Origin of the sequence: Planomicrobium sp. CPCC 101079, assembly GCF_007859275.1 — a bacterium.
Lineage (GTDB): Bacteria > Bacillota > Bacilli > Bacillales_A > Planococcaceae > Planococcus.
Window position 1 is genome coordinate 112343 of sequence record NZ_VOHC01000031.1, and the last position, 56596, is coordinate 168938.

Sequence of the window (56596 nt, forward strand, 5' to 3'; positions counted from 1 at the left end):
ATGATGGCGGCATTTTTTGCTGGCCGTCTTCTTCAATACCGTTTACAGCAATTTGTGCAATTTCTTCAGCTGTATGTTCAGTATTGGTAAGTGCCGGTCCAACTGCGCCTTCCAAGTTATCGCCATGGCAGCTGATACATGCCGAACCTGAGTAGATTTCGTATCCAGGGTCGCTTGTATCGATTTGCACTTCCTCAACGATTTGGCCTTGTGCCTCAGCAGCTTCCCAGTCATGGTTTACTACAGATTCCCAAGTCAAGTAACAGATAGCAGCTACTGCCAAAAGTCCGAATGCAACTGGCAACGGGCGTTTTGATAGGCGGCGTTCAGGGCCTGGGTCCAAGAATGGTGCAAGCATCAGAGCCCCAAATGCAAGCCCTGGCATAATGATTGCTCCGACGACATTGAACGGGCCGGAAGCAAATTGATATTTTAACAATTGGTATAAGAATAAGAAATACCAGTCTGGCAATGGAATATAGCCTGTGTCTGTCGGGTCTGCCTGGCCTTCAAGAGGCGAAGGGTGCGCGACAGTCAAAAGCAAATATCCAATCAAGAAAACAGCACCAATCATCCATTCTTTCAAAAGGAAGTTGGGCCAGAAAGCTTCTGTTTTACCAGGGTATTCGGAATAATCTTTAGGGATATTCGGTTTACGGTGCTGTAAACCAGGTACACGAGAATCCCCTACGAACTTCATCCCTTTTCCGCGATGCATAGTGTCCCCTCCTTTATAAATCCTCAGGTCCGCTAAATTTTAAAGCGGGCCTGAAATACCTTGTCTTCTGATCATGATAAAATGCGCGCCCATCAACCCAAGTAATGCGGCAGGCAAGAAGAATACATGAATCGCGAAGAAGCGAGTTAAAGTTTGTGCACCGAGAATGGTTGCATCCCCGGCAAGCAGAACTTTGATCAAACCGCCGATAACTGGTACAGAAGCGGCAATTTCAATTCCTACTTTTGTTGCAAATAATGCTTTCATATCCCATGGAAGCAAGTAGCCTGTGAAGCTGAGTCCTAAGATAACGCCGAATAGCAATACGCCGACGATCCAGTTCAATTCACGAGGTTTTTTGTAAGCTCCTGTAAAGAATACACGTAGTGTATGAAGGAAAATCATTACAACTACAAGCGAAGATCCCCAGTGATGCATCCCGCGCACGATTTCTCCAAAAGCAACTTCATTTTGAAGATAATAAACCGACTGCCAAGCATTTTCAATATCAGGCACATAATACATGGTTAAAAACATACCGGATAAGATCTGGATTACTGTGATGAAGAATGTTAATCCTCCGAAGCAGTAAACAAATGCCGAGAAGTGGTGTGCGGGGTTTACGTGTTCCGGTACTTCATGGTCAGCTATATCACGCCAGATCGGCGTGATGTCCAAGCGCTCATCAACCCAATCATATAACTTGTTTAGCACTGGTGTCGTACCCCCTTAAACTATTAAATTAAACTGTTTGCTTTTACTGCACCGATAGCAAGAAAGCCGTCTCGTTCTTCAACAGTGAATTCATCGAGCGGTCCAAGCGGCGGTGTTCCTGGAACGTTTTGGCCATTTTTTTCATAACGTCCGGCGTGGCATGGGCAGAAAAATTGGCTCGGGTGTTCTGGGTCAGCTGCCCAGTTCACTGTACAGCCTAAATGCTTGCAGACAGGTGAGAGAGCGATAATTTTGTCGCCTTCTTTGTACACCCATGCAGAGCTTGTCACTTCCGAAGTGTACCATGCATCAACTTGCTCGTAAGCAAAGTCAACACGAACTGGCTCTTCAGATAAATCAGCCACTGCTTGGTCAGTCAATACGAAATCCCCAGCTGTATTCTCTTGGAGAATTGGGTCTACCGCAAAACGAATCATCGGCATTAGCATTCCCGCTGCCATGAAACCACCAACGCCTGTTAAAGTATAACCTAAAAATTGACGTCTTGATACACGATTGTTACTCATCCTTTTCCCCCCTCTAACATTCAAGGTCAGTCCAATGGACATACTCATTCAAATATAATTACTAGGACAACCTAATGATATATCAATAAAAAGTGCAGGTCAATATTGCATTCAATCTATTGTGTAGCTATTGAGATACTTTGTGAACATTTCATGAAGGCTTTGTCCACTCTTTTGTAAAGAGCGGAAGCACTTGCCGCAGCTGGTCTTCCATGACGGAATTCCGGAATCTTTGATCCATGTTTTCAATAGGAATAGCAGGCAGCCACAAGACATTTTCCAGGCTGTCAATCGTGCGCCAAGCAGCATCTGTCGTCAGATAAAAAACATGCTTGAACTCTGCCTCCTGCAACTCCTGGTTCATTTCTTCTGCAATCCGTTCCCGGTCCGCTTTTTTGGCATAAGAAATAGGCGGAAGCAAAAGTATCCGCCCTTTAAATTGTTTTTCTAGTAAAGCGGTTAATGATTGCAAATACTCCGATGCGCTTGCGCTTCTCTTAACACCTTCAGTGCTCAGATCGACTTCAAGCAATGGCACAATCGCCGTGTCAACATACTCTTTCTGTTGGATGAACTGATCCATATCTTTGCCGATAAAATACATACGTATTATTCACTCTCCGTTTTTTTCATAGATTTAACCGAATGAAGCAACTCGGACAACTTAAAGAATCTTTCCCGGTCATTTGCATCGAGTGCTTCGTCGATTTGCTTTAATATTGATTCCTCTTGAAAAGCGGACATGCTTTCTTCCAACACCTTCTCCGCGACTAAACGGTCCTGATCGTTATAGGAGGCATTTTGGGGCATATACGGATTTTCCTCCAAAACGGACAAATAAAGCGGAGAAGGCGGGCGGTTCGGGAAGTTCAATTGCACATACAACTCTTCCTCAGGATTGAGGCGGAGGTCATGGAAAGACTTTTCTGCGTCAGCCGTCATCAGATTTCCTTTATAGAAACGGAACGGAATTTCCTTCGACTCTGTCGAGGACATGACCATAGCGCGAGGGCAGTAATGCGCTTCTTCCACAAAATGAGTTTTTTCGAGCAAATTCTCGTTGCTCAGCATGTAATTGAGAATCCAGATGCATTCCCTTCTTTTCATCTTATAGGACTGCAAAAACCACCGGACAAACTGCTTTTTTTCTCCCACTGAAACCGATGCGGTCATGTTTACTCCTCCTTTCATTCCACAGACTGTTGCCAATCGAACCATTCAGGATTGTTTGGCTGCAGGCTCTGTAGCTTTTTAATAATTTCGAGGGCACGTTCCCGTTTTCCTTCTTCAAGCAAAAAGCGAGCGTACTTTTCAAGAAAATCCGGATCATCGGAAAATGCCGGATACGCTTTTTCAAAATAAGCAGCGGCCTGGCCAAATTGCTCGGTGCGCGCGTAAGAATCTGCAATCAATGGATACAGGCCGGCCCAGTCGTTTTCGTTTGCGACTACCGCTTCCGTCAACTCAAGAACATCATCGTCCATCTCTTCCGCATGAAAATAGGACACTAGAGTGAAAATAGCTTCCATATATTCTGGATCAAGCGCTATGGCCTGCCGCAAATAGTCGACGCCGGTTTCTTTTTCGCCTAACTTAAGCGCTAGCTTGCCAGCGAACAAATACAGCTCTTTTTCGTATTCGTTCCGGGCGATGCCCTCTTGGATTGCTTTGTAAGCACCTTTATAATCCTCCGCCATATTTAAACTTTGGGCGCGCAGGAAATAAGCCGAGAAATAATCCGGGTCTATTTCAATAAGCTCTTCTAGCCAGCGGACAGCCAGCTCGTATTGCCGGGTCTGGAATGCAGCAAAAGCAGCTCCGAACAAAACGTCTGGTTGTTTCAAATCGTCCAGCGCCTCATTGTAGTATGGCAGAGCTTCTTCATAAGCCGCTCCTGCACTGTATACTTCAGCCAGCCGCTCAGACAAGTTGACACCTTCTAGTTCGACTTTTTGTTCTTTCAAATCCTGGTAAATTTTCGCCGATTCCAAATAACGCCCGGAATCCAAAAGCAGCTCCGCTTTGGCCTGCATTAATAACGGCTCATCCGGCAATAGCTCTATAGCTTCGTTCAAGCGGCTTTCCGCCGCCTCAAGAAGTCCCTGCAACTGGAACAAATCCGCCAGCGTCACCAGCGCCTGCGGGTATAATTCGTCGTCTTTTAATATTTCCATCAAGGCGTTCAGCGCTTCATCTTCCCGGTCCGCTTCAATCAGCATATTGGCTTTGTCGATTGCCAGCTGCGCTTCTTCCGGAAAAATATATTGCAGGTGCTCTAACACTTTGATCGCTTCTTCCACAAAGCCAATCTCCGCAAACCACTCCGACAAACCGTATTGTTCATCAGGGTCGCCGCTCAATAAATATTGGTCCAACAAAGAATTGACCGATGCCATGTCCCCTTGTTCAACCGCTTTTTGGATGTCTTTTATGTTTGCCATGCTATCACCTATTCTTTTTCAATTTCCTCTTCTAATCCTACACGAAAGCTATGGCTAAGCATAATAAAAACCCCCCTTTCGGAGAGTTAGTTTAGCAATGAATCCAATTGTTCCACAAAGCCGGGATAAGAAACCGATATACACGCCGGATTATCGATAATAACATCGCTTGAAGCAATAAGCGCAGCTACCGCTTCCATCATGCCAAGCCGATGGTCGCCGTAAGATTTCACGATACCGCCTGTCAATGGCGTCGGCCCCTGGATAATCATGCCATCTTCGGTCGCTTGAATATCAGCGCCCAGTTTTGCCAGTTCCGAAACAACTGCCGCTATCCGGTCTGTTTCCTTAACGCGCAGCTCTTCTGCATCTTTAATGACCGTTGTGCCATTGGCCTGTGTCGCAATTAATGCAATCAGCGGTATTTCATCAATTAGCCGCGGAATCAAGTCGCCGCCGATTTCAATCCCTGATAAAGCAGAAGAACGAATCGTCAAATCGGCTGCAGGTTCTCCTGATACTTGCCGTTCTTCCACATCAAAATCTGCCCCCATCTTTTTAATAACATCTAAAATGCCGGTGCGGGTCGGATTGGTGCCGACATTTGTCAATCGCACGCTGCTATTTGGGGTGATGAGCGCTGCGCCAATCATAAATGCAGCGGATGAAATATCTCCTGGCACTTTAACATGGCTGGCCGTAAGGGTTTGCCCACCTTCGATTTCGATGGTTCCATCATTTCTTGAAATCGCTGCACCAAAATGTTCAAGCATGATTTCAGTATGGTCCCGGGAAGCGACAGGTTCCGTAACTCTTGTTCTGCCTTCTGCTTTCAATCCAGCGAGCAAAATTGCCGACTTTACTTGAGCGCTGGCAACAGGCAAGGTATAGTCAATCGCTGTCAGCCGGGTCCCTTGAATAGCAAGCGGCGTGAACTGGCCGCCGCGGCGCCCGCGGATATCCGCTCCCATCAGGCGAAGCGGGTCAATGATTCTTTTCATCGGGCGTTTTGCAATCGATTCATCACCTGCCATGACAGTGTGAAAAGAAGTGCCGGCAAGGAGGCCAAGCATTAGGCGGGTTGTGGTGCCAGAATTTCCGGTATCCAATACTTCGGCAGGCTCTTCCCACGAGCTTTCGCCGCCGCTCGTAATGGTCACTTTGTCGCCATCTAGATTGATTTCCACTCCAAGCTTGCGGAAACAGCTGATGGTGCTTAAGCAATCGTCCCCGAGAAGGAAGCCTTCTACTGTCGTTATGCCAGCTGCCATTGCACCAAACATGATTGAGCGGTGGGAAATGGATTTGTCTCCCGGTACTTGAATAGTCCCCATCAAAGAAGGGGTTGAGTAAGATAAAGTTAAAGCCATCGCGCAAACGTCCTTTCAGGAGATATATGAATCGTAAGAAGTTCTTCGGTCAAAGCATTGTTTGGCGCGTTCACGGTCTTCCGCTGTTTGAAAACTGATCACCAAAATTCCGAAAACGTCTTCGCGCGTTTCCAATATACGAATATTGACAATACTGATGCTTTCCTCGGCCAAGTAACCCGTCAGTTCTGAAATGATTCCCGGTACGTCAGGAACATCGATATGCAAATCGAAAACGGAATAGAGCGCACCGCTTACAGCGATTGGAAGCTCATCGCGCACATCTTTTGCCTGCTTGAAATACTGCTGAATAGAATCAGGTTCGTTCGCTTCTAGCAAGTGTTTCAATTGATTCATTTCATTCATCCAATTGTCTAATTGGTGAATGATCATGTTATTGTTTTGAGTGGTAATATCGCGCCACATTTCAGGATTGGAAGAAGCGATTCGTGTTGTGTCCCGGAAACCACCGGCCGCCAGCTGGCGGACAAAAGGATTTTCTTTTTCTTCTTTTTCCAATTGATGGACTAGCGAAGCGGCAATCAAATGAGGAAAGTGGCTGACTATCGCAGTCAAATAATCGTGTTGTTCCGCCGGCAAAACCTCAATTTTCGCCTTAGTGACAGACAATAACGATTTCAGTTTTGCAACAGCTTCTTCATTTGCTTTCTTAGAAGGCGTCAGAATATAGAATGCATTTTCAAACAACAGATCTTTTGCCGCCTCCACTCCGCTTTTATGAGAACCCGCCATAGGGTGGCCTCCGATGAATGGTTTGTCCAAAAGATTGGCCGCTTCCATTATTCTCAGCTTCGTGCTCCCGGTATCCGTTAAAATCACTTCTTCTTTCAGTTCCCAGAAGCGGCTTTGCTCCATTAGTTTAAGAGTAGCTCCAACAGGCGTAGCAAAAACAATTACATCTGCATCCCGCGCTGCACTTTCTAATGTCGGAGGTGCACTATGTATAATTCCCATTTTATAAGCTTTTCGCTGAGTCATTGGATCGGCATCATAACCGGCAATATGGACTTCCTTATGCCGTTGAAGCGATTTTGCAAGCGACCCGCCGATTAAACCAAGGCCGATAATCAAAACATGTTCATTCATGCTTGGCCCACCTGGTTATTCTTCACCAAATCCGGCCGGAGTTTGACCGCTTCATTCATAAAAATATGTTGGATATCTTTTTGTTTTACTTCTGTATTGACATGCATCATTACACGAATACACATAGGCAGGCTTCCGGGAACATTCATCTCGTGCGTGCACATGACTGGAACATAAGTCCAATTCTCCAATGTCCGAACTGCTTTGGCCGGAAAAGCGGAAGAAACATCGGGAGTCGTGGATATAATCACCGATGCAACTTTTTCGGGATCAATGTTGTTTGCCTTTACCATTTCAACTACCAGCTTTTTTGTTTCTTGCAGAATTTCTTCCGGCTGGTCTTTGGTTACCGTAATTGCGCCTCTAACTCCACGGATCATTCAAACTCCTCCTATCATTGTACAAAGTTCTAAATACGCCGTCTCGGCTCTATTTTCATCAATCGTTTCAAGAAACGGGGCCCCCGTTTTTTCCAGCAGCACAAAACTTAAAGACCCTTTAGAAGATTTTTTATCTTTTTTCATAAAAGGAAGGATTTTCTCGAATTCCACTTCTTGCAGTTTTTGAAGAGGATAGTCATTTTCTCTGCACCATACGATAAACTCATTCAACTGGGGATGGTTCGACAAATGCAAGGCATAAGCCATGCCCAACGCTACTGCTTCGCCGTGCGTAATCTTCCCATAACCCAAATGGCCTTCTAACGCATGGGCAAGTGTATGCCCGAAATTCAAATATTTTCTCACGCCGCTTTCAAATTCGTCTTCCTCGACAATCGCCGCCTTAACAGCAATCCCTTTTTCAAGATGTGCTGCAATTTCGTCATCTGACAGCAATCCAAAATCCGTTATCTTGAGCAGCTCAAGAAGCCAGCCCTCGTTCGAGATAAACGCATGCTTGATCACTTCGGCCATTCCGGAACGAACTTCATTAGGCGGCAGCGTTCGCAGAAGCTTTATATCATAGAGAACCGCTTTCGGTTGATAAAATGTGCCGATCATGTTTTTTCCTAGCGCATGATTGATAGCGGTTTTGCCGCCTACCGCACTATCATGGGCGAGGATAGTCGTCGGAATTTGGAAATACGGAATGCCGCGCATAAAGGTAGATGCAACAAATCCCGCTACATCTCCAATGGCTCCGCCGCCAAATGCAAGCAACAGCGATTTGCGGGAGCAGCCCTCTGTAAGCAAGAACGTGTGGCAGTCCATGAACGTTTCAACCGACTTTGCCTGTTCACCCGCCGGAACCGTCAGCACACTAACATTAAACTCTTGCAGATAGCCAAGCAAAAAGTCCAAGTGCAATTTGGCCACTTGAGCGTCTGCCACTACCACGATCCGGTCAGCGGCATCCAATATTTCCCGGTAATCTTCTATAAACAAGCTGAAAACCTCGTGTCCGATATGTACATTATAAGGGTGGTCGGCTTCGACGCGCAGTAGCTTCATCTTTAAAACTCCTTTGAATACTGTAAGTAATTCTGCAAATTTTCTTTCAGGCGCGGCAATTGGTCTGCATCGAACTGCTCCATTAAGGCGTTTGCGATTTCCCAAGCCACAACATGTTCGGCAACAATTGAAGCTGCCGGCACTGCACAGCTATCTGAACGTTCGATGCTTGCCTGGAACGGCTCTTTCGTTTCAATATCTATACTTTGCAGCGGCTTGTAAAGTGTCGGGATCGGCTTCATGACCCCTCGTACAATTATCGGCATTCCCGTTGTCATGCCACCTTCAAAACCGCCCAAATTGTTTGTTTTTCGACTATAGCCATTGTTTTCATCCCACAGAATTTCATCATGGACCTCACTGCCCGGTCTTCTTGCCATTTCAAAGCCGATTCCGAATTCCACGCCTTTAAATGCATTGATGCTCATGATTGCTCCCGCTATTTTCGCATCAAGCTTGCGGTCATAGTGAACGTAGCTGCCGATACCAGGAGGCATGCCTTCGACGATTACTTCGACAGTTCCACCGATCGAATCGCCATTTTTCTTCGTTTCATCGATCAAATCGGTCATTTTCTTCGTTGCAGTTGGATCTGCGCAATAGACCGCATCGTTTTCAACAATTTCCCGAATTTCATCTGCCGATTTTCCAAGATAGCTCTCCGGATTGACTTTAATGCCGCCAATTTCAGTAACGTGCGAGACAATCTTAATGCCCAATTCTGCGAGCAATTGCTTCGCAACAGCCCCGACTGCTACGCGTACGGTCGTTTCGCGCGCTGAAGAGCGCTCCAAGACGTTGCGCAAGTCCCTATGGCCATATTTAATGCCGCCGTTCAAATCAGCATGCCCCGGCCGAGGACGGGAGATCTGGCGTTTCACTTCATCTGCGTCATCTATTTCTTCAATCCCCATAATATTAGTCCAATGTTTCCAATCGTCGTTTTTCACGACTAATGCAACTGGCGAACCGAGCGTTTTACCGTGTCTAACGCCTGAGACGATTTCCACCGTATCTTTCTCGATTTGCATTCTTCTGCCGCGTCCATGGCCTCCTTGGCGCCTCTTCAACTCTTTGTTGATCGTCTCTGCTGTCAGCGGCATCAATGCCGGCAGCCCCTCTATGATAGCTGTCAATTGCGGTCCATGGGACTCTCCTGCTGTTAAATAACGCATGTACACTTTCTCCCTTCAACGTGCTAAAGTATTTATAGACCACTATAACATATCCTATTTGACCAATTCTATACGAAAAAAACAGATAAAACAAAACTATCCAAACAATCGTCTGGACAGTTTCCGGTAATTGGGATTTTTTCAATATAAAAAGGCAGACGAGAAGATCTCGCCTGCCTTTTTGGTCGGGATTAGTTTACCCAGTTGTTGATTGTTTTTTCGTATGATACCAATTCTTCTTCTTTGAAGAACAAGCCGATTTCGCGTTCAGCGCTTTCAGCTGAATCCGAACCGTGGATCATGTTTTTGCCGACAGTAACTGCGAAGTCGCCGCGGATTGTTCCTGGTGCTGCATCTTTAGGGTTTGTAGCGCCCATCATTTGACGTGCAGTCAAAATAACGTTCTCGCCTTCCCAAACCATAGCGAATACAGGGCCTGATGTGATAAAGCTAACCAATTCACCGAAGAAAGGACGTTCTTTGTGTTCACCGTAATGCTCTTCTGCCAATTCAGTTGGAATTTGCATCAATTTAGCACCAACTAAGTGATAGCCTTTTTTCTCGAAACGAGCAACAATTTCACCGATTACATTGCGTTGCACGCCGTCCGGTTTAACCATTAAGAAAGTTTTTTCCATTCCAAACACTCCTCTATTAAGAACTCGGGCAATTTGCCCACCCTAAAAAATACTAACATTGTCATACTATTTGTCAACTGCCCGGTTAAAACTTTCTTTTTCCGATAAAGAATGCGATGTTGCGCATTGTTTTATTAGCGGTGCTTTTTGGCAAATAAGCCAATTCTTTTAAGGCCTTATTCAGGTAACGTTCACTAATTGCCCGTGATTCTTTAATAGCCGGACTCTTGCGGATCCGCTGAACGATATACAGCCGCTCTTCATCTGTCAATTCCTTGTAGAGGCTTTCTTTAAGAAGCTGGTAAATCTCCTTGTCTTTGCGCGCAAACAAAACAGGCAAAGTAATATTCCCTTGTATAAAATCACTGCCTGCTGGTTTGCCTAATTCTTCATCCGTCGACGTGAAATCCAAAATATCATCAATAATTTGAAAAGACATGCCGATAAAATAGCCAAAGCGCCGTAAATGGGCCGCTGTTTTTTCATCGGTGCCTGATACTAACGCTCCAAGTTCACAGCTAGAAGAAATCAGCAAAGCCGTTTTGCGTTTAATGCGCCGCAAATAATCCCGCATGTTCTGATCCAGCTTGTACTTGTCTTCGATTTGGATGATTTCGCCCCGGCATACTTCAATCATTGTCTTTGATAAAATCTCATGAATATTCGGTATGTCGACTTTTGTTATATATTCCAAGGCGCGCGCCAGGATAAAGTCTCCAGTGTACATCGCTACGCTATTATTCCACTGCGCTTTGACCGTCAGCTGCCCCCTTCTCATCTCAGAGTCATCAATGACATCATCGTGAACTAACGAAGCCATATGAATCAACTCAAGCGGAACTGCCACTTGCTTCATGACATCAATGTTGTAATCTCCAAACTTTCCGGCAAGCAAAACAAAAACAGGTCGGATTCGTTTCCCTCCGGCCTGCAGTAAATGAAGAGAAGCGTCATTTAATAGGTGAGAATTGGAATCCACTGCCTGTTCTAGTTCTTTTTCAATCATTTCTAACTCCGGTTTAAGGTCGGAATAGAGCAATTTCAACTTCATCTTTTCCACTAAAAAACCTTCTCCCGCTATTTTACTTTTTTAATGCCTAAGTGAAGCGCAGCGGCTCCTCCAGTATATGGCTTGTATTTAACCTGTTCAAATCCGACTTGGGCAAAAAGTTTAGCCAGTTGTTTCATTCCCGGAAAACTTTTCGCTGACTCTTGGAGCCAAGAATATTCTTTATAGCTTTTAGCAAACAGTTTACCGAAAACCGGCATGATAAAACGGAAATACAGCCGGAAAAAAGGCTTGAAGAGCAAGCTTTCAGGCTGAGACGTTTCAAGACAAGCAATCATCCCGCCCGGTTTTAAAACACGGTGCATTTCTGATAGCACTTGACGATAATCAGGCACATTCCGAAGGCCGAAACCTATTGTCGCAAAGTCAAAAGAGTTATCTGGAAAAGGCAATGACATCGCGTTGCCTTGGATCAATTGAACTTGAGGCAAATCTTGTGTTTTTTCAATTCCAACATTGAGCATGTTTTGGCTGAAATCCAGGCCAACGACTTTTCCAGACTCACCAGTGGCTTTTGCCAAAGCTATCGTCCAATCAGCCGTTCCACAACACACATCGATAGCGGAAGCGCCAGGAGGAACTTGCATTTTATGCATCGTGTCACGGCGCCATTTATTATGTTGCTGAAAACTGATGACAGAATTCATCTGATCATAATTGCCGGATATTTTTTCAAAAACTTCATGTACTCGTTGTTCTTTTGTTTTCTGCATTTTAGTCATCCTTCTCGGGTTAGCTGCTCAGCTCTATGCTGGTGCGGGGTTATTTGATGGAGCATAAAATGTTTAAGTTCATAGTCAAATGCGTAACCATTGACACATTTCACAATTTGACTGTGCAAATGATCCAACTTATCAATCAGCCAGTTCTCGGTATGTAAGTCATTTTGCAATGACTGCTTTAATAATCTCAATACGTGTGTCTGGCCGTCCCGTTGCAAACATTCAAGCTCTTCCGCATAACGAAGATAATTCAATGCCAGTTTAGCTAGTGGTGTGTATTCGTCATAACCGTAGAAATCATAGAAAGCGGTCAAAAGCTCGGTCTCGATCACTTCTACCGTTTCATCTATATCTGCAATTGACTGGATCGTATCTTCGTAAAAAGAAGCTTTTTTTTCACTAACATGCACAATTGCGGTCGCTAATCTTTGAATAAGCGGAATGTTTTTCAAATTGGTCAGCATATAATAATAGATTCCACTATAAAAATCGCCCGCTAAAACCGTCAACTGCTGTTTTTTTGTTACTGGAGCATCCTCTTTGACTTGATCATGGGCGTGCAGGGCAGCATAAACGATCGATACTGTTTTTGCAGAGGCTTCTATTTTGCCTGACCATTGCTTACCGTCCAAAAAAGGCAATAGCAAAAAAAACAACCGCGTCTGCTCAACAGAGGGACCTGCAGTATATTTCTCGAGCGTCCGCTGTTGTACCGCTTTTAAAACGTCGATTTCCATGGAAGTTATTTTAGACTGTATTTGCTGTAGATTCATACTGCTTGCTCCATTCATGATTTCGACATACCACTTTAGTATATCACAGGCTCTACATTACCTTCATGTAATATAGCCTATTTTTTCGATTCGCTTTCCACGATGCCAAAAGCGGAATGCACTTCTGCTTTTCCACGTATTTTCATAGCGGAAGTATGTTCTGTGAATTGGGCGATCATCACTTCACCTTTATCCAGCTTCTCTGTATGATGAAATTTCGTGTCATTGCCACGCGTCAATCCGATGACATTGACTCCATCTTCTTGTGCCCGGATGATAATATACTCTGTCTGTGCCATTCACTTTCACCTGCTTTTAATAATTTAGTCCATCTTTATATAAGAAATGATTTCAGAACGTTTAACAGCGTCTTCTTCAAAGACTCCTCTTGACACAGCGGTAACTGTTTTAGCTCCTGGTTTTTTTATGCCTCTCATTGTCATGCACAAATGTTCGGCTTCAACCATGACAAAAACGCCGTGCGGATTTAATGTGTCCACTAATGAATCGGCAATTGTCGAAGTGATTCGCTCTTGAAGCTGAGGCCGCTTGGCGACCGTTTCCACAGCTCTTGCCAATTTGCTCAATCCGGTCACAACACCGTCACGTGGAATATATGCAACATGGGCTTTGCCGAAAAACGGAACCAAATGATGTTCGCACATCGAGTAGAACGGTATATCTTTTACGAGCACTAATTCCTCATGGCCTTCATGGAACACGGTTTTAAAAAATTCTTTCGGATCTTCGTTCAATCCTGAAAAAACTTCCGCATACATTTTCGCAACCCGTTTTGGTGTATCCCGTATGCCTTCACGTTCAACATCTTCTCCGACCGCTTCCAAAATCATGGCAACAGCTTTTTCAATTTTATCTAAATCTACGTTTTGCAACTCCATATCAATCACTCTGTTTCCTCCTGTTGAAAACATATCTATTTTACTTCTGGAATAGTGCAGTTAACTCTATACCAATACTGTTATATATGAACGCATACCGACATCATACAAGCGCTTGCTCATTTCTCACATGAATCGTAGCATATGGCGTTGGGATTGGCAAAATCGGAAGCTTAAAAAAAGAATGGCTTTTGCGGGAACTTGTCTCGCAAAAGCCATTCTATGTACATCACTGAAGATTATTTCACTGCGTCTTTAAGCGCTTTACCTGGCTTAAATGCAGGAATTTTGCTTGCAGCGATTTCGATTTCAGCACCAGTTTGCGGGTTGCGTCCTTTGCGAGCTGCACGCTCACGAACTTCAAAGTTACCAAATCCAATTAATTGCACTTTGTCACCTTGAGTTAAAGCATTTTGAATCGTTTCAAATGCAGCGTCAACTGCTTTAGCAGCATCCTTACGAGAAATTTCAGCCGCTTCAGCAACAGAGTTCACTAATTCTGTCTTGTTCATGCTATTCACCTCCTCTCAAAGGGGATGCAATCCATTAATCCTGTAAAAAGAGTATCATAACGAAAAATGCATAGCAACAACTAATACCGCGGGATAGCGATAAATCGGTTGATTATTTCCAAATAATAACTTTTATTCAACTTTCGCATCAAAATCACGTCAAACCGCAGTTTATTTATTATTAAAAACCGGTTCTTTGTTTTTGTCGATAGTATATGGCAAAGAGTATGCCGGCACAACCGGATTCTTTTCATACAACAAGAAGCGGATATCTTCGCCTTCTTTCAGCTCTCCGTCATATTCCTGGATCGCTGTATAAAGGTCCATTGAATAGTCGACGTAAATATCCCCGCTTCCAGTTATGACAAACGGCAAATTTCTTCCGCTGTATGGGCTTACTACTGTCGGCTCTTCTTTCATGCCCATCGCTTCGTGGTTGAACTTATAAACGTTGTCGGCGAGAATCTCGGAAATCGGCACTTGTCCAGCATTTGCGCTTTTTCTGATATTAATTGAACGAATCGCTTCCGCAATCCGCAAATCGACCAACTTAACGGTTGGATTTTCTTCAACATCCATCAACACATACTGGAAAATGCCGCCTGTTTCAAATGCATTGGGCGGTACTTCGGCCATATGCGCCGGTACAAGTTTGGAGAAATCGATCGGATACTTGATAAACTGATCGACATCCATATCCCGTGTCTTGATCGGCAAAAGATTGCCGCTTGCTCCCCGATATTGGTTTACGGCATTTTGCACAGTGATCAGTTGCTCTTCATATGGAATCTGGTTTTCAGCCCGTTCGCTTTCTGGATACATGCACCCTGACAATAACAGCAAACAAGTTAACATAATAAATATATCAGCTATCTTTTTCATCTTTTCCACCTCACGCGCTGCCGGTTGGGCCGCTGAATACCGTGAACACTGTAATAAAGAATCCAAGAATCAGCAAAATATATGCGATTAATGCTACAAGAAATTTAAGAATGCCGTTCGATATTTTGTATCTGCTTACATAAATCAATCCCATGGAAAGAAGCAAAAAACCGATCCCGGCAAACGATACCCACATTTTATCTAAAGAACTCATAATAGGCCGCCTTTCTTTCAGTTTCAGTCAATAGTATAGCATAAAAAAAGAAGGGGCTCAGGCTCTCCTCCCCTCCTTTTGTGACAATTAAAGCAAGTTAATCAGATCTTCCATTTCATTTTTCTTGTTTCTGGCCATTAAAGCATTTACCGCTTGATCAGTTGTTATACCGTCAAACAATACCGAATGCAAAGCTGCAGTAATAGGCATCGGAACGTCGTATTTCTGGGCCAGTTGATGTGCCGCTTTCGTCGTGCGGATTCCTTCTACGACCATGCCCATTTCCTCGAGCACTTCTTCGATTGTTTTGCCTTTGCCGAGCATATTGCCGGCACGCCAATTTCTTGAGTGGACACTTGTGCATGTAACGATCAAGTCTCCGACACCTGTAAGACCGGAGAACGTCAATGGCGTTGCGCCCATCTTGACACCCAGGCGAGCGATCTCCGCAAGCCCACGCGTCATCAAAGCAGCTTTGGCGTTATCTCCAAAGCCCAAGCCTGTCGTGATGCCTACAGCGAGGGCAATGATGTTTTTCAATGCTCCTCCCAGTTCTACGCCAATAACGTCCGTATTCGTGTAGACGCGGAAATACTGATTCATGAACATGTCTTGGACGCGCTCTGCAGAAGCCGTGTTCCGGCATGCTGCTGTCACAGTTGTCGGCTGTTCCTGCACCACTTCTTCCGCATGACTCGGCCCTGACAGTACGACAATATCTTCAATCCACTGCTCCGGTATTTCCTCTTCAATCATTTCACTGATGCGTTTAAGTGAATCCGGCTCGATGCCTTTTGAGACATGGACGAACAACACTTTCTTATCAAGTGTTTCCCGAATACTTGCGCATACTTCCCGTATGGCTTTTGTCGGAACAGCCAGTACCAAAACATCAGCATGCTTTACTGCTTCAGACAACTCGGCAGTCGCAACCAAGTTCTCCGGCAACCGGATATTTTTCAAATATTTGCTGTTTGTATGCTGGTTAATTTCTTCCGCTTGTTCCTGGCGGTGTGTCCATATTAGTAAATCCTGGCTATTTTGGGCAAGAACGTATCCTAACGCCGTTCCCCAGCTGCCTGCACCAAAAATCGAAACTTTTTCCATGCTTCTACACCACCTCTAAACTATTAAGTTCGTGCTCTCGTAATCAGACGGAGCGGCGTGCCTTCGAAATCAAAGCTTTCGCGGATCCGGTTCTGTAAAAATCGTTCGTAACTAAAGTGCATCAGTTCCGGTTCATTGACAAAGACAACAAACGTCGGCGGCTGGATAGCCACCTGGGTCGCATAGTATAGGCGCAATCGGCGGCCTTTATCCGTTGGAGCCGGATTCATCGCGACAGCATCTTCGATTACTTCATTCAAGATACTCGACTGGATTCGTCTTGAGTGGTTTTCATTCACCCGGTTGATGACTTCAAGCACATTATGGACACGTTTCCCGCTTAGCGCAGAAACAAACATAATCGGCGCATAGTCCAAGAATAGGAAATGCTCGCGGATTTTCCGCGTCATGACATTCATCGTTTTTTCGTCTTTTTCAATGGCATCCCATTTGTTGACGATAATGATAACCGCTTTTCCTGCTTCGTGTGCATAACCGGCTATTTTTTTGTCTTGTTCTTGAATGCCCTCTTCTGCATTTAAAACAACTAAAACAACATCAGAACGTTCTATCGCCCGAAGCGCACGCAATACACTGTATTTTTCAGTTGATTCATAAACTTTCCCTTTTTTGCGCATACCGGCTGTATCTATGATGACGTATGGCTGTCCGTCATATTCATATTGGGTATCAACAGCATCTCGGGTCGTGCCTGCCACTTCACTGACGATTACCCGCTCTTCACCAAGAAAGGAGTTGACAAGCGACGATTTGCCGACATTCGGACGGCCAATCAAAGAGAATTTGATAACATCGTCCGGATATTCGCCCTCATCGTCTTGCGGGAAGTTTTTCGCCACTTCATCCAGCAAATCACCAAGGCCAAGGCCGTGTGAGCCTGAAATCGGATACGGTTCACCCATCCCTAAAGTATAGAAATCATAAATCATATGGCGCATATCCGGGTTATCGATTTTATTGACTGCCAAGATAACCGGCTTTTTCGTGCGGTATAAAATTTTTGCCACTTGTTCATCCTGCGCTGTAACGCCATCACGCCCGTTAACGAGGAAAATGATTACATCCGCTTCGTCCATAGCGATTTCAGCCTGCTGGCGAATTTGTTCCAGGAACGGTTCATCTCGAAGATCGATCCCGCCTGTATCAATAATATTGAATTCGTGTGTCAGCCAATCTGCTGAACTATAGATACGGTCACGAGTAACTCCTGGAATATCCTCCACAATGGAAACCCGTTCCCCAACTATACGATTAAAAATCGTTGACTTGCCTACGTTTGGCCGTCCGACGATTGCTACTACCGGTTTTGACATAATTTTTTTCATCCTTCCAACTTCATATATTGCTATTATACACGAAAAAGGCGATGGCATCTTCTAAATGTCCATCGCCTTTATAGGTGCAATATTCAGTTTTTCGACCGGTTTGCAAAAGAGGATGGATCAAAGCCGCGAACTGTCAGATAATGAAACAGTTCTCCTGAGATAACAGCCGGGCAATGAGCCAGTTCGGAAAGGCTTTTGGCGCCGAGAGCCGTCATCATCATCGCCAGATCTTCATATAGCGAGTAGATTTCTGAAATCAGCTCTTTTTCTCCCTTTTCCATCGCAATCCTTAAAAAAGAACCTGCTAAACCAACAGCATCTGCACCTAGAATAAAGGCTTTCAGCATGTCCAACGCATTTCGGATGCCTCCGGAAGCAAAGATCGTCTTGCCAAAAACGCTGTCCGCTTCAACAATAGCCGCGGCGGTCGGAATTCCCCAATCCTGAAAATAAACAAGCTTTCTAAGTCGCCGTTCATTTTCAATCGAAGCAAAATTCGTGCCGCCAAAGCCGCTGACATCAATTGCCGCAATATCCGAAGCAGCTAATTGTCCGGCTGCTTCACGGGAAATGCCGAATCCGGTTTCTTTTACAATGACCGGGACATTCACCTGATCCGCAATTTGCTGAATCCGTTCCAGTGCTCCTTTAAAATCGCGGTCGCCTTCTGGCATTGTCAATTCCTGGATAACATTCAAATGGATTTGCAGCGCATTAGCCTCAATCATTTCGACAGCTTCTTTAGCCTGCTGGACACTCGCTTCGCTCCCAAGATTGGCAAACAAGATGCCATCAGGGTTTTCCTTGCGGACAATTTTGTAGGTATCCCGTTCGGCCGGATCTTTCAGCGCCGACATTTGAGAACCGACCGCCATGGCCATGCCAGTTTCTTTTGCAGCGCGCGCCAATAATGCGTTCAGCCTCTCAGTCTCAGCTCCACCGCCGCCTGTCATGGCATTAATAAAAACAGGTGATTTTAAATGCAAATCACCTGTTTCTGGTTGGAGGAGGATATCTTCCACTCCTAAACCAGGAAGCGCCTGATGGACTAAACGGATGTCATCAAACATCGTTCTTGATTCTTGTGAAGTGGATAAAGCAAATTGAATATGGTCCATCTTCCGTTCTGCTCTCGACATTTATTCGGATTTAAACCCTTTTAGTTTATCTCCGATAACATCTCTGATTGAAAAGCCAGAAGATTCTTCCGGGGCTTCATACTCAGTGAAATCCGGCTCCGCTTCTTTTTCTTGAAGCTCTTTAATGCTGAGGGACAGGCGTTTTTCCGCTTTATTCACTTCGATTACCTTCACTTGGACTTCTTGTCCTTCTTTTAGCAGTTCGTTCGGTGTAGCGATATGTTTATGCGCGATTTGTGAAATATGGACTAACCCTTCAACTCCAGGCATCACTTCGACAAAGGCGCCATAGCTGACAAGGCGTTTGACCGTTCCCGTATGAACAGAACCTTTAGGGGCTTTTTCTTCGATAGCATCCCAAGGCCCCGGCAAAGTATCTTTGATGGACAATGAAATACGTTCTGAATCCCGGTCCACCGATAGAACTTTAACGGTCACTTCTTGGCCTTCTGTCACTACATCAGAAACTTTATCGACGTGCTCATGGGATAACTGCGAAATATGGACTAGTCCATCTACGCCTCCGATATCCACAAAAGCGCCGAATGATGCAATGCGCTGGACTTTGCCTTTTAATTGGTCGCCCGCATGGATGGTTTCCATCACATGGACTTTTTGTGATTCTTTTTCTTTTTCTACGACTGCGCGATGCGAAAGAATCAAACGATTGTTTTCTTTTTCCATTTCCACAATTTTAAAAGTCATGACTTTTCCTTTGTAATCATCAAATGATTCAACGAAATAATCTTCCACCAGTGATGCTGGCACAAAGCCGCGAACTCCTAAATCTACAACTAGTCCGCCTTTTACAACGTCTTTCACTTCGGCTTCGATGATTTCGCCGGACTGGAACTTTCCTTCGAGTTCATCCCAAGCTTGTTCTGCGTCCACTTTGCGTTTTGATAACACATAGTTTTCATCTTCCACTTTAGTAATGACTAGATCCAGCTCATCTCCTACTTGCACTGAATCAGAAGCTTTTTCAATATGGAGGCTTGATAACTCGCTGATTGGGATGATGCCATCAAAAGGTGCTCCATTGATCGTTACAGTTACTGCTTTTTCTTCAATTTTATCAACTATTCCCTTTACGCGATCTCCAACTTGGAAATCACTGTTTTCCATCATGTTCATTTCCTCAGACATAAGTAGCCCTCCTTCACAAACTATCCACTTTCTATTTTATGCGAATTCTCTAATAAAAACAAAAATTATCACTTATTTTCCTTGTATTCATCTAGAATAGTTTGAATGCGCTCCATAATGGCTTCTGTCACTTCATCTGCGGATGCTTTACGCTCACGGAAAGGCGCCATATCGATTGGATCCCCGTACACCACTTTAACCTTGCGGAATGTTTTATAGGGCCCGATGATTGCACATGGAACTACATCCGCATCCCCGCGGAGCGCAAAAAAGCCGGCACCGCTTAACCCTTTTTTCAAAACACCGTCCGTCGAGCGTGTCCCTTCTGGAAACAAGCCCATCACTTCTCCGCTTTTTAAAATTTTCAAAGCGCTTCGGAGTGCTTCCCGGTCACTCATTCCCCGCTTTACCGGGAATGCATTGACTCTAGGCAAAATAGGGCCGAGCACCGGATTTTTGAACAATTCCTCTTTGGCCATGAAGTGAACCGTTCTTGGAGCCGTCATGCCGACTACTGGCGGATCAAGTGCATGGATATGATTGGAACATAGAAGGACTCCCCCTTCTTTTGGAAATTTCTCAAGCCCGATTACCTCAAAGCGGTAAAGAGGTGTTAATGCGGCTTTTACAAGTGCTTTGCCAAAAGTATATAAATTCACGTTAACTCAACCTTTCTTTCGCCAATTTCAATATTTCATCGGCCGCTTGCTGGATTGTTAGCGGGGTTGTATCGATAAAGATTGCGTCATCCGCTTTTCGGAGCGGCGCAACTTCCCGTTCGCTATCCATTTTATCGCGCTTCGCGATCTCTTCCTGCAGCTCTTCAAGCGGTGTTTCGATATTCCGCTTTTTGTTTTCTTCGAACCTTCTTCTTGCCCGCTCTTCTACTGACGCTGACATGAAAACTTTCAATGCCGCATTGGGCAGCACATGTGTGCCGATATCTCGGCCGTCCATTACAACACCCCGCCCCTCTGCCAATTGCTGCTGCAATTCTACCATGCGAAGGCGCACCAATTCGTGGGCTGCCATTTCTGAAACAGCTTTAGTAACATGTTGTGACCGAATGTCTTCTGACACATTTTTCTTATCCAAAAAAACAAGCTGTCCGTTATCAGACGGCTGAAGATCGATTTCGGTATCCATCAACAGAGCTCCAGCTTCTTCATTGCTTGCCATATTTATCCCAGCAATGAGCGCTTTTAATGTGATTGCACGGTACATCGCACCTGTATCAATGTAAATATATCCTAATTGTTCTGCCACTATTTTTGCAATGGTGCTTTTACCAGCAGCTGCCGGCCCATCAATTGCTATTTGTATCGGTTTCGTCAAAACAGTCACCTCATCATATGTATTCAATGTATTTTATCATAGAAAAGCGCAAGTGCCTATCCAGCCCCGACCAGCGCTGGAGGGCTTGGCAGACATGGCACACTATGCCATGGCAGCCGAGACCGAAGCGACTCGAGGGGCTAGGCACTGGAGTCTGGACACCCGGAAAAGCGGAAGCGGTCATGTAGATTCGACGGGCATAAGACAAACCGGCGAAGCGGCGTCCTTTGCCGCACAGTCGGGATGGCTTATGACCCCGAGAATCTGACCGCTGGAGTCTGGACACCAGAAAAGCGCAAGTGCCTATCCAGTCCCGATCAGCGCTGGAGGGCTTGGTTATAAAGAAAATGCAAAAAAGACATAAAAAAAGCCTTGCTGAAGCAAGGCTTTTGGATTAAGGCCGGATGGAATTTTGATCGTGATAATGGGATAGAGATAAAAGATGGGCTTGCTTTACCTTTCTTAAACCAAACCACCATAAGAACAGCATGAAAGGAATAATTCCATACAGCCAATTTGTATGGGAATACAGCACTGCATTGTAAGTAATATGCAAACCCATTGACGTAAAAAAAGCCCAAGCCAGCCATTTTTGAGGGGTGCCGCTAGTAAACTTGGCCCGTCCAAAATAATAGCCCATGACTACTCCGAAAAGCGCGTGGCTAGATACCGGCAGAAACGCGCGGATAAACGCCGTCTCAAGTCCGAACTCCACTAGGTATAAAATATTTTCGACTGTCGCAAAACCAAGTGAAACGCTGGCGCCGTATAAAATTCCATCATATGGATCTTCAAAATCGATATGACGGTAGATGGCAATCAGCAGAACAAGCCATTTAAAAAATTCTTCAATGATGCTTGAAAACAAAACTTTTTGGGAAAATGCGCGGCTAAATACATTCTCAGCATCAAATACGTATTGGACGAACAAAATTGGAAACGTCAAAATCGCTCCATATATGAAACATTGAAACAATAATTTAGAAGGCTCGTTCGAAAATTGATCCCGCAAATAAAAATAGCTGAACAAAGCCAAACTTGGAGCAATAGCAACGGTTAGCAGGATAAGCATATGCATGCTCCTTTGCTTGAAGTAGTCCTATTATAACACGGTTATCGGTTCCATTTTTAGAAAAAACGAACGAATTGAATTATTTGGTAAATGTATTTTTATCCACTTCTTGACCAGAAGAAAGAACTACAGCCAGTTTAATGCGGGCTTTTTTGCTGTCATAGTCGCTTCCGAGCAATACTCCATTCAGCATTAAATCGTGCGCGCTTCCTGGGTACCCATAACTCGGATAAGCGTTGCCTTCTTCTGCGCTCGTTGTCAGAACCACAACAATGCCCTTTTTGACCGCTTCGGCAATCGCTCCGACCATATGCGGAGAAACTTGCCCACGCCCCGCTGCTTCTAACACAATGCCTTTTGTATCGCTGCCCGCCAATAATTCAATCATCTGCCCGTCTTGGCCGGAATAACATTTGACAATATCGACGCGCGGCAAATCCCCCATCACTTTATGGACATCCCTGTCAATCGGTTTTTGGTAAACGCTGACTTTGTCATTATCAATAATCCCTAAATATCCATGCCCGAACGAATCAAATCCCTGCAGGTTGCTCGAGTGGACTTTTTTAACGTATTTGGCCGTATAAATCCTTTCATTGAAAACCACAACTGTTCCAACACCTTTTAACGTTTCATCGACCGAAACATAGATGGAATTTCGCAAATTCGAATATACGTCTGTTCCAACATCATCCGGAGAACGCTGTGATCCCGTCACTACAACAGTCCGATTGTCTGCAATCGTTAAATCCAAAAAATAAGCCGTTTCTTCAAGCGTATCGGTTCCGTGGGTGACAACCACTCCGTCAACCGTTTCATCTTCAAGTTCGGCGTTAATTGCATTTTGAAGTTGCAGCATCTCAGGAAATCCGATGTGCATGCTCGGAAGCCGAAAAATGTCTATCACTTTCACTTCGATTTCTTCAGGCAGTTGGCACAAGGCAGCTAATTCTCTTCCAGAGATTGCCCCCGATTTCAATAAGCCTTTTGAAATTTCCTTGCTGGCAATAGTCCCGCCAGTCGTTATTAAAGAAACTTTTTTTTTCATGAAAATTCACCTCTCAGACTACATTCTACACTACTATGAAGAAAATAATGAGAGTCAATTCCAAGAAAAAAAGCGCACTCAATGTACGCTTTCTTTTTCTGCCAAAGCTTTCGCTATTTGTTCGCCGTGGAATCGGCCATTCTCTATAAAAATCTCGTTTGCATTGTTCCCTGCGGCAATTACTCCAGCAATGAACAATCCTTCCACAGCCGTTTCCATTGATTCCTCGTTATACTCGGGACGTTTAGAAGCAGGGTCGATCGTGATGCCCATCGACGTTAGAAACTGATGGTCCGGATGATAGCCGATCATGGCAAAAACAAAATCATTTGGGATGCTCTCTTTCACATCATTCACTGTTAGTTCCACCGCATCTTCTGTTATGCGATCAACTAAGGAATCAAACAGCATCGTAATTTCCCCTTTGCGGACTAGCCCATCAAATTCCGGCAATATCCAAGGCTTAATGCTTTGCGAATAACTGGTGCCATGATATGAGACCGTCACCCGGCTCCCTGCTTTGTGCAGTTCAAGCGCCGCATCAATGGCTGAATTTTTTCCGCCGATCACCAAGACGTCCTGATCAAAGTACGGATGCCCTTCCTTGAAGTAATGCATGACTTTTGATAACTCGGCGCCTTCTGCTTCCAACTTGTTCGGTTGATCATAATATCCTGTCGCCGCCACTACATATTTTGCTTGATACGTATTTTTTGTTGTTCGAATTTCAAAGCAGCTCTTTTTTTCAACCGACAAAACCTCCTCAAACGAGCGGACTTCAATGCCTGTCCGTTTCACAACTTCACGGTAATAGACGAGTGCCTGATTACGTTTTGGTTTTCGATCTTCCGTAATAAACGGAATTCCGCCAATCGACAGCCGCTCGCTCGAACTAAAAAAAGTCTGGTGTGTCGGATACTGATAAATTGCATTGACAATATTGCCTTTTTCAATAACGATCGGATGCAGGCCGATTTTTTTTATTTCGATTGCGGCAGAGAGCCCGCATGGCCCGCCTCCAATGATAAGTACATCTGCTTTTTGCATACATTACCTCTCCTAAACTAATCTCACTATACAGCATAGAAGATTCTTATGAATTGTGCCAACCCCGACGCTTTGGTTCTATGGTCAGCAAATGATATTCTGCCGGTGCTCCTAGTCGAAGAGGCAGTTTTGTGGTGCCGAATCCGTTGGTGACAAGTTCCGGTTTACCGCCTTTAACTTTCAGCGCGCCTTTTCGGTAGAAGCCAAAGTTGCCCAATCGAATTTGGCCTCCATGCGTGTGTCCAGCCATCAAGAAATCCACATGATACCCCTTTTTCACTCGTTTAAAAAGAAATGGCGAATGCGATACAAAAATAACGGTATCCTCTTCTTCCACTTGAGAAAATGCACGTTCCAAACCATCATTTTCTAAAGCCAAGTAATTCACGCCCACTAATTTCAAATGAGGATTTCCCAAAAGAGAAACCGCTTCGTTATCCATTGGCTTTATCCCATAGTGTTCAAAAAGTTTTCTTAAATTTCGTTCTCTCACTTCCCGGTCATTGTTTCCCCAAATAAAATAGATGGGCGCTTTGTTTACCAGCAATTTTAGATTGTCAGCTACTTGTTTTAACGGGACGCCTTTTTCCGCTAAATCACCGCCAATTACAATAACATCAACCGGAAAATCAAGCATTTCTTTCGAAATTTTTCTTCTATGGATATCTGCAATAAAAAGCAGATTGAACGGCCGAAACGGCACCGCAGCTTCCAACTGAACGGTCTGGCGCCGCAATTTGTGGGCAAATGCATTTTTGTACATAAAAAGCAGCAGCGCAAGTGCTGCTCCTCCGACTTTAACAAGTTGTTTCACGTTGAAAACCTCCTTAAAATAAGAAAAAGGCAGTAAGAATATTATTCTTATGCCTTTTTTCATATTCCTTATTATTAATCTTCTGAAACATCCAATACTCGGAACCCGGATTTCTCGAGTTCTTTTACGAAACGTTCAATATTGTCTTTTTTCTGGATTTTTAAGACGATGCGGCGCACCAGCTTGTCGGTCTCATCAAATGTGACTAATGAAATTACGGATTCCTTGTATTTTTCGATAATATCACCTAATCGACCGATACGGCCTTGTGTTTCAACTGAAGTAAAGGTGATCCGGAAGCCGGGTTTATGTATGCCAAATGCACTTTGCAATTGATTTACTACATCAAAGCGTGTTACGACTCCTAAAAACTCCGTTCCTTCTACAACCGCAATAATCGGGAAATCATTGAGCTCAATAAGGGCTTTTTCATAAACGTCATTGATGTTCAAAAAGACATCTTGGTTTACAACAACATCACTGATTTTAGTTTTTTTCAAAAATTCTTCCTTGCTTTCTCCAGAACGGAAAAATGCACGGTATGCATGATACCAAGTAAAAATGCCTTTGTATTCAGTGCCGTTTACAACCGGCAACGCATCTATAGAATGCTTTTCCAACAAATCGAATCCTACTTGTATTGAATCTTCCATTTTAACCGTATAACAATTCTCTCTCTTGACCATTGTGCTTTTTACAAACATTTGCTCACCTCTATTTTATTCTATATTATTTTCATTCGACTCTGGTAGTGCCAGTTCCTTTATTTAAGGCAAAATTAAAGTTTGTCCAGCGCTGATCGAATTTGAAGCCAGGCCGTTCGCCTGTTTAATTTTTTCGACTGCTGCTGCTGCTCCGGCCGCTCCGTAATTGTTTACAGCAATACGATACAAGGTTTCTTGCGGCTTCACAACGTATGTTTTAGCAGCTGACTGGGGCGTTTCCGGTTGTTTTTCCGCTTCTTCTTTCTGCTCGGCAGCAGCTTGTTTTTCTGCCTCCGCTTTTGCTGCAGCTTCTTCGGCAGCTTTTTCTTCTGCAGCCAATTGTGCTGCCTGTTCTGCTTCAGCCGCTTCTTGTTCAGCTTTTTCCTGTGCTGCTTTTTCCTGTGCTGCTTTTTCTGCTTCAGCTTTTTCTTTTGCTGCCTGTTCTTCTGCAGCTTGTTCTTTTTCTTCTTCATCTTCCACTTCAACTGGAACAATAGGCGTTTCCGGTGAAGTGTTGGTTTCGATACTGACTTCGTTATTTGCCGCTTTAGTTGTGATCGTGTCATCTGGCTGATAGAAAACGGCTACGTATATAAGAATCGTCACAGGGATTAAAATAAAAAGGAAAAATAAGGCCGGCAACAAAATACTTTTTTTCTTTTTCGGCTGATTTTTAACCGAATGGCGTGCGGCTCTTCTAGAAGGCGCCGCAGGGTTTGCTACAGAAATTGCTTGGCGATCTTTTTCAATTGATTCCCGGTAATTTTGCTTTCCCATAATCGATTTCTCCTATTCCTGTCTAATAATTACATTATGCCTAAAAATTTGCCAATTGTAAATGCCTCTACTAGGTATTCTTACAATGGGAGAATAGTGTACAACCGGTCTTTCCAACTATTCGGAGTGCTTTTGCTTTCCTTCTTTGCCCGTTTTTTGAATGGGGAATAATCAATACCGTCGTTCTTGCAGCAGTTTTCCGGCTTCTCAGTCAAGCGTTGTTCAAAGCAATCACTGATATATTGACGGATACAACCTTGATTAGTTACCAGTTTCCGTATTTTTTCTGCTTGTTTGATCTTTTCCTTTTGCAATTCCTCAATCTGGCGAAGCGTTCCCTCTAACGGCAGCCGGCTTTGCCAATACGCAATCACTCGCAGAGCCGTTTCGCGAACAACTCCTTGTTCCACTAACCGTTCGGGTTCGGCACTGTTGGCATAGACTTCGCGGATTTCTCTCGTAGTAGGCAATTCGTCCATTACAAGGCTCTCCAATAGCCCTTCATCCCCTTCCGCATACAAAAGTGTGGCTAAGGCTGGTTTGCCATCCCGGCCAGCTCTGCCAACCTCCTGAACATAGCCCTCCACCGATGTAGGCAATTGAAAATGAATAACATGGCGAATATTCGGGATATGTACACCCATTCCAAAAGCATTTGTTGAACAGACCCAGTCCAATTCCCCATTCTGAAACTGCTGCTGAACAAATATCCGGTCTTGATGCTCCATGCCGCCATGATAAAAAGACGTAGATAACCCGACACTCGTTAACTCCGCGGCTAATTGCTGGGCTTTTTTGCGTGTGCCAGCATAAACGATTCCCGGGCCCTCCAATTCGTTTACGAATTTTTTCAGCCATTCATTTTTTTGCTTTTGGTCTTCGAATCGCTTTACATCATAAACCAAATTTTTGCGATCCATCGAGTGCGTATAAACGAAAGGGTTCGGTATGTTTAGATATTTTTTTATTTCACTCGTTACTTTCGATGTAGCAGTAGCAGTTAAAGCCAGGACTTGTGGATGATTGAGTAATGGCATGATTTCAGCAATCCGCAAATAATCCGGCCGAAAATCAAATCCCCATTGGGAAATGCAATGCGCTTCATCGGCTACAAGCAGCGAAATAGTAATGCGCTGCAACTGCTTTTTGACAAAAGGCTGCACAAGCATTTCCGGAGAGATAAAGATGAAGCGGTAGTTTCCAAGAGAGCTCCAAATTTTTTCTTTATCTTCCGGCTTGAGAAAAGAGTTGATTGCTACCACTGACTTCTCGCCCATTTTTTTTAGTTGCGCCACCTGGTCTTGCATCAATGACAATAACGGCGAAACAATTAAAACGCTTCCCGGCAGAAGATGGGCCGGCAATTGATAGCACATCGATTTCCCCATCCCGGTTGGCAGAAGCGCAATCACATCATTGCCTCTCAGCACTTCTTCAATTACTTCCCGCTGGCCGGGGCGAAATGAATTGAACCCGTATGTCGAGTGCAATAATTTTTCCAATTCCACTTTTCTTCCCTCTTTTCCGCTTGCTGTCCATTTTACTTCAAGCTGCTCCACATTATTTGATCGCCAATGCCAGCCGTATTTGAAAATAGGTGGCTTCCGGCAATTTTTCTTTAATGTCTCGAAGCCTTTTCGTTTGCTGATTTTGGCTTAAAACTACAATTGCCTGATACATTTCCTCATTGATAAATGGCCTATAATCAAAATAAGGATCGTTCATAGCAAGTTCGACAAAATGATCTTCAATGGTACTGGCTTTTAATTTCCGCAGCTCTGCAATTTGTTCCAGTGTAAAGCCTCTGGCAAAAAGCTTTTCAGTTCGCTGCGCTGATTCTGTCAAAGAAGATTTTTGGATAACTCCTTCTAATAGCCCTGACAAAAGCGGATAGCGGTTTTGTTCGATCACATGCATCCAGGCATGAAGCGTTTCGACTGTCATCAACTGGACATCCAACAGGACAATGCCGTAGCTTGCGGCAATTTGTTCCCATGTCAATCCACTAGAGCCTAAACCTGATAAACGCTGCATCAAAATCATCTTATGCTTTTCTGTCACCATTGCCTCTTCCAAACTACTCACAATTTGCGTTCTAAATTCCTTTGCAGTAGCAGGATCTCGAAATTCATGCTTCCGTAGATAACTTTTTACCCATGACTGTATTTCTTCTGAATTGATGACTGGATCAAAAACGTTTACTTTTTGGCTAATGTGAGAAAAAGTTTGGATGATTAATGAAAGGCGATTAAAAAACAATTGCTCGTTACCCCGGTATTTCCAGCCGTTCAAAGGAGTGTCTGGGCTTTGCGATGACAAAGCTAAGTCCGTCAAGTCGATAACATCATCGTTTTCCTGCAAGAAACCACGGGCAAAAAGGCCATCTACTGCCTGGTCGTAAAATCGCTTCTCAAGCCGCGGCATAATAGCGAAATAAGAATGCAGTCCATAATAACCGATATCCTGAATCGTTTGTCCGGATTTTTTCCCTTTTATTAAATGAAAAGGAGAAGAGATGGTCCGCTCCCGATTCACAGCTTTCATGATAGCAATTAGAAGTTCATCAAATAGCAAGACATGTCCTCCCGACGTTTTTGGTTGAAAAACTAAACAAACACCTATAGAATGAATCTGATAGTATAACTGAACTTGTTCGGAGATAAAGGAGAGGAATATTATGGCTAAGTATACCATTGTCGACAAGGATACTTGTATCGCTTGCGGGGCTTGCGGAGCTGCTGCACCAGATATTTATGATTATGACGACGAAGGAATTGCATTTGTTATTCTAGATAATAACACGGGAGTAGAGCAAGTTCCAGACGAATTAGAAGAAGACATGGAAGATGCATTTGAAGGCTGCCCAACCGATTCGATTAAAGTAGCGGACGCTCCGTTTGATGGAGATCCCCTTAAATACGAAGACTGAGCAAAAGAAAACAGGCGTGGATGCAAGCAGAAGCTTGCATCCACGCCTGTTTTTATTTTAACATCGGCCCCGAGAAAATCTCGCTTCGTTGGCTGCTTTAGTGATAATAAGCGCGTTGTTTATCAATCCAAGATTGAAGGCTGCTGAACATAAGCAGAACCACTGCCGTAAGCATAAGGCCTTTTATAAGGTTGAATGGCAAAATACCGAGAATAATGCTGTTAAACAAAGCACTCCCAGTTTCTGCCGGGAAGTTCAAGAAATACGTGTACATCGGCAAAAAGACGAAATAATTCAAAATGCTCATGCCAATCGCCATTGATAAAGTTCCCATTGCAAGTCCAAACACAATTCCTTTTTTATTGGACATTTTGCGGTAAATCAAGTAAACCGGTGTAATAAACAAAATGCTGGTAGCAAAATTTGCCATGTGTCCCACGGGGACTCCTGTCTGGCTCCCTTGGAACAACCAATCTAAAACGTTTTTGAAGAAGGCTACCAGAATTCCTGCGGCCGGCCCCATTGTCACCGCGGCAATCAAAGCAGGAACATCGCTAAAATCAACTTTAAGAAATGCAGGAAGTGCAGGCAATGGAAAATTGAAAAGCATTAAAATAAATGAAATGCTGCTCAACATCCCGATTGTAATCATAGACTGTAACTTTTTGTTCTTCATTTTTCCTCTCTCCTTAAATGATTCACCAGAAGAAAGGTTCGGCCCTACGCCGTTACACGAAAAATCCCTTAAGCTATTAAACACTTAAGGGAGAAAAAGGCACACTGAATAAGAGCGCTTCGTTTTGGTGTAAACGACATACGTCCGTACCTTCACCTTCTCCCATCCAGACTATACTGTCGGCTTTGGAATCGCACCAAATCCTGCCATTTACGGCTCGCGGGCTTAAGAACTGGGTTCTATTACCGCCGGTAGGGAATTGCACCCTGCCCCGAAGATGAATCGATATTTTGTTATACCCTAATATTAGTAGAAAAAAAGCGTAATGTAAACCACAATGCTTACACTACGCCTTTTTCTTTTCTATAAGGAGATTCACTTTTTATTGCAAAGGCCATTCGAGTTTGTTTGGCGCTACTGGAGCTGCAATCGGTTGAGTGAAATCAAATTCGTTCCATTGCTCTTGTGCCGTGTTGCTTAATTGGATTTTTTTGCCAAACGATTGTGCCGTAAAAGCTAAGCTTTCGATCATACGTGTAGCAGCTGATGGATCAAGAGATTCAAAATCGAAAGGATCTGTGAATTGGACTTCAACAAGTTCTTCTGTTTCAGTCACCGCAAAAGAGGTGCCTTCAGGAACGGTCGCTTGCTGAAAATCGCTTGGAGATGCTGAAAGCGATTCGACAGCTTCCGCAGCGGAACCAAAACTCATACCGTAGCCCGGCAGAAGATATGTCGCACCAGCGGCCGTTGTATAAGCATGGTAAGCTACATTTTCAGTACCGGTCTGGATCGGTTCCATGGGTCCTACTTGGCCAAATTCCGCCGGAGTGCCGTCTTCATTCAATACCGCCACTTCCTCAATATCTTTGAAAGTCTCTTGGATTGAAGCTATATAAACGCCGATGCTTGCTGATGCTTCATCATATTTATGATCGCTTGGCAGCATATGTGCGGCTCCATTATCAGTTTTTGTAATTGTGCCGGCATAAGGATGGTAATCGTCGAATCCAAGCGCTTGTTCATCCAGATTTGAAGCGTATTGTTTATACAGATCAACGGAATTTGGTGTTCCACTCTCAAAATCCTTTTCAATCTGATCGTTCGGAATCAGAAAAGAAACTGGAATCACATAAGCATTTTCAGTCAAACCGATTGTAAACAAAGTGGCATCGTTTAAATCGTTCTCATAAACTGCACTACGGTTAAGCTCAGCCGTTTGCGCGGATGAAAAATCGGCTGATTCTTCAGTTTCCTGGCTTTCTCCCTGAATTGATACTGCCGCGGAATTACTATCGGCATTGCCGTCCGGTTCGCTGGAAGTAATGGCATTTTCCGCAGATTGGTCAGACGCGTTTTCTTCATTAGCCGAATCGATGCCATTCTGGCTCAGTATGGAGGCTATGAGAATTCCTACTGTGATGAAAGCTAATACTGCTACCAGTAAAGGCAGCCAGTTTCTTTGCCGTTTTTGGGTTGGAGGCTTTTTGGCGAGCCTGCTGTAAACCTCTTCTTTTGGCCGCCGATCCTGAATTGCAGGAAAATCTCCTAACATGCTTTCGATATAGCCCTCATCCCACTTGTTATTCGGCATTCGCTTCTCCCCCTTCCATAGAGGATAGTTTGTCGCGCAATGAATTGATTGCACGGTGCTGTGTCGTTTTTACTTTCCCTTCCGTCCAACCTAAAACTTCAGCAGTTTCAGCTATCGATAGATCTTGGAAAAAACGCATGATGATGACCATTTTTTGGTCCCCCGTACACAAATCCAATGTTTTATACAGCATTATTTTATCTTCATTCAACATTGAAACTTCTTCGGGGATGCGTTCAGATGAAACCAGCTGCTGAGTTTCCCAGTCGAAAAAATCCATCGAATGCTTTTTCCTGACAGCCGCTTTGCGAAAATGGTCGATTGCGACATTTTTAGCGATAGAAAAAAGCCACGTTTTTTCTGAGCTCTTCCCTTCAAAGCGGTCGTATGCCCGAAAAACGCGAATATATACTTCATGCATCAAGTCTTCTGCCAAAGTTCGGTTTTTCACTAAATAGATAAGAAATTGGAAGACATCTTGATGGTATTGATCATATAGCCGATGGAAAACGGAGTCATTCATAAACTCCCCCCGTTCTTTGGATTAGTCGCATCTGTTATTAAAAAGTTACATCTTTTTCAGCGGCAGCAAAAAGATAAATGAAGTACCGACGCCGACTTCACTTTCTGCATAAATCTCACCGCCATGGGCTTTGATGATGTTGCTGGCAATTGCAAGCCCCAGTCCTGTACCGCCCTTTCCGAGCGTACGCGCTTTATCTGCTTTGTAAAAACGTTCAAAGACATATTCTAAATCTTCTTTCGTTATTCCAACTCCAGTATCGTTAACGGAGATTTTTGCGTATCCTTGTTCTTGTTCGACATTGACCATGACATGCCCTTCTTCTGGCGTGTGGCGCATGGCATTGTCTATCAGATTGGTCATCACTTGCTCAATCCGGTCTTCATCGAGTTCTGTGGCGGCCCAATCATCAAGGCTGGTTTTAAAGGACAAATGAATGCCTTTTTCTTTTGCCGCTTGCGAAAACTTCATCGTCATGCGCTCAATCATGCCGTTGATTTGCACAACGTTTTTGTACAGCCTCATATGCCCCGATTCCAAACGCGCCAAGTTCAGCAAATCAGTGACCAGGCGGCCCATTCGCTGCGATTCTTCATAAATGATTTTCGTCATTTCACGGCGCTCTTCTTCTGTTGCACCGACGTCATCCAGAATCGCCTCACTATAGCCTTGAAGCATGGCTATCGGCGTCCGCAGTTCGTGGGATACGTTGGCGATAAAATCTTCACGAAGCTTCTCCAGACGATGCTGTTCGGTCATGTTATGCAGCACCGCCACTGCCCCGCGAATCGATTCGCCGCTATATAGAGGACTGAAGGTGATGGCGTAATATGCGCCTTCTATTTCCAGCTCTTCTTCTATTTCTTCTTCAAATGTCAGGACATGGTCGAGCATATGCACCATTTGCGGCGGCAGCGGCTCGTTTTCTGCGCTGCTGATTTTGCCGTGCCATTGCTGAAGAAGTTTTTCAGCTAGCGGGTTGCTCAACAAAATGGTCCGATCTTGATTGAATGTAATAACCGCATCGGCCATGGATATCAAGATGCTCGACAACTGCTCTTTTTCCTGATTGATGACTTCGACATGGTGTTTTAATTGGCGTCCCATCTGGTTAAAAGCCGTGGCTAATTGGCCAATTTCGTCACTGGACGTTGCTCGGACCTTGGTATCAAAATTTCCTTTTGCCAGCTCAAATGCCCCTTCACGCATGTTCCGCAATGGCAATGTAATGCGTGTTGAAAGGAAAAAGGCGAAAAAAGTAGTCAGTAAAAAAGCGATAAATGCCGATAAAAAGACGATATTAGTCGTTCTGCCAGCTGTCCGGTCCATAACTTCCAATGACTGATAGATAAATACCGTGCCATGCAACTCTTCACCTGTATGGATCGGGCTTGCAAGCACAATATATGATTCCATCATATCTTCTTCTGTTAGCGATGGAAGAAGCATTTCCTTTATGACTGTTTGATCGGTTTCGAACACTTTTTGGAAGTCCGGTTCATTTAAAATCGCTTCCCGCACCTCTTCACCGTGGATTCCCTCGTGTATATAGTAGGTGCTTTCATGAGGAGCTTCTGCAATGACAGCATTGGTTTCCGGGCCGAGAATATCTTCGATGATCGTCATGGAGTTGGAAACTTCCCCGTAATCGTTAAAGACCCGGGCGATTGTTGCCGCTTCCTGTTTCAAAGTGTCCTCCACCGCTTCGCTATGGTAATTCCCTAGAAACTCAAGCAGCAGGACAGTTACAATAAACAGGACAAAGGAAACGAGAAGCAAAATGGTTAACCACAGCTTCCCGACGACACTATTCCATATTCTATTCATTTCCAACCTCGAATTTATAGCCTACGCCCCAAACAGTGACAATCATCTTAGCGGCTGATTCCGATACCCGATTCAATTTTTCACGCAATCGCTTTACATGTGTATCGACAGTACGCAAATCACCGAAAAAGTCATAGTGCCACACTTCTTTCAGCAAATGTTCCCGGTCGAATACTTTATCGGGAGATTTTGCAAGAAAATACAAAAGTTCGTACTCTTTCGGTGTCAAGTTTACTTCAACATTGTCCGCGGTCACCCGATGTGCATCGTGGTCAATTGTTAAATGAGGGAACACCACCAAATCTTTGGATACAGTTGAATTGGTCACTGGCGAATAAGCAGATGAGCGGCGCAAAATCGCTTTGACCCGCAATACCACTTCTCTCGGGCTGAACGGTTTCACGATATAATCATCCGCCCCCGATTCAAATCCTTGGACCCGGTTCGCTTCTTCGCCTTTTGCGGTCAGCATAATAATGGGTGTCATTTTTTGTTCACGCAACTCCGTACTCACTTCAATGCCATCTTTTTCCGGCATCATGAGGTCGAGCAAGATGCAGTGGTAGTCTTTTTCGGTTGCCATCTCTAACGCTTGGACGCCATTCTCTGCTTCTTCCACTACATACCCTTCGCGCTCGAGGTACATTTTCAGCAACCGGCGGATCCTTTCTTCGTCGTCTACAACCAATACTGTGATTTCTTCAGACATTGTAACCCCTCCAACTTTTCTCTCTTATGATTCATTGTACCTTCAACAAAACCAAAAATAAATAAAAAGCCTTTTCCAGCAATGGAAAAGACTTTTTATTTTATGCGTAGGAGTGCAGCCCTGCAATTATTAAGTTAACAGCTACAAGGTTGAACAGGATAATTGTAAATCCAATCACGCCAAGCCAGGCAGATTTTTCGCCTTGCCATCCTTTGCCTAACCGCAAATGCAAGTAAGCGGCATAGAACAGCCACGTAATAAGTGCCCATACCTCTTTTGGATCCCAGCCCCAGAAACGGGACCAGGCAATCTGTGCCCAAATCATCGCAAAGACCAATGCTCCTAGTGAGAATACCGGAAAACCGATGATAACCGCACGATAGCCAATTTCATCCATCAAGTTTAAATTGACATTTTTCACGAACGGCTTAAGAATAGCTGAAATTCTTCTCCGCGCAATAAGGCGGATCACCCAGTAAAGAATGGTCCCGACAATCAGTGACCATGTGACGGTCGTCAATTTGCTGGCATTGATCACCGCTGGCATTTCCGCAATCGGGGTCATAGTGCCCTCGGATAATGCCGTATATTCGTTCATACCGAATACCGGCGGCATCTTGTATTCAATCTCTGCCTCTAGGCCTTCTTTATCGACATACGAAAAGTTCGCTTCATAACCTGTTGCAGTGAAATAGGTGCTGGCGATGACAAAACCTAATACCAGCACAAGTGAATACATAATGGCTTCCAGCCAAAAACGCTGCTTTGATTTTTTGGTTAGGTCAACCACTTTTAATAGATACACCAGACCAGCTGCTGCACTGATCGCCAAAATCCCCTCAGCGATTACGACTGTGCTGACATGGATTGCCAGCCAGTTGGATTGAAGCGCCGGAATCAAGGGACTGACTTCGCTCGGGAACATGCTTGCGAATGCAATGATCAGCAAAGCCACCGGCAAAACGATCATTCCAAGGACTGGTGTTTTGTATAAAGAGTAAAGGACCAAAAAACCGCCGACAAGCGTCATCCCGAACGCCGTGGTAAATTCGAACATATTGCTGAGCGGCGCATGTCCTGTCGCTCCCCATCTTGTGAAGAAATAAGCTAGATTTGCTAGAAAACCGATAATTGTGATGATGAAAGCCGTTTTTCCCCAACGGCTTTCCGAATTATATGTGCCTGCTTTGTTGCCTTTTACTGCTCCGCCAAAAACAAAAGTGGCGATTAGGTAAGCAATGAAGGCAGCGTACAGGAAATTTGAGCTCATTTCGGCCAATGTCATAACGCTTCCTCACCTTCCTTTTTCAATTGTTTCTCGATTTCTTCCTGCTGGTCGGAATAAGCAGGAAGCGACGCATACGCTGAAACTTGGTCGAGGTCTTTTTTCAAGGCAAACCAGTTTTTGTTCGTGTGGCCAGCCAAAATAATTTCCCCGTTCGCTTTTTGCTGAATCCAGAATCGGCGATGGTTAAAGTACATGCCTTGTGCCACACCAATCATGAAAATCAGTCCGCCCAGCCCGAGAATCGGCAATGTGTTGTCTTTGCGGATCGTCAAGCCGGAAACGTCACGCGTTTCAACGCCCTGGAACTCCAATTTAAATTGGTTTTCCCCAAAAGGTTCTATTGTATTTTGGATGAGAATAAAACTTGTTTCCCCTTTTGGCGTTTCAGGAGTCGTCATTTCAACCAAGAAACCTGGATTGTTCGGAAGCGGCGTCGCTGTCTGGGGCTCCCCGTTTTCAAAACCTGAAAAATCAGGATAGTACCCTTTCAGTTCGACTGTTGCACCGTTTTCGAGTTCATAAAGTTTTTCCGGATTAATCAAGTCGATCGTCAATTCGCCTAACGATTCTTCTGTTTCCTTGTTAGTTAAAGCGAACGTCATCGCTTTGAGTTCATCTAATTTAAAATCCATTTGGTAAACGGCGTAGCCGTCAAATTTCAGCGGCTGGTTGACGCGGATTGGGTATTCTTCTACTATTTCCATGTCTTCTGTTGCCCCCGGCAAACTGTCTTCCGGCTTTTTGTATAAAATAACATCTGTCTGATAGTTTTTAGCAACACTTCCGACACGATCAACCGCTTCACTAAAGGCACCATCTTTTTCTTCACCGCTATAGGTCTCTAATTCAAAACTCTTGCTTTCGAGTGCATACTCAGGCACTTCCGGAATGGCTCTTGTCTCGCCTTCTCGAATCCATAACGTTTCATCCACATAAAATCCTGGAACCATGCGCAGCATAACCCCGAAAAGGAAAATGATCAATCCAATATGGTTGACGTATGGGCCCCACCGTGAAAAACGGCCTTTTTCAGCAAGCAGACCGTTTTTGTCTCGAGTCACATTGTATTTCAGTTCTTTAAGCTTTGTTTCTGATTTTGCCAGCACATCTTCCTGTGCATAGCCTTTTCCGTATATGCGCTGTTTGTTCATAAAACTTTCATGGCGGAGAACCCGCTGATTTTTCAACGAACGATATAACGGCACGAATCGGTCAAGGCTGGCAATAATTAGCGATATGGCCAGCATACCGACAAGAATGATAAACCAAAATGAACTATATAAATCGTGGAATCCTAAAAAATGGTAAATCCTTCCTATTTCTCCATAGACATCTGAATAATAGGCCTTGATAGTATCTTCATTTCTGACTGCTACTTGAACATATTCCTCTTGCGGCAATATCGTACCGATGGCAGCAGCAACCAAAATTGCAACAATAATGCCTACGCCTACTTTGACACTGGAAAAGAAATTCCAAACTTTATCGATGATTGACTTGTTGTATGTCTGAGATCTTCTGGCCGTGCCTTCATAGCGCATATCCACAAGCTTGCTGTTTTGTTCTTTCTCAGTCAAAGAACGCCCGCACGATTCACAAAGAATTGTCCCGGGCGGATTCACATGACCGCATTGGCATTGCATTTTGTCCATCCGAAAAAACTCCTTATTCAGGTTTAATTTCTTCCATAAACCCTTCAATATCCTGTTCTGTCATTTCACCGGTGATAATCCGCTCGATCTCGCCTTCCGGATTAACCAATACCGTCGTCGGCAATGGAATAATGTTGTAAGCGGTCATTACGCTTTTCGTCTTGTCGATAACAACGGGAAATGACAAATCATATTGATCGGCAAACGACTGGACTTCGAATTCAGATTGTGCAATATTCACTGCCAGCACTTGGACGCCTTGGTCTTTGAACACGTCAAACTGGCGGTCCATCGCAGGCATTTCTTTTGCACAAGGCTTACACCAAGTTCCCCAGAAATTCAAGAAAACTCCCTGTCCTTTATAATCAGAAAGCTGATGGCTTTCGCCTTCAAGATCAACTAGTTTAAAATCGGGCGCCTCATCCCCGACTTTCAACACGCTGACATCTTCAGCTGTTGCGTTATTGTAAAGGGTGTATCCGATAGCAGCAATCATTAAAAAAAGAATGACTGAACGCATAATGACTCTGTTTTTCTTTTTGTTCTTTTTCTTTTCGTTCATTTATGTTCCCTCCTTCGAGGTTTATGCAAATCCAATTATAGCAAAGTTTCTACTAGTGATTGGACGCAGTTTTGAATGGTTTGTGAACGTTAATGGTGCTTGCCTGTTTCCGCCATAACCCGCAGTAGCTTCACTTCATGGGCGCTGAGTTCTCTGGATTCCCCTGCATTTAACCCTTTTAGCGTTAAAAATGCGAATTGCTCCCGGCTAAGTTTTTGGACCGGAAATCCGATAGCATCGAACATTCTCCGCACTTGGCGGTTTCTGCCTTCATGAATTGTTATTTGAACAATGGCTTTGCCTGTTTTGTTGTCAGCCGATAAAAGTTTCACTTTGGCCGGGGCCGTCATTCCGTCTTCAAGCTTGATGCCGCGCTCCAATTTTTGCAAATCTTCTCGTTTTGGAATGCCTTTCAATCGCGCGACATACGTCTTGTCGATTTCAAATTTCGGGTGCGTCAGCAAGTTGGCAAATTCACCGTCATTTGTCATGATCAACAAACCAGAAGTATCATAGTCGAGACGACCGACCGGATAAATGCGTTTATCGACTGTATCAAAGAAATCCGTGACCACTTTTCTGTTTTTATCATCGCTGACCGCAGAAATCACGCCGCGCGGCTTGTATAATAAATAATAGACTTTTTGTTCTTTTTCAAGCTGTACGCCTTCCACTTCAATTGTGTCGGAATGCGATACTTTTGTGCCGAGTTCTTTTACCACTTTTCCATTGACTCTAACTTTTCCATCCAATATTAATTGCTCTGACTTGCGTCTTGATGCAATGCCGGCGTGTGCCAACATTTTCTGTAATCTCTCCATAAGTTCACCTCATTGATTTTTTCCGTTCGTTCCTCTCGGAATTATGTCACATTTAGCGTAAAAGCGAAAGCACCAAGCCTTTACAACAACAAAGGAAGACTGTACATAATCCGCAGTCTTCCTCCAACCGATTAAGCTTTCACTTCTTCTTTGAACGTTTCTTGAAACTTCGTCATAAACAAATCTGTTTCTTCTTCTGGTTCATCGCTCGCTTCTTCCGGCAAGGGAGGAAGTTCATCCAAGTTTTTTAAACCAAAATAATTCAGGAATTCGTTCGTTGTGCCATATAAAATAGCACGGCCAGCTCCTTCAGCACGGCCTCTTTCTTGAATCAAGCCTTTTGCAGCAAGTGTCTGGAGCGGCTTTTCGCTTTTTACGCCCCGCAAATCTTCAATTTCTAAGCGCGTTAGCGGCTGTTTGTATGCAATGATTGCGAGCACTTCCAATGATGCCTGAGACAGTGCTTGCGGCGTCGGGTTTTCCACAAGCTTTTGGATGGTTTCCGCTACATCCGGCTTCGTAACAAGTTGAAAGACCCCTGAAAATTCCTTGATCATCAAACCGCTCATGGGCTCTTCATAGCGCTTTGCCATCTCGTCAATACAATCGCGAATCTCCGCTTCCACTGCTTCAGTCAAAAATTCAAGCTGAGCCATCGTCAGGCCATCATCGCCGACTACAAAAAGCAGCGCCTCAATTTTCTTCGAAAGATTCGTCTTCATATTCCCACGTTTCCTTTCTAAGTTCCACCAGCAAATCGGTGAAATTCTTTTCCTGCTCTACGGCGATCACTTGCCGTTTCATCAGTTCTAGAACCGACAAAAATGAAACCACTAAAACAGACTTGTCACTTGACGGAAACAAGTTTGCAAAAGAAGTTTTGCCTTTTGCGGCTTTCAGCCGGCTGACAATCGAAGTCATCTGGTCTTTGATCGAAATTTCCTGGCGAGCAATACGGGCAGATAACGGAGCCTTCAACTGTTTGCGCCGCAGCATTTTTTGAAAAGCAGCCAACATATCAAATGCATTCACTTCCAAATCAACGTTTTCGACTGGAACAGAAAGCTGAAATTCCGATAAATCTTTAGGCGATTTTGTGAACAGGATCGAGCGATTTTGCTCCATCTCTTTCATCTGCAAGGATGCTTCCTTGAATTTACGGTACTCCACTAGACGTGAAACCAACTCTTCCCGCGGATCTTGCTCTTCAAATTCGTATTCGATATCCTCCAATTCACCTTCATGGACAGGAAGCAGCATTTTGCTCTTGATCGCGAGCAATGTCGCAGCCATCACCAAGTATTCGCTCGCCTCATTCAACTCTAGCACTTGCAGCGCGCGAATATGTTCCATATACTGTGAAGTGATCTGTGAAACCGGGATATCGTAAATATCAATTTCCAAACGATGTATTAAATGCAATAATAAATCAAGAGGGCCTTCAAAGGCCTCTACCTTTACTTCATAGGACATGCTTGACCACCTGACTGTTAGAGATACTTATATTATTATAGTAGAAAGGGGATTAAAATGCACCCACTCCACCACCCGCTCTTTATTCAATTTATTATAAATTTCAATAGCGAACGCGATTATTTCGAATGCCATGAAGTTGGCGAAGAATACTGGAAATCTCTTGCACCGAAAGACAAAACCCATCCTCTTACCGGTTGGATTCAGATGGCTGTCGGCATGTACCATTGGAGACGAAGTAATTATCCTGGCGCACTGCGCTCGTTCATCCGGGCAAAAGCGAAACTGACGGATGGCGGAATCTGGGTAGAAGGTTTCGACCACCCGGAACTGATCCGGCTGTTGACTGTCTCCATAGAAGCCGTTACCGAAAGAAAACCTTTTTTCTCTTACAACATTCCTATCGAATCAAAGAACTTGAAAAAAATCGTCAGAGACTATCAGGCGGCTCATCCCATCGCTCCGCAGGATCCCTATTATATTATGCATAAACATCGGCTGAGGGACCGTTCTTCCATCATCAGTTTGCGCGAACAAAAAAAAAGGCGGAACCTTTAATCAAAGTCCGCCTTTTTTTTGTGGGCATTTTTCGAGAAATGCACGGGTTTCTTCCGTTGAACGCATTTCCCGTTCCTGCATCATTTGTTGGATTTTCTCGACCATGGCATGTCCAATTCCTTCGTTTCTATAAGAAGGGTTGACCGATACGTGATGGATTGTGAACGCATTTTCTTCTACTTCCACTCCCAATAACCCTACGAAATCTTCTCCCTTTTTCCAAAGAAACAATTGCCATTCAGGATTATCTTCATATTTCTGCATTGTTTGCTGCAGCACTTTCAAATCTCGCTCTCTTGGCATGAACGACATTAAGCCCATCGCGATTTTTTCAAATGATTTTTTATATCTTAATAACATAACCAATCCCTCGTTTTCGTCCTTACACGGCTTTGTACATCCTACTATAAACTTGCAAAGAACACAAGTTCCCAGAAAGTTTAACCGCCTAGAACATTATCTGCGAACAGGACCCAATAGAGGATTCCCCACCCGATGGCCACGACCAGCAAGAAAATCAATAAAAAAACGTTGGCTTTATTCATTTGCCCTTCACTTTTTGCTGGTATGACATGTCATGCGTGATCAGATCTTCATTGGTCTCCCGGCGTACTACTAGCTGATGTTCCCCGTTTTCAACGAATACAACAGCGGGGCGGCCGATACGGTTGTAATTACTGGCCATGGAATATCCGTAAGCGCCTGTGCAGAACACACTTAAAATATCTCCAGCTTCCAAAGTCGGCAAATGCGCCTCTTCGATCAGCTTGTCTCCTGACTCACAAAGCTTTCCGGCAATGGTGTACTGTTCGCTTGCTTTTGCATTCGCTTTATTGGCGAGCAGCGAAGTGTATTTCGCTCCATATAAAGCAGGGCGGATATTATCGGACATTCCGCCGTCAACCGCCGCGTATTTGCGTAGACCTGGAACTTCTTTCATCGATCCAACTGTATATAACGTCGTACCTGCATCTCCAACCAACGAGCGGCCCGGCTCAATCCAGATTTCGGGCAGCTGGAAATCTGCTGCTGCCGACACCTTCTTGACTGTCCGGATCATATCCCGAACATAGATAGCCGGTTCAAGTGGCTGGTCTTCTTCGGTATAGCGAATGCCAAAACCACCGCCAAGGTTCAGGACCGGGCAGCGGTACCCGTAATCTTTTTCCCAGTTCGACATTTTTCCTACCAATTTTTCAGCAGCCAGCTGAAAGCCTGTTGTATCAAAAATTTGCGAGCCGATGTGGCAATGAAGCCCCATCAATTTTAAGAAAGAATGCCCGTATGTCTGTTTAAATGCTTTATCCGCCTGGCCATTCTTTAGATCGAAACCGAACTTCGAATCTTCCTGGCCTGTTGTAATATAGTCATGCGTATGCGCTTCAACACCCGGAGTAACCCGCAATAGGATATTCATCGGCTGTTCAAGTTCTTCTGAAAGTTTTTTCAAAAGATCGATTTCGTAAAAATTATCGACGACGATGCAGCCTATTTTTTCTTCAAAAGCCATGCGCAATTCTGCTTCGCTTTTATTATTGCCGTGAAAATGGATCTTTTCTGTCGGGAAACCCGCTTGTATGGCAGTGTATAGCTCCCCTCCGGATACAACATCAAGTGACAAGTTCTCTTCAGCCGCCACCTGGTAAATCGCGATGCTTGAAAAAGCTTTACTGGCATAGGCCACTTGGTAGCCAAGCCCTTCATCTTCAAAGGTCTTCTGGAAAGCTTTAGCACGCTCCCGGAATAATTGAATATCATATACAAAAAGTGGTGTACCGTATTCTTTCGCCAGTTCGACAGCGTCTGTGCCGCCAATTGTCAAATGCCCTTGCTCATCAATAGCTTGTGTACCGTATAAATGCATGAGTTCCCTCCTAGCCGCGAATGGCAGATATGAAAAATCTTGCTGAGAATAAACTCAGCAAGATTGGTTAATCGGTGATCACCGCAGAAATAAGCGGCGTTTTTTCAACCGGTTCGCTTGAATATTCTACACTATTATACAACATGCGCAAACATTCCGCGACATCTTCCGTATTGGAATAAACAGTCGCTATTGATTCGCCTTTATGGACAAAGTCGCCCACTTTCTTGTGCAGGACAATACCAACCGCTAAATCGATTACTGACTCTTTTGTCGCTCTTCCGGCGCCTAAAATCATGGCTGCAGTGCCGATTTCATCAGCTTCCATAAACGATATATAACCTTCCCTTTCAGATGGCACATCTACTTTGAATGCGGCTTGCGGCAGCAGCTCCACATCGTCTACAACAGCTGGATTGCCGCCTTGGCTCTCGATAAATTGCTTGAAAATAGCCAGAGCTTCCCCGCTTTCGATTGCTTGGACAAGCATCGCGCGCGCTTCTTCTAGCGTATCCGCTTTCCCGCCCACAACAACCATTTGGCTGCCAAGCACCAAGCAAAGCTCTGTCAAATCTTCCGGCCCTTTTCCTTGCAGCGTTTCAATCGCTTCTTTCACTTCAAGTGCATTGCCGATTGCAAAGCCAAGCGGCTGGCTCATATCAGAAATAATCGCCATCGTTTTGCGGCCAGTTGCATTGCCGATCCCCACCATTGCATGCGCAAGTTCCTTCGCATCTTCTTCTGTCTTCATAAAAGCGCCTTCGCCTGTTTTAACATCCAAAACAATGGCATCCGCACCAGCAGCAATTTTTTTGCTCATGATCGAGCTTGCAATCAACGGAATGCTGTTTACAGTTGCCGTCACATCACGCAGTGCGTACAATTTCTTGTCTGCTGGCGTCAAATTTCCGCTTTGGCCAATAACAGCCACTTTAATGTCATTTACTTGTTTAATAAAATCTTCCGTAGACAATTCCACATGAAAGCCTTCAATGGCTTCGAGTTTGTCAATTGTGCCGCCAGTATGCCCAAGCCCACGGCCGCTCATCTTCGCTACCGGCACTCCACAAGCCGCAACAAGCGGACCGAGCACAAGTGTCGTCGTATCGCCGACGCCGCCAGTTGAATGCTTATCCACTTTGATGCCTTCAATGGCAGACAAATCGATTTGGTCGCCTGAGCCAGCCATCGCCAGCGTTAAATCCGCTCGCTCCCGGTCGCTCATATTCTGAAAATAAACCGCCATCAAAAAAGCGCTCATTTGATAATCCTCAATATCACCGTTCGTATAGCCTGTAACTATATGTTGAATCTCTTCTGTGGAAAGTTCTAAACCATCGCGTTTCTTTTCTATTAAATCAACCATTCTCATGAATAATACCGCCTTTTCAGTTTAATTTCGTTAAAAAGCTTGTTCCGAACTTTGGCATCGGAGCTGAGAAATTTTCGGCAATTGTTGCACCGATATCTGCAAACGTTTTGCCAAGCCCCAACTCTTTCCCACTCTCAAAGCGTGGTGAAAAGGCAAGCAGCGGAACATATTCACGTGTATGGTCTGTTCCAGGAAATGTTGGATCGTTGCCGTGGTCAGCTGTAATGAGGAGCAAATCGTTTTCAGTCAATTTTTCAAGCACTTCCGGCAGCCGCGCGTCAAACGCTTCTAGCGCCGCCCCATATCCTTCCGGGTCTCTGCGATGTCCGAACAAGGCGTCAAAATCAACCAGGTTCAAAAAACTCAAGCCGCTGAAGTCTTCTCCAACGACTTCTACCAGTTTATCCATGCCGTCCATATTGTCTTTTGTCCGAATGGTTTTAGTTACCCCTTCACCATTATAAATGTCGTTGATTTTGCCGATGGCAATAACATCTTTTCCGATATCTTTCAACTCGTTCATGACTGTCCGGTCGAAAGGCTTTAACGCATAATCATGGCGATTTGATGTACGTTTGAAAGCACCTGGTTCGCCAAGGAATGGGCGTGCAATAATGCGGCCGACCAAATATTCAGGATCTAGTGTCAGTTCACGGGCGATTTCACAGATCTTGTAAAGTTCTTCTAAGGGAACAATCTCTTCGTGCGCAGCAATCTGCAATACTGGATCCGCTGATGTATAGACAATAATGGCACCCGTTTCCATGTGCTCCTGTCCAAGTTCATCAAGAATTTCAGTTCCGCTCGCCGGTTTGTTGCCGATTACTTTGCGGCCTGTCTTTTCTTCCAATGCTTGAATCAAGGAATCTGGAAACCCTTCCGGATAGACTTTGAAAGGTGTATCGATGTTAAGGCCCATAATCTCCCAATGTCCAGTCATTGTATCTTTTCCTACCGATGCTTCCTGAAGCTTGCCATAATAAGCGGCTGGTGTTTCAGCCACCGCAATTCCTTTAACAGGTTCAATGTTGCTCAAGCCAAGGTTTTCCATATTCGGCATATGCAATCCCCCGACACTTTCTGCAATATGGCCAAGTGTATCAGAACCTGTATCGCCGAAAGCTTCAGCATCTGGAGCTTCGCCGATTCCCACCGAATCAAGGACAATCAAATGAATGCGTTCAAAAGGTTTATTAGTCATGTTTTTTCCTCCTTATTTACGATTCTATCCTACCATAAAATTTGGGATTGTCGGAAGTCTGACATCTATTTTATGCTCTTGGATGAAACTGCGAATACACGTCTTTCAAGCGGGTTTTGCTGACATGCGTATATATTTGAGTGGTTGAAATATCAGCATGGCCAAGCATCTCTTGAACAGCACGCAAATCAGCACCATTTTCAATTAAATGCGTCGCAAACGAATGCCGCAATGTATGAGGCGTCAGCTCTTTTTGGATACCTGCTTTTTGAGCATGCTGCTTAAGAAGTTTCCAAAATCCTTGCCGCGTCAGTCGCTTCCCTCGTTGATTGATAAATAGCGCATCGGTTCTTTCGCCAGTTTTCAATAAACTAGGACGTGCATTTTCCAAATAATTTTTACATGCTTTCAAAGCGGATTTGCCAAGCGGGATAATGCGCTCTTTTCCTCCCTTGCCAAAGCACCTGACAAAGCCCATGGTCAGATTGACATCTTCGATATCCAAATTGATGCATTCGCTGACACGCATGCCGCTTGCATACAAAAGTTCAAGCATGGCTTGGTCCCGCATTCCATTAGCTTTATCCAGAGCTGGCGCTTGCATTAGTGCATCCACTTCTTCAATGGACAGGATATTTGGCAGTTTTTTATCCATTTGCGGCATTTCCAGATGGACTGTCGGATCGTTGTCCACTACACGTTCACGGATTAAAAATTGATGGAACGAACGAATGGACGAAATGTGCCTTGCAACGGTCCGGGATGTTTTAGTGGTTTCTTTCAAATGGCGCAGATGATTTAAAATATGTATGCGTTCCACTTTGCGCAGCGAATCGAGCTGTTCAACTTCTTTTAAATATTGGATATAGCTTTTTAAATCCCGCTCATATGACACGAGGGTATTTGCAGCCAGCTGCCGCTCTACGCGCAGAAAATGAAGATAATCATCCAAAGCATCTTTTGCATATTTCATTATGGAACCTCCTTTGTATAAAAAAGAAAAAGAAGGGCGACCTTCAAGGGCCGTCCTTCTTTTTCTCACCAATCATTGAGATGGATCTTGTGAGCTGCGGTCATGGCAGCGCCAGCAGATGCCATGAAACGTAAGACGGTGGTCTTTAATTTGAAAGTTCCAGCGTTTTTCGACAACGCCTTCAACATCTTCCAACAAGTCTTCCTGTATTTCATCTACAGCTCCGCACTCTAAACATACTAAATGATGATGGAAGTGCGCGGCGCCTTCTTGGCGCAAATCATAGCGGGAGACTCCATCACCAAAATTTATTTTGTCGACAATTTTCAATTCAGTCAATAATTCCAATGTCCGGTAAACAGTGGCCAATCCAATTTCCGGTGCAATATCTTTTACTAAAAGATAGACATCTTCAGCACTCAAATGGTCTTCTTCATGATCCAGCAAAACCCGGACGGTCGCTTCACGCTGTGGCGTCAATTTATAACTCGCAGCATGTAATTGCTTTTTTATACGATCAATCCTTGTTTCCATGCGACGCCCTCCTTAAACTGCTTCTATTATAGCAAAGGAGCGTTCTCATTTACAACATATTATCATTCTTACTTTAGAATCATTATCAATTAAAAATAGTTTTAATTTTTAATTGATAATCGCTGTTTTGCCCAGATGACCGCAAAAGCAGTTTTAGCGTCATAAATGCGGTTTTCTTTCATCATTTGTTCTGCTTCTTCAACTGAAACTTCAAGTAATTCGACAAATTCATCTTCATCAAGCACAGCGCCGTTTGTGGCTTTTTTTAGTCCATCTGCGAAAAACAAATGAATCACTTCGTCCGCAAACCCTGGAGATGTCGAAAACGATTGAATCAATTCAAGGGAATCGGCTGTATAGCCCGTTTCTTCTTCCAATTCACGCATTGCTGTATATTCAGGAGCCTCGCCTTTTTCTAATTTGCCGGCAGGGATTTCAACGATCGAGCGTTCCAGCGCTTTCCTGTATTGTTCTACCATAATGATTTTGTTTTCTGGAGTAAACGCCACAATTGCAACTGCCCCAGGATGTTCAATCAGCTCACGTTTAGAAGTTTTGCCGTTCGGCAAGCTGACTTCATCCACTTTCAAGTTGATGACTTTCCCTTCGTAGATGCGTTTTGAAGTAATGGTTTTTTCTTCAAACTTTTTCATGATATTCCTCTTTTCATTTGTGATTTCTCTATCGCAAAGTATACCATAAGAGAAACATTAAATTACAACGGAGGGATGACATGAAAACAGTAAATCTTGGAAACAGTTCTTTAAAAGTCAGTGAAATCGGTTTCGGCTGCATGTCCTTGCCGACAGAGCCCAAGCAGGCTACAGCCATCGTGGATGAAGCGGTTGCAAACGGCATCAATTATTTTGACACCGCTGATCTCTATAACAAAGGTGAAAACGAAAAACTTGTCGGAGAAGCTTTGAAAGGCCGCCGGAAAGACATAGTATTAGCTACGAAAGTTGGCAACCAATGGAGCCAAAATACCGATGTTGTCGAATGGAATGCAACAAAACCTTATATTATCGAACAAGTCCACAATAGCTTAAAAAGACTGCAAACCGACTATATCGATTTATACCAATTGCACGGCGGCATGATCACGGATAACGCAGAAGAAACGATCGATGCTTTTGAAACATTGAAAAAAGAGGGATTGATCCGCGAATATGGCATTTCTTCCATTCGCCCCAATGTCATCCGCCGCTTTTTAGCAAAAAGTGATATCGTTTCGATCATGATGCAGTATAGCTTGTTTGACCGCCGGCCCGAAGAGTGGCTTTCAGACATTGGTTCGGCTGGACGTTCTGTTGTGACCCGCGGAACACTTGCAAAAGGGCTATTAACAAATGATGGCCCTAGACGTGCTGAGAAAATGGGCGGCTATCTGACTTACAATGAAAGTGAATTAAAAAGCACACTGCAAAAATTAATGGGCATACACGAAAATCTCCATGCCTTATCTCTCCATAGCGTTCTGCAAAACAGTACGGTCGCTTCTGTCGTAGCCGGAGCAAGTTCGCCGCAGCAAATCAAAGACACAATTGCCGCATATGAAACGCCTGTATCTGCAGACCAAATAACTGAAGCGAAAAAAGCAACCAAACAAGACTTCTACCAAGAGCACCGCAACTAGCAAGAACCAGTTGTTTTACTTCCCTACTTGCACCGCGTATACTCTTCTATACGAAGAACGGAAGTACAGGGGCTGCGGCCAAGTTGCCATGGATTGTTCTTGAATGACAAGGAGATGGATACAGATGGGACATGTTTGCGAAAAGGAATTCAGCTGTGAAAAAGAACTGACTCTTGCCGTGATCGGCGGCAAATGGAAAATGTTGATTTTATGGCACCTTGGTAAAGAAGGTACTAAGCGCTTTAACGAGTTGAAAAGGCTGATTCCAGGTATAACCCAAAGAATGCTTGTCACCCAGCTTCGGGAACTCGAATCGGATTTTATCATTCATCGCGAAATTTATCCGGAAGTGCCCCCAAAAGTCGAATACTCATTGACAGCTCAAGGGCAATCGCTGATGCCTGTTTTAGAGAATATGTACGAGTGGGGCAAAACGTATAAAAGCTTTTTAGAGGTAGCGGTGCCTGCTGCCGAAGCAGAAGAGTCAAAAGCGAAATAACGGTTTTCAAGGCGGGGATCCGATCGGATTTCCGCTTTTTTTATTTTCCGTATGTTAACGGTATACTTTTTGTCACTATATGAGAATAATGTGCGTACTTTCGGAAATCGAAGTACAGGCATACACTAGAGGAGTAACAAAAAACGAAACTGAGGAGAATGAGAAGATGAAATTACAATTAGCATTAGACTTAGTGGACATTCCACAAGCGATCGAGCTTGTTAAAGAAGTAGAACAACATATTGACATCGTCGAGATTGGAACCCCCGTCATTAACAAAGAAGGGCTTAAAGCCGTTTCCGAACTGAAAGCCGCTTTTCCGAATTTGATCGTCTTGGCTGACGTGAAAATTATGGACGCTGCTGGATATGAAGTGGCAAACGCTAGTGCTGCCGGTGCAGACATTGTTACTATCTTGGCACAAGCAGAAGATGCTTCAATCAAAGGCGCTGTAGAAGAAGCGAAAAAGCAAGGCAAAGAAATTTTGGTGGATATGATTGCAGTTAAAGACGTTAAAACACGCGCTATTGAGCTTGATGCCATGGGCGCAGATTATATTTGCGTTCATACTGGATATGACTTGCAAGCAGAAGGCAAAGATTCTTTTGCTGATCTTCGCACTATTAAAAGCGTTGTGAAAAACTCAAAAGTTGCTATTGCTGGCGGCATTAAACTTGAAACATTGCCGGAAGTAATCCAAGAACAGCCTGATTTAATTATCGTGGGCGGCGGCATCACAAGCAAAGAAGACAAAAAAGCGGAAGCTGAAAAAATTTACAATTTGATTCAAGAAGGCGCGACTGTTTAAGATGCAGACAGCGGGATACACGGAAGTGATTTTAAAAGAACTGCAAACAGTGTTGTCATCCATTGAGGATTCTGAGGCAGATAAAATGGTGGAAGCCCTGCTTGCTTCAAAGAAAATTTTTGTTGCTGGCGGCGGCCGCTCGGGCTTTATGGCAAAATCCTTTGTTATGCGCTTGATGCATATCGGACTCGATCCGTATATCGTCGGGGAAACTGTCACTCCCAATTTAGATGCTGACGATATTTTTGTTGTCGCTTCCGGATCAGGCGAAACACAAAGCTTCGTTGCCATGACCGAGAAAGCCCGAAAAATCGGAGCTATTGTCGCAGCCGTGACCATCAATCCTGATTCCACGATTGGAAAACTCGGCGATATTGTTGTTGAAATTCCTGCCCAAGCCAAAGCGGAAGGCGATAGCGGCAAATCGATCCAGCCCATGGGTTCGCTTTTCGAACAGTCGCTGTTGCTGTTTTTCGATGCCGTCATCTTAAAAATCATGGAGAAAAAATCGCTGACTTCACAAACAATGTATGGCAGACACGCCAACCTTGAATAAGTATATATGAAGAAAGCAGGACTAAGCCTTTGATGAGCTTTAGTCCTGCTTTTCTTTATCGTTCCTCAACTTTATAGCTGTCAGTGTCACCCACTTTTTTGGTATGGGCATCAATCATTCTGCGGAGCAAAGGTTCAATCTCTGTTTCTTTTGGCAATACCGCTAAGACCCATTCCAATTCCTGTTCGACTAGCAAACTAATCCGGACTGCTGCAACTGCATGTTCCCGCGGCGTTATGTGATTAATGATTGCTGTAACCTCTTCAAAAAGCTCCGTTGGCAAGGAACTGGCGAGTGCTTTAACTCCCAGCTGTGCACGAAGCGGAGCGTACTTGTGCAGCAGCACACGCGCTAAGTGGTCGATCACGTTGGTCAGCATCCTTGCCGCCCAAATGGTATTTCCGCGTGTACTCGCTTTTTGGTATTGAAACAAAAACCAAGCCACATCGATAACGGCATCCCTGAATTCCTCTGATTTCAGCTCCAGGGTTTGCGTTTCTTGGAAAGATTCAAGCAAGCCTTCCGGATCATAAAGCACCCGAAAATAATCTTTCTCCGGAAACGATTCAAGTGTGACAGTAAACAAATCGATATGCAGTAGGTTGTCATACACAGCGATCAGCTGAGGTGCGATAATGAAGATATCATCCCTGAAAAGGATTGGCCGATACGCCTCTAAATGCGCTTCACGCGCTGCTAAAAACTGTTTTTCTCGCTCCCCATCGACCAAGCAGTACAAATCGATATCGGAATGCTCATCATGTTCATCACGGCCCATGGATCCTTTTACAAAAACCGCTTTGACGTGCGGATCTTGTTTTAGGCTTGCACAAATTTTTTCGACGGCTTGCTCTTGTATCAGCATATCCATTCCTCCAGCGCCTGCAATAAAATCATTTCTTATTACACCAATAATAACGGAATATAATCCACAATTTCCTCCGGTTTCTTATCCAAAGACAAGCGAACCAGTTCTATTTGCCCTTCGATTCCTTTCAGGTTCGCATGGAAAAGCTCCATCATAAAAGAGCTTTCGGCAAAAACATCGTTTGCCTGTACTTGTTCTAAAAAGTCTCTGCCAATCACCAAATCTCCTCCCACTCCTTCACCCTGCAGTCTTGCCGCAACATTAACCGTCCTGCCGAAATAATCCAGCCGGTCATTTGAATTGACTGCAATGGCAGGTCCACTATGCAAACCGATTTTCAACATAATATCTTCCTTTTCAGCATTGTTGAACTCGGCTACATGCTGCTGGATTTGCAGCGCCGCCCGAAGGCCGTCCTCCGGCAAATGAAAAACAGCCATGACCGCGTCTCCTATCGTTTTGACCACACTTCCTGAGTTTTTGGAAATCCAGTGCGTTAAGAATTCAAAGTGGCGATTGACTTGCCCATATGCGGTAGCGTCGCCAACAGTTTCATATAAAGAAGTGGAACCTTTCAAATCTGTAAACATGATCGTAACATTGCGGATGCTGATCTGTTGTCCTGGCGACAAAACTTCAGATGAAAACAGATCCCGAAATTCCTGCATCGCTGTAACTTTTGCGGCAGTTACCGTTTCCGCATTCCAATCCGATTGCTCCAAGGCGACAATTATGTCATTCTGGCTGGAGTTGGTTAGACTTATTTCTGAGCGCCTTGCAATGTTTGAATGGCTCCAGCCTTCTTCCGTATACTCAAGAAGCGCCGGATGGCCTTCCGCCGGCAGCTTGTCCAAGATGTCGACCATGTTGTTTTCCTGCAAGACGCGCAGGCGAAGCGCTTTTTCGGCACTTGTAATCGGCAGTACAATGGTCTGCCCAGCACCGATAATTTTTTGCACTTTAATATGCGGCGTAATTTGCGGTGCCCCTACACAATAAACTTCTGCGTAAGCTTTTCGAATTGAAGGGTGAACCGAGAATTGAAGTTCTACATACCTGTCAAAGTCTGCATCATAGTTAATGCCGCATAAATCGCAATGGAATTGGTTTTGTAATTGCGAAAGGGAACTATAGTCGACTTTCGAAACCCGGCAATTCGGGCAGATTAAATTCCAGCTCAAGTTAAGAATTCCAGATTTCGTGGCATATAACAACATCCGCAGCACTTCTTCCGAGTCTTTTTTCCACTGCTTTGCGATTTGAATCGGTTCCATGACCGCTACATCCGAATCGCTTTTTTCGACTAGAAAGCGGTGCAGCAGGACAATATATGAAGCATCCACCGGGAACTTCCTTAACCGGTCTTCAAGCCTTTCCAATTCAACAAAATTCACTTTTGCGTTTACCGCTTTTTGTGGAAGCTCCCTCGGATCCGCCCCCGCTTTTGCGTAATCATCTATATACGCCAATGTGTTTTTCATCGATTGGATGCCTATCGCTAAAACTACTGCAATGCCAAGCGGATTCCGCGGCAGATATTCAGCAATTACCCGTACTGTCGTTTTTTCAGCAAAAGCATCGCTGCTGTCGACCAGCTCTATGCCCCACGTATACGAAACCAACGGACCGCTGACATAGCGCCGTTCTACTATATAACTTTTATTTTCCTCCCATTGAAAGGGAAATTCCTGCCACTTTAGGGGAATGAGGCCGGCAATTTTTGCCTGGGCCGACCGATAAAAAACATTAGTACCCTCTTTTTGAACCCCGCTGAATTGGACAGGGAAAATACCGATATACGGATTCATGCGGTTATTATCACTGATCAGTTTCCAAATCGTTTCTTTTGCCAAGGCAAACTGTTGTTCAAATACATATTTTTTTGCTTTTAACGTCATTTTTCCACCTCTATGAAATTTCAATGGCTATTGCCAATAAGATGATATGAAAAATCTGATCGGCCATAATCGCCAACCACGCTTGTTCTGGACCTTTTGCCATTTGGATGTTCCTCACCCAAAATACGACGAATTTTTTTCGGTCTAGAATAACATGACCGATGAAAATGACTCCAAGCCCAGCTGCTGATAACCCTCCTGATAAAAGCCCGGCCAGTGCCACAATAACGGTATAAACAGTTACATGTGCAAGGAGCGGCCCCCATTTCGTTGCTTTATATTTAGCCATCCATCCTGTTTGCAAAAGGAAATCACCGATCAGGTGGCCGATTAACAAATAACTAAACTGATCCATAAAAGTTGCTTTCTCCATTCCCCGCCTCATATTTATCTACTTGGTAACTGCACTCTTCCAAGATTGCTACAAATGCATCCACAATGTTTGCATCGAATAGAATATTGCGGCAACGAAGCAATTCCGCAGCCCCGTCCTTAAATGACATCCCTTTGCTATAGGAACGCGCCGTCGTCATCGCATCAAAGGCATCTGCCACTCCAACAATTCTTGCGAACCAAGGTATTTCTTCACCTTTTAACTGATCTGGATAACCTGTACCATCAAGCCGCTCGTGATGGGAGCGGGCTGTTTGAATCGCATGGACGAGTGCGGATTTTGGCTCCATATTTGATAAGATGTCCGCTCCAATAATTGTGTGCTGTTTAATCGTTTCATATTCTATTTTTGTTAGGCCGCTCGGTTTTCGCAATATGTCATCAGGTATCCCGATTTTGCCAATATCATGGAGCAAAGCGGCTTTATATAATTCATCGCTTGCCCCTCCTGCCATGCCAAGCTTTTTCGCAATCCATAGAGAATACTTCGCCACTCTTTCTGAATGGCCTGCGGTGTAAGGATCACGGGCATCCAAAACTTTGGCTAATGTCCGGATCATGCTTAAAAACATCCGGTAAAGTTCGTCATACATTTGGCTATTATGTAGAGCGAGGGCTGATTGGCTGGCAAGTGCAAGTGCAAGAGTAATATCTTGCTCCGAGAAGAATGCAACAGTTTTCTTGTTCAGCAGCTGCAAGGCACCAAGCACGGTCCCTTTAACCTTCAATGGGACTGTAATCATCGATTTTGTCACAAAACCGCTTGACACATCTACCCGATTTGCCCAATCGGCATGCTCTGCCACATTTTCTATCAGTTCTGCCTGCCCGGTTTCTATAACCTTGCCTACAATGCCTTCCTTTTTAGCCAATTTGATGTTAAGAATCGCTGAAGAAGTAGGGCCGTAGGCTGCCACTGCTTCAACATTTTGCTTGTCACTGTTTACTACCCAAAGCGTGCCGGCTTCTGCACCGATTACTTGAACCATCTGCAACAGAATATTTTGAAAGACTTCGTCTATCTCAATATTCGAATTTAATTGTTTGAAAGCTTCTAAAAGATTTAAAAGCTCTTGGACTTTGTATTCCAAGTCCTTTATTTGAGTCATTGAGGGCCTCCTGATATTTTCAAATGAAACACAAAGTCTTTTATATCGTTTAAATACCAAATAATTACTTAAATTCATTACTTTTTATTTTCTTTAATCATGTCTTTTTTTTTACTTAAATACAAGTTAATTTATTATTTTTTAAAAATAAATTACTGCCCCGTCTAAACATAAAAAGGCAGAAAGCGTCTGTCAGCTTTCTGCCCTTCTTTACATGTTTTATACGATTCTATTTCTGAAGCATCAATTCTGCCGTTGCATCATCTATAACTAAAACATCAAGATAGCCTCCGGAGAGTGCAGCTTTTACACTGTCCGCTTTATGGGTCCCTTCGACAATGCCAATCACTTCTGGAATGTTCTTGAATTCGTTCAAGTCCAGGCCGATCACTAAATCATTTAACGGGTGTTGGATTTGTTTTCCTGCCGCGTCGAAGAAACGTGAGCCAATATCTCCTGCAGCTCCCGCGTCCTGCAAAGATTCCAAATCTCTTTCAGTGAGATAATCCATCGTTGTCATGGTGGAGCCTTCGAATGGATTTCCAATTCCCACTACAGCCATTTCAACATTGCGTCCTTCTTCTAACACCATCGCGATATCTTCTGATTGGATCAAGCGCTGTTTCAATTCATACGATCCAACCATAGCAGGTGCATAAAGATATGAACAATTTGAATTCATTTTCTGTGCCAGTTGATACGCCAGCAAGTTTGAATGAATTTCGACTAGCTTTCTTCCCATTCCTCCTACAAGCGGAATAATCTTTAATTCCCGGTGCTGTTCATACGGATACTCTTGGACGAATTTTGAAAGCGTGCTCCCCCATGAAAGGCCAAGAGACTTTATGCCCTGCAAGTTTTTTGAAACATAAACAGAAGCCGCTTTGCCTAATGCCTGTTTGACCATTTCTTTTGTCATATCGGCAGTCGGAATTACAATCGCTTCTTTAAGATTGTATTTTTTCTCCAGTCGATGCTCTAATTCTACAGTGTGAGCGCTTTCATCTTTAATGTAGATTTCAACTATGCCGATATCTCTGGCTTTATTGAGCAGTTTGGAAATCACTGGGCGGGAAACGCCAATTTTCTTAGCGATTTCCGCCTGTGTTTGTCCATCAAAATAATAGAGCTTTGATACTTTTACGATTTGCCTGCGTTCTTCCCAATCGATCATTGTGACACCTTCTCATCAAAATTTCTTAAAGTGAGAAATACCCCTTATCGATTATTTCCCCATATTTAAAACATAAATTTTATACCTGACTAAATTCTACCATCTTTTATGGGGACTGGCAGAACATTAATCCAAATTTTAATGATGAACTCCCTTGTCAAGCCATGATGCTGCCGCCTCGTAAACACTTTCAGAAACAGTCGGATGGGCATGTACCATAGTGGAAAGCTCTTCAACTGTTCCTTCTAGATGGATAAAAGCTGATGGCTCCGCTATCATTTCCGTAACGTGTGAACCGACCATTGTAACTCCAAGAATTTCTCCGTATTGTGTGCCGGCAATCAGCTTAGTA

Annotated in this window: 64 protein-coding genes and 1 riboswitch (1 of these 65 only partly in view); of the genes, 6 read left to right on the forward strand and 58 right to left on the reverse strand. The window is 44.1% G+C overall.

What is annotated here, in order from left to right; all coding sequences use genetic code 11:
- The 34 genes from FQV28_RS16830 to FQV28_RS16995 form a co-directional block, all read right to left on the reverse strand.
- A partial coding sequence (locus FQV28_RS16830; protein WP_146497770.1) for a menaquinol-cytochrome c reductase cytochrome b/c subunit occupies window positions 1-718 on the reverse strand: 718 nt, incomplete at its 3' end.
- 39 nt (window positions 719-757) lie between these two features.
- On the reverse strand, window positions 758-1432 hold the full coding sequence (gene qcrB / locus FQV28_RS16835) for a menaquinol-cytochrome c reductase cytochrome b subunit (RefSeq protein WP_146497674.1): 675 nt from the start codon (window positions 1430-1432) through the stop codon (window positions 758-760).
- A gap of 23 nt (window positions 1433-1455) precedes the next feature.
- Window positions 1456-1959: a QcrA and Rieske domain-containing protein gene (locus FQV28_RS16840; protein WP_146497675.1), complete on the reverse strand. Its 504-nt coding sequence runs from the start codon at window positions 1957-1959 to the stop codon at window positions 1456-1458.
- Between the two features lie 151 nt (window positions 1960-2110).
- Window positions 2111-2563 carry a YpiF family protein gene (locus tag FQV28_RS16845; RefSeq protein WP_146497676.1) on the reverse strand — a complete coding sequence of 151 codons (453 nt, stop codon included), beginning with the start codon at window positions 2561-2563 and terminating at the stop codon, window positions 2111-2113.
- Window positions 2564-2568: 5 nt separating this feature from the next.
- Entirely contained in the window at window positions 2569-3132 is a 564-nt protein-coding gene (locus tag FQV28_RS16850; RefSeq protein ID WP_146497677.1) for a ReoY family proteolytic degradation factor, read from the reverse strand.
- 14 nt (window positions 3133-3146) lie between these two features.
- Complete coding sequence (locus tag FQV28_RS16855) at window positions 3147-4400, reverse strand: tetratricopeptide repeat protein (RefSeq protein WP_146497678.1); 1254 nt, start codon at window positions 4398-4400, stop codon at window positions 3147-3149.
- Between the two features lie 86 nt (window positions 4401-4486).
- Window positions 4487-5770, reverse strand: coding sequence for a 3-phosphoshikimate 1-carboxyvinyltransferase (gene aroA, locus FQV28_RS16860; protein WP_146497679.1), 1284 nt, complete (start codon window positions 5768-5770; stop codon window positions 4487-4489).
- A gap of 15 nt (window positions 5771-5785) precedes the next feature.
- The gene (locus tag FQV28_RS16865) at window positions 5786-6877 is read right to left on the reverse strand and encodes a prephenate dehydrogenase (protein WP_146497680.1); all 1092 of its coding nucleotides are present in this window, start codon (window positions 6875-6877) and stop codon (window positions 5786-5788) included.
- The gene (aroH, locus tag FQV28_RS16870) at window positions 6874-7257 is read right to left on the reverse strand and encodes a chorismate mutase (RefSeq protein WP_146497681.1); all 384 of its coding nucleotides are present in this window, start codon (window positions 7255-7257) and stop codon (window positions 6874-6876) included. Before aroH ends, FQV28_RS16865 begins: the two co-directional genes overlap by 4 nt.
- Entirely contained in the window at window positions 7258-8328 is a 1071-nt protein-coding gene (aroB, locus tag FQV28_RS16875; protein ID WP_146497682.1) for a 3-dehydroquinate synthase, read from the reverse strand.
- A gap of 2 nt (window positions 8329-8330) precedes the next feature.
- Complete coding sequence (aroC, locus tag FQV28_RS16880) at window positions 8331-9503, reverse strand: chorismate synthase (protein WP_146497683.1); 1173 nt, start codon at window positions 9501-9503, stop codon at window positions 8331-8333.
- 191 nt (window positions 9504-9694) lie between these two features.
- Window positions 9695-10141 (reverse strand): nucleoside-diphosphate kinase, encoded by a 447-nt coding sequence (gene ndk / locus FQV28_RS16885; protein ID WP_106531776.1) that lies wholly within the window; start codon window positions 10139-10141, stop codon window positions 9695-9697.
- A gap of 85 nt (window positions 10142-10226) precedes the next feature.
- Window positions 10227-11201, reverse strand: coding sequence for a heptaprenyl diphosphate synthase component II (gene hepT, locus FQV28_RS16890; protein WP_146497684.1), 975 nt, complete (start codon window positions 11199-11201; stop codon window positions 10227-10229).
- A 17-nt stretch (window positions 11202-11218) separates the two neighbouring features.
- Window positions 11219-11923: a demethylmenaquinone methyltransferase gene (locus FQV28_RS16895; protein WP_146497685.1), complete on the reverse strand. Its 705-nt coding sequence runs from the start codon at window positions 11921-11923 to the stop codon at window positions 11219-11221.
- A 5-nt stretch (window positions 11924-11928) separates the two neighbouring features.
- The gene (locus FQV28_RS16900) at window positions 11929-12705 is read right to left on the reverse strand and encodes a heptaprenyl diphosphate synthase component 1 (RefSeq protein ID WP_146497686.1); all 777 of its coding nucleotides are present in this window, start codon (window positions 12703-12705) and stop codon (window positions 11929-11931) included.
- Between the two features lie 77 nt (window positions 12706-12782).
- Window positions 12783-13004: a trp RNA-binding attenuation protein MtrB gene (gene mtrB, locus FQV28_RS16905; RefSeq protein ID WP_146497687.1), complete on the reverse strand. Its 222-nt coding sequence runs from the start codon at window positions 13002-13004 to the stop codon at window positions 12783-12785.
- A gap of 24 nt (window positions 13005-13028) precedes the next feature.
- Entirely contained in the window at window positions 13029-13604 is a 576-nt protein-coding gene (gene folE, locus FQV28_RS16910) for a GTP cyclohydrolase I FolE (protein ID WP_370455146.1), read from the reverse strand.
- A 239-nt stretch (window positions 13605-13843) separates the two neighbouring features.
- Window positions 13844-14116 (reverse strand): HU family DNA-binding protein, encoded by a 273-nt coding sequence (locus FQV28_RS16915; protein WP_146497688.1) that lies wholly within the window; start codon window positions 14114-14116, stop codon window positions 13844-13846.
- Window positions 14117-14287: 171 nt separating this feature from the next.
- Complete coding sequence (locus FQV28_RS16920; RefSeq protein ID WP_146497689.1) at window positions 14288-14998, reverse strand: hypothetical protein; 711 nt, start codon at window positions 14996-14998, stop codon at window positions 14288-14290.
- Window positions 14999-15008: 10 nt separating this feature from the next.
- Window positions 15009-15212 (reverse strand): DUF2768 domain-containing protein, encoded by a 204-nt coding sequence (locus FQV28_RS16925; protein ID WP_146497690.1) that lies wholly within the window; start codon window positions 15210-15212, stop codon window positions 15009-15011.
- An 87-nt stretch (window positions 15213-15299) separates the two neighbouring features.
- The gene (locus FQV28_RS16930) at window positions 15300-16319 is read right to left on the reverse strand and encodes an NAD(P)H-dependent glycerol-3-phosphate dehydrogenase (RefSeq protein ID WP_146497691.1); all 1020 of its coding nucleotides are present in this window, start codon (window positions 16317-16319) and stop codon (window positions 15300-15302) included.
- A 23-nt stretch (window positions 16320-16342) separates the two neighbouring features.
- Window positions 16343-17653 (reverse strand): ribosome biogenesis GTPase Der, encoded by a 1311-nt coding sequence (gene der / locus FQV28_RS16935; protein WP_146497692.1) that lies wholly within the window; start codon window positions 17651-17653, stop codon window positions 16343-16345.
- A gap of 95 nt (window positions 17654-17748) precedes the next feature.
- Window positions 17749-18783 (reverse strand): type 2 isopentenyl-diphosphate Delta-isomerase, encoded by a 1035-nt coding sequence (fni, locus tag FQV28_RS16940; RefSeq protein WP_304608788.1) that lies wholly within the window; start codon window positions 18781-18783, stop codon window positions 17749-17751.
- 21 nt (window positions 18784-18804) lie between these two features.
- A complete protein-coding gene (gene rpsA, locus FQV28_RS16945; RefSeq protein ID WP_146497694.1) occupies window positions 18805-19950 on the reverse strand; it encodes a 30S ribosomal protein S1 in 1146 nt (381 codons plus the stop codon).
- Window positions 19951-20018: 68 nt separating this feature from the next.
- Window positions 20019-20609 (reverse strand): lysophospholipid acyltransferase family protein, encoded by a 591-nt coding sequence (locus FQV28_RS16950; RefSeq protein ID WP_146497695.1) that lies wholly within the window; start codon window positions 20607-20609, stop codon window positions 20019-20021.
- Window position 20610: 1 nt separating this feature from the next.
- Window positions 20611-21285: a (d)CMP kinase gene (cmk, locus tag FQV28_RS16955; RefSeq protein ID WP_146497696.1), complete on the reverse strand. Its 675-nt coding sequence runs from the start codon at window positions 21283-21285 to the stop codon at window positions 20611-20613.
- 394 nt (window positions 21286-21679) lie between these two features.
- Window positions 21680-22357 carry a glutamic-type intramembrane protease PrsW gene (gene prsW / locus FQV28_RS16960; protein ID WP_146497697.1) on the reverse strand — a complete coding sequence of 226 codons (678 nt, stop codon included), beginning with the start codon at window positions 22355-22357 and terminating at the stop codon, window positions 21680-21682.
- A gap of 79 nt (window positions 22358-22436) precedes the next feature.
- The gene (locus FQV28_RS16965; RefSeq protein WP_146497698.1) at window positions 22437-23405 is read right to left on the reverse strand and encodes an asparaginase; all 969 of its coding nucleotides are present in this window, start codon (window positions 23403-23405) and stop codon (window positions 22437-22439) included.
- Window positions 23406-23483: 78 nt separating this feature from the next.
- On the reverse strand, window positions 23484-24452 hold the full coding sequence (locus tag FQV28_RS16970; RefSeq protein ID WP_146497699.1) for a YpdA family putative bacillithiol disulfide reductase: 969 nt from the start codon (window positions 24450-24452) through the stop codon (window positions 23484-23486).
- 46 nt (window positions 24453-24498) lie between these two features.
- Window positions 24499-25266, reverse strand: coding sequence for a metallophosphoesterase (locus tag FQV28_RS16975; protein WP_146497700.1), 768 nt, complete (start codon window positions 25264-25266; stop codon window positions 24499-24501).
- 74 nt (window positions 25267-25340) lie between these two features.
- The gene (locus tag FQV28_RS16980; RefSeq protein WP_146497701.1) at window positions 25341-25970 is read right to left on the reverse strand and encodes a CBS domain-containing protein; all 630 of its coding nucleotides are present in this window, start codon (window positions 25968-25970) and stop codon (window positions 25341-25343) included.
- A 63-nt stretch (window positions 25971-26033) separates the two neighbouring features.
- Complete coding sequence (locus FQV28_RS16985) at window positions 26034-26747, reverse strand: LysM peptidoglycan-binding domain-containing protein (RefSeq protein ID WP_146497702.1); 714 nt, start codon at window positions 26745-26747, stop codon at window positions 26034-26036.
- An 80-nt stretch (window positions 26748-26827) separates the two neighbouring features.
- Window positions 26828-28255 (reverse strand): RecQ family ATP-dependent DNA helicase, encoded by a 1428-nt coding sequence (locus FQV28_RS16990; RefSeq protein ID WP_146497703.1) that lies wholly within the window; start codon window positions 28253-28255, stop codon window positions 26828-26830.
- Between the two features lie 52 nt (window positions 28256-28307).
- The gene (locus tag FQV28_RS16995; RefSeq protein ID WP_146497704.1) at window positions 28308-29321 is read right to left on the reverse strand and encodes a YpbB family protein; all 1014 of its coding nucleotides are present in this window, start codon (window positions 29319-29321) and stop codon (window positions 28308-28310) included.
- Window positions 29322-29424: 103 nt separating this feature from the next.
- Between FQV28_RS16995 and FQV28_RS17000 the strand changes: the two genes are divergently transcribed.
- Window positions 29425-29676, forward strand: a complete 252-nt coding sequence (locus FQV28_RS17000; protein ID WP_106531798.1) for a ferredoxin — start codon at window positions 29425-29427, stop codon at window positions 29674-29676.
- A 97-nt stretch (window positions 29677-29773) separates the two neighbouring features.
- Here the strand turns inward: FQV28_RS17000 and FQV28_RS17005 are convergent, their stop codons facing one another.
- The 11 genes from FQV28_RS17005 to FQV28_RS17055 form a co-directional block, all read right to left on the reverse strand.
- Entirely contained in the window at window positions 29774-30352 is a 579-nt protein-coding gene (locus tag FQV28_RS17005; protein ID WP_146497705.1) for an ECF transporter S component, read from the reverse strand.
- A gap of 150 nt (window positions 30353-30502) precedes the next feature.
- A riboswitch (FMN riboswitch) is annotated at window positions 30503-30635 on the reverse strand.
- 99 nt (window positions 30636-30734) lie between these two features.
- A complete protein-coding gene (locus FQV28_RS17010) occupies window positions 30735-31946 on the reverse strand; it encodes a GerMN domain-containing protein (RefSeq protein ID WP_146497706.1) in 1212 nt (403 codons plus the stop codon).
- Entirely contained in the window at window positions 31936-32469 is a 534-nt protein-coding gene (gene sigX / locus FQV28_RS17015; protein ID WP_146497707.1) for an RNA polymerase sigma factor SigX, read from the reverse strand. The genes FQV28_RS17010 and sigX overlap by 11 nt, the downstream gene beginning before the upstream one ends.
- Before the next feature lie 45 nt (window positions 32470-32514).
- On the reverse strand, window positions 32515-34296 hold the full coding sequence (locus FQV28_RS17020; RefSeq protein WP_146497708.1) for an ATP-binding protein: 1782 nt from the start codon (window positions 34294-34296) through the stop codon (window positions 32515-32517).
- On the reverse strand, window positions 34289-35005 hold the full coding sequence (locus FQV28_RS17025) for a response regulator transcription factor (RefSeq protein WP_146497709.1): 717 nt from the start codon (window positions 35003-35005) through the stop codon (window positions 34289-34291). The genes FQV28_RS17020 and FQV28_RS17025 overlap by 8 nt, the downstream gene beginning before the upstream one ends.
- 100 nt (window positions 35006-35105) lie before the next feature.
- On the reverse strand, window positions 35106-36290 hold the full coding sequence (gene ccsB, locus FQV28_RS17030; protein WP_146497710.1) for a c-type cytochrome biogenesis protein CcsB: 1185 nt from the start codon (window positions 36288-36290) through the stop codon (window positions 35106-35108).
- Entirely contained in the window at window positions 36287-37945 is a 1659-nt protein-coding gene (locus tag FQV28_RS17035) for a cytochrome c biogenesis ResB family protein (protein ID WP_146497711.1), read from the reverse strand. The genes ccsB and FQV28_RS17035 overlap by 4 nt, the downstream gene beginning before the upstream one ends.
- A 13-nt stretch (window positions 37946-37958) precedes the next feature.
- Window positions 37959-38507, reverse strand: a complete 549-nt coding sequence (gene resA / locus FQV28_RS17040) for a thiol-disulfide oxidoreductase ResA (RefSeq protein ID WP_146497712.1) — start codon at window positions 38505-38507, stop codon at window positions 37959-37961.
- An 89-nt stretch (window positions 38508-38596) separates the two neighbouring features.
- Window positions 38597-39328 (reverse strand): pseudouridine synthase, encoded by a 732-nt coding sequence (locus tag FQV28_RS17045; RefSeq protein WP_146497713.1) that lies wholly within the window; start codon window positions 39326-39328, stop codon window positions 38597-38599.
- Between the two features lie 131 nt (window positions 39329-39459).
- On the reverse strand, window positions 39460-40050 hold the full coding sequence (scpB, locus tag FQV28_RS17050) for an SMC-Scp complex subunit ScpB (protein ID WP_146497714.1): 591 nt from the start codon (window positions 40048-40050) through the stop codon (window positions 39460-39462).
- On the reverse strand, window positions 40022-40801 hold the full coding sequence (locus tag FQV28_RS17055; RefSeq protein ID WP_146497715.1) for a segregation/condensation protein A: 780 nt from the start codon (window positions 40799-40801) through the stop codon (window positions 40022-40024). The genes scpB and FQV28_RS17055 overlap by 29 nt, the downstream gene beginning before the upstream one ends.
- Window positions 40802-40858: 57 nt before the next feature.
- On the opposite strand from FQV28_RS17055, the gene FQV28_RS17060 reads away from it, so the two are divergent.
- Entirely contained in the window at window positions 40859-41359 is a 501-nt protein-coding gene (locus tag FQV28_RS17060; RefSeq protein WP_146497716.1) for a DUF309 domain-containing protein, read from the forward strand.
- Here the strand turns inward: FQV28_RS17060 and FQV28_RS17065 are convergent, their stop codons facing one another.
- The 7 genes from FQV28_RS17065 to FQV28_RS17095 form a co-directional block, all read right to left on the reverse strand.
- Window positions 41360-41719, reverse strand: a complete 360-nt coding sequence (locus FQV28_RS17065; RefSeq protein ID WP_146497717.1) for a GNAT family N-acetyltransferase — start codon at window positions 41717-41719, stop codon at window positions 41360-41362.
- Window positions 41720-41900: 181 nt separating this feature from the next.
- Window positions 41901-43223 carry a diaminopimelate decarboxylase gene (gene lysA / locus FQV28_RS17070; RefSeq protein WP_146497718.1) on the reverse strand — a complete coding sequence of 441 codons (1323 nt, stop codon included), beginning with the start codon at window positions 43221-43223 and terminating at the stop codon, window positions 41901-41903.
- 67 nt (window positions 43224-43290) lie between these two features.
- Window positions 43291-44595, reverse strand: coding sequence for a pyrimidine-nucleoside phosphorylase (locus FQV28_RS17075; RefSeq protein WP_146497719.1), 1305 nt, complete (start codon window positions 44593-44595; stop codon window positions 43291-43293).
- A 16-nt stretch (window positions 44596-44611) separates the two neighbouring features.
- Entirely contained in the window at window positions 44612-45796 is a 1185-nt protein-coding gene (gene deoB / locus FQV28_RS17080) for a phosphopentomutase (protein WP_146497720.1), read from the reverse strand.
- 70 nt (window positions 45797-45866) lie between these two features.
- On the reverse strand, window positions 45867-46769 hold the full coding sequence (gene xerD / locus FQV28_RS17085; RefSeq protein WP_146497721.1) for a site-specific tyrosine recombinase XerD: 903 nt from the start codon (window positions 46767-46769) through the stop codon (window positions 45867-45869).
- A 72-nt stretch (window positions 46770-46841) separates the two neighbouring features.
- Complete coding sequence (gene fur, locus FQV28_RS17090; RefSeq protein WP_146497722.1) at window positions 46842-47303, reverse strand: ferric iron uptake transcriptional regulator; 462 nt, start codon at window positions 47301-47303, stop codon at window positions 46842-46844.
- A 101-nt stretch (window positions 47304-47404) separates the two neighbouring features.
- Window positions 47405-47956: an NUDIX hydrolase gene (locus tag FQV28_RS17095; protein ID WP_146497723.1), complete on the reverse strand. Its 552-nt coding sequence runs from the start codon at window positions 47954-47956 to the stop codon at window positions 47405-47407.
- An 80-nt stretch (window positions 47957-48036) separates the two neighbouring features.
- On the opposite strand from FQV28_RS17095, the gene FQV28_RS17100 reads away from it, so the two are divergent.
- From FQV28_RS17100 to hxlB, 4 genes are all read left to right on the forward strand, one after another.
- Entirely contained in the window at window positions 48037-48939 is a 903-nt protein-coding gene (locus tag FQV28_RS17100) for an aldo/keto reductase (RefSeq protein WP_146497724.1), read from the forward strand.
- Between the two features lie 124 nt (window positions 48940-49063).
- Window positions 49064-49438: a winged helix-turn-helix transcriptional regulator gene (locus FQV28_RS17105; protein ID WP_146497725.1), complete on the forward strand. Its 375-nt coding sequence runs from the start codon at window positions 49064-49066 to the stop codon at window positions 49436-49438.
- Between the two features lie 166 nt (window positions 49439-49604).
- Entirely contained in the window at window positions 49605-50246 is a 642-nt protein-coding gene (gene hxlA, locus FQV28_RS17110) for a 3-hexulose-6-phosphate synthase (protein WP_146497726.1), read from the forward strand.
- 1 nt (window position 50247) lies between these two features.
- Window positions 50248-50802 (forward strand): 6-phospho-3-hexuloisomerase, encoded by a 555-nt coding sequence (gene hxlB, locus FQV28_RS17115; RefSeq protein ID WP_146497727.1) that lies wholly within the window; start codon window positions 50248-50250, stop codon window positions 50800-50802.
- A gap of 55 nt (window positions 50803-50857) precedes the next feature.
- Here the strand turns inward: hxlB and FQV28_RS17120 are convergent, their stop codons facing one another.
- The 6 genes from FQV28_RS17120 to lpdA all read right to left on the reverse strand — a co-directional run.
- Window positions 50858-51667, reverse strand: coding sequence for a nucleotidyltransferase domain-containing protein (locus FQV28_RS17120; RefSeq protein WP_146497728.1), 810 nt, complete (start codon window positions 51665-51667; stop codon window positions 50858-50860).
- Between the two features lie 38 nt (window positions 51668-51705).
- Window positions 51706-53568 carry an adenylate/guanylate cyclase domain-containing protein gene (locus FQV28_RS17125; protein ID WP_146497729.1) on the reverse strand — a complete coding sequence of 621 codons (1863 nt, stop codon included), beginning with the start codon at window positions 53566-53568 and terminating at the stop codon, window positions 51706-51708.
- 10 nt (window positions 53569-53578) lie between these two features.
- Window positions 53579-53941, reverse strand: a complete 363-nt coding sequence (locus tag FQV28_RS17130) for a DUF3307 domain-containing protein (RefSeq protein ID WP_255472992.1) — start codon at window positions 53939-53941, stop codon at window positions 53579-53581.
- A complete protein-coding gene (locus FQV28_RS17135; RefSeq protein ID WP_146497730.1) occupies window positions 53910-55070 on the reverse strand; it encodes a GAF and HD-GYP domain-containing protein in 1161 nt (386 codons plus the stop codon). The genes FQV28_RS17130 and FQV28_RS17135 overlap by 32 nt, the downstream gene beginning before the upstream one ends.
- A gap of 229 nt (window positions 55071-55299) precedes the next feature.
- A complete protein-coding gene (locus FQV28_RS17140; protein WP_146497731.1) occupies window positions 55300-56244 on the reverse strand; it encodes a sugar-binding transcriptional regulator in 945 nt (314 codons plus the stop codon).
- Between the two features lie 138 nt (window positions 56245-56382).
- Window positions 56383-56596, reverse strand: partial view of a dihydrolipoyl dehydrogenase gene (gene lpdA, locus FQV28_RS17145; protein WP_146497732.1) — the final stretch only. It continues 1175 nt past the right edge of the window; the window shows 214 of its 1389 coding nt (coding positions 1176-1389); its start codon lies off the right edge, out of view; its stop codon occupies window positions 56383-56385.

Excerpts from the sequence above, each read along its gene's own strand:
- FQV28_RS17000 (WP_106531798.1), top strand. The coding sequence starts at position 29,425 with ATGGCTAAGTATACCATTGTCGACAAGGATACTTGTATCGCTTGCGGG.
- aroC (WP_146497683.1), bottom strand. The coding sequence starts at position 9,503 with ATGCGTTATTTAACAGCAGGAGAGTCCCATGGACCGCAATTGACAGCT.
- FQV28_RS17135 (WP_146497730.1), bottom strand. The coding sequence starts at position 55,070 with ATGACTCAAATAAAGGACTTGGAATACAAAGTCCAAGAGCTTTTAAAT.
- FQV28_RS17020 (WP_146497708.1), bottom strand. The coding sequence starts at position 34,296 with ATGAATAGAATATGGAATAGTGTCGTCGGGAAGCTGTGGTTAACCATT.
- FQV28_RS16970 (WP_146497699.1), bottom strand. The coding sequence starts at position 24,452 with ATGCAAAAAGCAGATGTACTTATCATTGGAGGCGGGCCATGCGGGCTC.
- FQV28_RS17075 (WP_146497719.1), bottom strand. The coding sequence starts at position 44,595 with ATGAGAATGGTTGATTTAATAGAAAAGAAACGCGATGGTTTAGAACTT.
- FQV28_RS16930 (WP_146497691.1), bottom strand. The coding sequence starts at position 16,319 with ATGGAAAAAGTTTCGATTTTTGGTGCAGGCAGCTGGGGAACGGCGTTA.
- FQV28_RS16985 (WP_146497702.1), bottom strand. The coding sequence starts at position 26,747 with ATGGGAAAGCAAAATTACCGGGAATCAATTGAAAAAGATCGCCAAGCA.
- FQV28_RS16920 (WP_146497689.1), bottom strand. The coding sequence starts at position 14,998 with ATGAAAAAGATAGCTGATATATTTATTATGTTAACTTGTTTGCTGTTA.
- FQV28_RS16895 (WP_146497685.1), bottom strand. The coding sequence starts at position 11,923 with ATGCAGAAAACAAAAGAACAACGAGTACATGAAGTTTTTGAAAAAATA.
- FQV28_RS17060 (WP_146497716.1), top strand. The coding sequence starts at position 40,859 with ATGCACCCACTCCACCACCCGCTCTTTATTCAATTTATTATAAATTTC.
- aroH (WP_146497681.1), bottom strand. The coding sequence starts at position 7,257 with ATGATCCGTGGAGTTAGAGGCGCAATTACGGTAACCAAAGACCAGCCG.
- folE (WP_370455146.1), bottom strand. The coding sequence starts at position 13,604 with ATGGAGTTGCAAAACGTAGATTTAGATAAAATTGAAAAAGCTGTTGCC.
- FQV28_RS17120 (WP_146497728.1), bottom strand. The coding sequence starts at position 51,667 with ATGCTGATACAAGAGCAAGCCGTCGAAAAAATTTGTGCAAGCCTAAAA.
- FQV28_RS16845 (WP_146497676.1), bottom strand. The coding sequence starts at position 2,563 with ATGTATTTTATCGGCAAAGATATGGATCAGTTCATCCAACAGAAAGAG.
- aroB (WP_146497682.1), bottom strand. The coding sequence starts at position 8,328 with ATGAAGCTACTGCGCGTCGAAGCCGACCACCCTTATAATGTACATATC.
- xerD (WP_146497721.1), bottom strand. The coding sequence starts at position 46,769 with ATGAAATATGCAAAAGATGCTTTGGATGATTATCTTCATTTTCTGCGC.
- scpB (WP_146497714.1), bottom strand. The coding sequence starts at position 40,050 with ATGAAGACGAATCTTTCGAAGAAAATTGAGGCGCTGCTTTTTGTAGTC.
- FQV28_RS17005 (WP_146497705.1), bottom strand. The coding sequence starts at position 30,352 with ATGAAGAACAAAAAGTTACAGTCTATGATTACAATCGGGATGTTGAGC.
- mtrB (WP_146497687.1), bottom strand. The coding sequence starts at position 13,004 with ATGGCACAGACAGAGTATATTATCATCCGGGCACAAGAAGATGGAGTC.
- fni (WP_304608788.1), bottom strand. The coding sequence starts at position 18,783 with ATGGACCATATTCAATTTGCTTTATCCACTTCACAAGAATCAAGAACG.
- FQV28_RS17035 (WP_146497711.1), bottom strand. The coding sequence starts at position 37,945 with ATGGACAAAATGCAATGCCAATGCGGTCATGTGAATCCGCCCGGGACA.
- prsW (WP_146497697.1), bottom strand. The coding sequence starts at position 22,357 with ATGCTTATCCTGCTAACCGTTGCTATTGCTCCAAGTTTGGCTTTGTTC.
- lysA (WP_146497718.1), bottom strand. The coding sequence starts at position 43,223 with ATGCATTTATACGGTACACAAGCTATTGATGAGCAAGGGCATTTGACA.
- FQV28_RS16865 (WP_146497680.1), bottom strand. The coding sequence starts at position 6,877 with ATGAATGAACATGTTTTGATTATCGGCCTTGGTTTAATCGGCGGGTCG.
- FQV28_RS16855 (WP_146497678.1), bottom strand. The coding sequence starts at position 4,400 with ATGGCAAACATAAAAGACATCCAAAAAGCGGTTGAACAAGGGGACATG.
- FQV28_RS17055 (WP_146497715.1), bottom strand. The coding sequence starts at position 40,801 with ATGTCCTATGAAGTAAAGGTAGAGGCCTTTGAAGGCCCTCTTGATTTA.
- resA (WP_146497712.1), bottom strand. The coding sequence starts at position 38,507 with ATGAACGAAAAGAAAAAGAACAAAAAGAAAAACAGAGTCATTATGCGT.
- FQV28_RS17140 (WP_146497731.1), bottom strand. The coding sequence starts at position 56,244 with ATGATCGATTGGGAAGAACGCAGGCAAATCGTAAAAGTATCAAAGCTC.
- FQV28_RS17125 (WP_146497729.1), bottom strand. The coding sequence starts at position 53,568 with ATGACGTTAAAAGCAAAAAAATATGTATTTGAACAACAGTTTGCCTTG.
- FQV28_RS17010 (WP_146497706.1), bottom strand. The coding sequence starts at position 31,946 with ATGCCGAATAACAAGTGGGATGAGGGCTATATCGAAAGCATGTTAGGA.
- FQV28_RS16850 (WP_146497677.1), bottom strand. The coding sequence starts at position 3,132 with ATGACCGCATCGGTTTCAGTGGGAGAAAAAAAGCAGTTTGTCCGGTGG.
- fur (WP_146497722.1), bottom strand. The coding sequence starts at position 47,303 with ATGGAAACAAGGATTGATCGTATAAAAAAGCAATTACATGCTGCGAGT.
- FQV28_RS17130 (WP_255472992.1), bottom strand. The coding sequence starts at position 53,941 with ATGGAGAAAGCAACTTTTATGGATCAGTTTAGTTATTTGTTAATCGGC.
- FQV28_RS16900 (WP_146497686.1), bottom strand. The coding sequence starts at position 12,705 with ATGAATCTACAGCAAATACAGTCTAAAATAACTTCCATGGAAATCGAC.
- FQV28_RS17025 (WP_146497709.1), bottom strand. The coding sequence starts at position 35,005 with ATGTCTGAAGAAATCACAGTATTGGTTGTAGACGACGAAGAAAGGATC.
- FQV28_RS16840 (WP_146497675.1), bottom strand. The coding sequence starts at position 1,959 with ATGAGTAACAATCGTGTATCAAGACGTCAATTTTTAGGTTATACTTTA.
- FQV28_RS17095 (WP_146497723.1), bottom strand. The coding sequence starts at position 47,956 with ATGAAAAAGTTTGAAGAAAAAACCATTACTTCAAAACGCATCTACGAA.
- FQV28_RS16965 (WP_146497698.1), bottom strand. The coding sequence starts at position 23,405 with ATGAAAAAAAAAGTTTCTTTAATAACGACTGGCGGGACTATTGCCAGC.
- rpsA (WP_146497694.1), bottom strand. The coding sequence starts at position 19,950 with ATGTCTGAGGAAATGAACATGATGGAAAACAGTGATTTCCAAGTTGGA.
- FQV28_RS16915 (WP_146497688.1), bottom strand. The coding sequence starts at position 14,116 with ATGAACAAGACAGAATTAGTGAACTCTGTTGCTGAAGCGGCTGAAATT.
- aroA (WP_146497679.1), bottom strand. The coding sequence starts at position 5,770 with ATGGCTTTAACTTTATCTTACTCAACCCCTTCTTTGATGGGGACTATT.
- hxlA (WP_146497726.1), top strand. The coding sequence starts at position 49,605 with ATGAAATTACAATTAGCATTAGACTTAGTGGACATTCCACAAGCGATC.
- ccsB (WP_146497710.1), bottom strand. The coding sequence starts at position 36,290 with ATGACATTGGCCGAAATGAGCTCAAATTTCCTGTACGCTGCCTTCATT.
- FQV28_RS16925 (WP_146497690.1), bottom strand. The coding sequence starts at position 15,212 with ATGAGTTCTTTAGATAAAATGTGGGTATCGTTTGCCGGGATCGGTTTT.
- FQV28_RS17065 (WP_146497717.1), bottom strand. The coding sequence starts at position 41,719 with ATGTTATTAAGATATAAAAAATCATTTGAAAAAATCGCGATGGGCTTA.
- FQV28_RS17100 (WP_146497724.1), top strand. The coding sequence starts at position 48,037 with ATGAAAACAGTAAATCTTGGAAACAGTTCTTTAAAAGTCAGTGAAATC.
- der (WP_146497692.1), bottom strand. The coding sequence starts at position 17,653 with ATGTCAAAACCGGTAGTAGCAATCGTCGGACGGCCAAACGTAGGCAAG.
- ndk (WP_106531776.1), bottom strand. The coding sequence starts at position 10,141 with ATGGAAAAAACTTTCTTAATGGTTAAACCGGACGGCGTGCAACGCAAT.
- FQV28_RS16980 (WP_146497701.1), bottom strand. The coding sequence starts at position 25,970 with ATGTTTGTAAAAAGCACAATGGTCAAGAGAGAGAATTGTTATACGGTT.
- deoB (WP_146497720.1), bottom strand. The coding sequence starts at position 45,796 with ATGACTAATAAACCTTTTGAACGCATTCATTTGATTGTCCTTGATTCG.
- FQV28_RS17045 (WP_146497713.1), bottom strand. The coding sequence starts at position 39,328 with ATGGAGAGATTACAGAAAATGTTGGCACACGCCGGCATTGCATCAAGA.
- hxlB (WP_146497727.1), top strand. The coding sequence starts at position 50,248 with ATGCAGACAGCGGGATACACGGAAGTGATTTTAAAAGAACTGCAAACA.
- sigX (WP_146497707.1), bottom strand. The coding sequence starts at position 32,469 with ATGAATGACTCCGTTTTCCATCGGCTATATGATCAATACCATCAAGAT.
- FQV28_RS17105 (WP_146497725.1), top strand. The coding sequence starts at position 49,064 with ATGGGACATGTTTGCGAAAAGGAATTCAGCTGTGAAAAAGAACTGACT.